Here is a 55,863-nt window from a genome sequence, read left to right as displayed (position 1 = left end):
AGCGGGATGGCCCACGGCGTGGAGGTGTCATTGGGGAAGGTCATCGAAATGTCCGAGGGGGCGGCCTTGGTGCCGTCGGTGGCCAGCAGCAGCGACCAGTCGCCGTCGGCCGGCGGAGTCCACGAGTAGTCCAGCTCGCCGTTGGCGTTCTCGGTGGAGACCCAGAGGTCCGAACCGGCGGGCGACGGCGCGGTGGCCTCGCCGTCGGCGTGCTCGACGGTCAGGGACTTGCGGTCCTCGGAGAGCCCGGAAATGGTGTTGTGGGCCGTCTTGCCCACCCAGGCGTTGACGTCGTCGGGGCGGCCGGAGGCCAGCAGGAAGTTGCCTTCACCCTTGACGTGGATCTTGACCGTGCCGCCGTGCAGGGTGCGCAGCTTCTGGTCGACCACCGTCAGCGGCGCGGCGGTGCCGTTGGCCGGGACGCTGGCCGTCACCGTCGCCGGCGGAGCCCAGATTGTCTTCTGCCCGATCCCCGCCAGCAGTGTCAGGAGGCCGAGCAGCACAAGTGCAACTGCAGTCTTGAAACGCAAAATATTACCTATCATCAGCGGACACGTAGTTTTAAGAGTAACCGTTTTGTTACCTCCGAGTCAGATCGGGCGGCTTGTCAAGCCCCTTTTCCGAACCGTCCCGGCCCGTCGATCCGCCCGGTAGCAAGGCTGCTGATAGTGTTTGCGGTGATCGTCACACCGGCCCCGCAGCCGCGGAATTCCGGGGAAAATTGAGAGAAAAAGGCTTGCAGCGCAGTGACTGACCCCACGGATTCGTCCCCCTCAGGACAGGCAGCTCCCCCGGAATCCGTCGCGCGGCCTGCCCAGGCTCCGGCCGGGTTCCTGGCCGCGATGGCCCGCCGCCTGCGGCAGCCCCTGCCGGGCGCCCAGCCCCGGCTGCGCTTCGAGATGCCTCCGGAGCACCTGGACGACGCCGACGCCGATCTTGAGGACACCGAGGAGACCCGCTTCGGCCGTCCCGGGCCGCGGATTTCCGCGCAGCATCCGCTCTACGTCGGGTTCATGGGGACCGTGGGCGTCGGTGTGGCCTTGCTGGTCTACTGGATCGGCTCCAACATCACCCAACTGCTGCTCTGGATCCTGACCGCGCTCTTCATCGCTCTCGGGCTCGATCCCGTGGTGCGCTGGCTGGAGAAGCGCAAGGTGCCCCGGCCGGCCGGCATCCTGGTCTCGGTGGCCGTCCTGGCCCTTGCCGTCGCCGGGTTCTTCGCCACCCTGATCCCGACCATCGTGGCCCAGGTGACCCAGATCGTCCAGGAGGCCCCCAAGTGGATCCAGGACTTCATCGACTCGGACTTCTTCCGCAGCCTGGACAGCCAGTTCGGCGTCCGGGACCGGATCACGCAGGAGCTCGAGAAGTTCGTCAACAACCCGGACGCGATGGGCGGCATCTTCGGCGGCGTGGTGGGCGTCGGCTCCACCATCGCCAACGGCCTCTTCGGCGCCCTGATCGTCCTGGTGCTGAGCCTGTACTTCCTCTCCGCGATGCCCTCGATGAAGCTGTGGGGCTACCGCCTGGCTCCGCGCTCCCGCCGGCCGCGCGTGGAGGCCCTGTCCGAGGAGATCACCGGCTCGGTCGGCAACTACGTCATCGGCCAAGTCTGCGTGGCACTGCTCAACGCGCTCTTCGCCTTCATCGTGATGACCATCGTGGGCGTGCCGTTCGCGGTGCTGCTCGCCTTCGTCGTGGCGCTGCTAGCCTTCATTCCCCTGGTCGGCGGCATGATCGCCGGCATCCTGGTCACCCTGATCGCTCTGACCGCCGGCTGGCAGACCGCCGTCGTCTTCGCGATCTGCTACTTCGCCTACCTGCAGTTCGAGGCCTACTTCGTCTCGCCGCGCATCATGCAGAAGGCCGTGGCGGTGCCCGGCGCGGTGGCGGTCATCTCGGTGATCGCCGGCGGCAGCCTGCTGGGTGTGCTCGGCGCGCTGATCGCGATCCCGACGGCCGCGGCCATCATGCTCCTGGTCAAGGAAATCTTCATCGTCCGCCAGGACAAGCACTAAACCCCGGCAAGCACTAACCCCGGCAGGCGCTCACCGCTCAGGCGTGCGCCGTGGCCACCGGGCCGTCCCACTCCTCGGGGAGCGGCTGAGCCGTCCCCGGCAGGACCTCGGCGACGATCTCGTTCAGCACCCGTCCGGCGTACTTCTCCCCCACCCAGAGGTGCTTGGCGCCGTCGACGCCGACGACGTCGGCCTGGGGCACCAGGGCGAAGCGTTCGGCCGCGGCGGCAGGCTGCAGGTAGTCGTCGTGTTCGGGGACCAAGACCTTGAGCGGCTTGCCCGCGGCAGCCCATTCCTTGAGGTGCACGTCCGTGGCGCGGTGCAGCGGGGGCGAGAGCAGGATGGCGCCCTCGATCTCTCCGGCTACGGGATCCACCGCGCCGTACATGAGCGCCAGCTCGGTGCCAAAGGACCAGCCCACCAGCCAGCGGTTCGGCAGGCCACGGTCCACCGCGAACCGCACCGCTGCCTCGACGTCCATCCGTTCGCCGATGCCCTCCTCGAAGCTGCCGCCGCTGGTTCCCCGGGGCGAGGACGTGCCTCGGGTGTTGAAGCGCAGCACGGCGACGCCGGCCAGGGCCGGCAGCCGGTAGGAGGCCTTGCGGTAGACGTGCGAATCCATAAAGCCGCCGTGCGTGGGCAGCGGATGCAAAGTGATCAGGGTGGCCCGGACCTCGCCGGACTCCGGCAGCGCGAGTTCGCCCACCAGCAGGTGGCCGTCCGCGGTGCGCAGCTCGATGTTCTCCCGCCGTGCCGGCAGCACCGTGGCGGCCCGGATGGGGGTCGGGGCGGCGGGCTGGGTGAAGTCGTACGAGGCCGGGTCGAAAGTCATGCCCTCCAGCTTAGCGAAGCTGCGGGCGGCACCCGCGGGAGCAGTGAGCGCCTAGCGGTACCGGTACGTGCGCGAGGTCCAGCAGTTGGTGTGCCAGTGGCGCCGTTCGGCCAGCCCGGCGGCGGCACCGAAGAGATGGTCCTCGGACCAGACCACCAGGTGCGCGGTTCCGGGCGGGACGGCATGCAGACATCCAGGGCAGACATAGGTCTTGCCGGCGCGGCTGGCCGAGATGGACCGGACCATCCATTCACCGTCCGGGGCGCTTTCCCGGCGGGCAATCCCGGTCCGGGCGCGTTCCAGGTCCAGCTCGGGCACCGGCCCGCCGTGCTTGCCGGGCTGCCGGGCGCCCCCGTTGCCCGGGGCGGGGCGGCGGGGGCGGTTGGAACGGGGCATGGTCCCATTCTGCCCCAGCGGGTCCCCTGACGGTGTCCACGCCGCGGCGCCTCCCCGCTGCCGGTAGTGTTGACCGGGTGCGTTTAGTGATAGCCCGTTGCTCCGTTGATTATGTCGGCCGGCTCAAGGCCCACCTCCCCCTCGCCACCCGCCTGCTGGTGGTCAAGGCGGACGGCTCCGTGCTGGTCCATTCCGACGGCGGTTCCTACAAGCCGCTGAACTGGATGAGCCCGCCCGCCCGGCTCCGGGTGTCCACCCCGGACGAGGTCGACGTCGAGGTCGGCGTGATCGAGCAGTGGACCGTGCAGTCCACCAAGACCGACGACCGGCTGATCATCAACATCCACGAACAGCTCCATGACACCTCGCACGACCTTGGCCAGGACCCTGGACTGATCAAGGACGGCGTGGAGGCGGACCTGCAGCGCCTGCTGGCTGACCAGATCGAGACCCTGGGCGAGGGATTTTCGCTGATCCGCCGCGAGTACTTCACCGCGATCGGGCCGGTGGACATCCTGGCCCGCGACGCGAACGGCGGCACCGTCGCCATCGAGTTGAAGCGCCGGGGCGACATCGACGGCGTCGAACAGCTGACCCGCTACCTCGAACTGCTCAACCGCGACCCGCTCCTGGCTCCCGTTCGCGGTATCTTTGCCGCCCAGCAGATCAAGCCGCAGGCAAGGGTCCTCGCCACCGACCGCGGCATTGATTGCGTAACGCTGGACTATGACGCGATGCGCGGTGTGGACGACAGCGAATCCCGCCTCTTCTAAGCGCGGCAATTGCACCCCAATCACGCGCCAATTGGTTCACCAGCTTGTTACATAAAATTTGTGGATTTATCAGCCGCGCCCGTTGACCTGACTGTGGGGGCATGAAATTCTTAGAACAGTCTTTGTGTAGGTGTTTTTCATGCTCGCAAGACATGTTGCGAGCGTGAAGCTCCTGACGCCGAAACCCGGAGTCCCGGGCGGATGCCAAGGTTCTTCCCGCGGAGTGACTAAGCCCGGCGTAAGGTGCGCCGGACTTTCTCAAGTTCGACAATGAGGAGAATTAAATGGCTCAGGGAACCGTCAAGTGGTTTAACGCTGAAAAGGGCTTCGGCTTCATTACCCCGGATGACTCCGACGGCGACGTCTTCGTCCACTACTCCGAAATCCAGACCGGCGGGTTCAAGACCCTCGATGAGAACCAGCGCGTTCAGTTCGAAATCGGCCAGGGCGCCAAGGGCCCGCAGGCCACCGGCGTCACGGTCGTCTAATGAGGTCTTCAGGAATGCGCTAGAAGCATTCCCGGCTAAAGAAAATGATCCCCGGCTTTTGCCGGGGATCATTTTTTTGCGTTCCGCCGTCCCCGCTAGCGCACGAGCGTCCGCAGCAGCCGGGCGCTCTGGCGCACGGACAGGTCGGGCAGGTAGGCCCGGCTGAGCGCCCGGCCTATGGCCGGAAGCTGCAGCGGGTCCTGGTAGTACAGGTAGAGCGTGCGGTACTCCGGCTTGAAGCGGGACTTGAACGTCGCCAGCGAGCGGAAGCCGTAGACCGGTTCAAGCGCCCGGCCCACCACGTCCAGGATCCCGGCCAGGCCCTCGCCGCCGGCACCGTCGGAGTCGTCGTCGCGGGCCTCGTCGCGGGATTCGTCGCGCGCCAGCGGCGATCCGGAGAGGGAAATGACGTCCACCGAGTCGCGCAGTTCCGTCACCGCCGAGGCGATCAGGAACTCCATCACCCCCGGGAAGGCGTCGCCGCGGCGCCGCATGAAGTCCAGGGTCCAGCTGACCAGCGCACCGCCGTCGTACACGGGGAGCCAGCTGGTGACGCCCTGCACCCGGCCCTCGGCGTCCACGGCCAGGCAGCACAGCACCTCGTCGTCCATCAGCTCGTCCAGGCCGCCCAGGGTGAAGCCCATCTCGGGAACGGACTTCCGGGCCGCCCATTCCTCCGAGACCTCGCTGAGCTGCGCGCGCAGCGCCGGCGAGAAGTCGCGGTAACGGCCCCAGACGGCGTGCACTCCGGTCTTGGCCGCGCGGTTCATCGCCGTGCGGACGTTCTGCCACTCCTTGCCCTTGAAGGTCAGCTCCTGCAGGCCCAGGCGCGTCTCCTGGGCAACGGCCAGCCTCCGGAAGCCGCGGGCCTGCAGCAGCGGCCAGATTTCATCCGTGCAGGAGTAGAAGCACGGAATCAGGGCATTGTCCGCGCAGAAGTCCAGGAACCCTTCGGCGGTATCCAGCCGGTTCGCCGCGGGTCCAAGCGGTCCGCCGAGGGTCAGCGCCACGTTGTTGTGCTGCTGATACGCCACCGCACCGCGGGCGGCCTGGTTGAACCAGAACTTGTTCGGCTCCCAGAGCGCCATCCAGGAGAGCGAGTCGCCGCCCTGGTGCACCAGCCGGCGTGCCACCTCCCGGTCGCCGTGGCCGGCGTCGGTGCCGTGCGCCCGGCGCAGCAGCACCAGCCAAACCCCGGCCAGCGCCACCACCCAGAAGGCGATGCCGGAGTAGGCGAAGAGGAAGGCCTCCACGGGATTCCGGTCCTGGAAGACCCGGTTGTAGGTCCCCGGGATGGGCAACGGCAGGTACTGCCGCGCCAGCTCGGCCGCCAGGCCCAGCCAACCGCCGTCGCGCTCCAGTCCCCCGGCGGCGAACCAGGCGCCGGTGTACGCGCCGGCCAGGACCAGGAAGGTCCCGCCCACGGTCAGGGCCAGGGTCCGCCGGGCCCGCCGGGTGGTCTCGACCCGGAAGAGCCGGCGGTTGGCGAACAGCAGCAGCACCAGCGCCAGGGGCACCGCCGCGAGCGGCAGGATGTGCACGAAGCCCGAGCCCATGATGGCAGTGTGTGGCCGGTTGGGGTAATGCGGGATGCGGGCGAACAGGGCCAGGTAGACCGCGGCCAGCGCCGTCACGCCCAGCTGGACCAGGATGGCGATCCGCAGCGCCAGCTGCCGTCCGTGCCGCATGCCATCGGCGCAGATCAGCAGGAGGACCACCGGCACCACGGCCAGGGCCAGGCCCAGTGGCCCGGCGAAGCCCAGCCGGCCCGCCTCCAGGCACGAGGCATCCACGGCGCCGCCGCAGTTCTGCTCCAGCTGGTTCAGCGTGGGCAGCGGGTTGAGCACGACGTCGCGCAGCAAGGCCAGCGGACCGTTCGCGGTCCGCACCACCGCGGTGAGGATGGGCCCGACGGCGAAGATCGCCACGGTGAGCGAGAGCAGGTTCCGGGTCTCGCGCCCGGTGGATCGGTGCCGCTGCAGGGTGCCCTTGTCCCCCTGCAGCCACCACCCGGCCAGCAAGCCGACCACGGCACCGGAGAGGCCCACCACCGTCTCGGGGTGGCCCACGTAGAGCACCAGCAGCAGGGCCACCGAGAGCACCGCGGTCCGCAGCCGGCGCTGCCACAGGGTGGGCAGCAGCCCGCAGGCGGCCAGGGCCACGGCGAGGATTGCCGCGTAGGGTCCTATCAGCGGGGCATCGACCATCAGGCCCAGCCAGCCATCCCCGGCGTAGCGCGCCAGCTGGGTGACCAGCAGGAACAGGGACACCGCGGCGAACTGGCCGGCGAGGAAGAACGCGACCGTGCGGAGCGAGCCCACCCGCCGCTCGGCCACGCCCATCAGGCCAAGGATCATCAGCGACGCCGCGAGGTACGCCAGCGGGTTGGTGGCGAAGAACAGCGAGGTGAACATCGTCCACCAGTGCCCGGCCTGCAGCCCCTGGACGCTGACGGACGCGAAGTCCAGCAGCGCTTCCGGCGGGCCGGCGAGGAAGCTGCCGGTGGCCGCTCCGGCAAAGAGGAAGAGCGCCAGGACCGACAGGGTGACGGGGAGCTGACGGGCCTGCCGGAGGATGCCGCGCAGCCCGCTCATTGCTTGATCCCCCACCGCTGCGCGAGGAAGTCCAGGCCGCCGGGCATGCCGCGCGACGCCGCTTCCCAGGAGTGCCCGGCGTTGGCGATCCGGTGGTCCTCCACGGTGAAGCCGGCCTTCCGTGCGGCCCCGGCGAGCAGGGCCATGTACTCGATGAACTCGGGGTCGCGTTCGCCGGCGCCGAAATACACGGCGTTGCCCTCGTACCGGCGTTCCTGCATCAGGCGCAGCGGGGTCTGTGCCTCGAAGGCCGCGGTGTCGCCGCCGAAGGAGGCGTCGATGGTCTTGCGGCGCTCCTTGGCCAGGGACGGCTCCTTTTCGCTGGAGAACGCCAGGGCGGCGCTGTACACCTCGGGGTGGCGGGTCACCATCTCCATGGCACAGGTGGCGCCGAAGGAGAATCCGCCGGCGGCCCACTGGTGCGGGTCGGCGTCGACGTCGAGGGTGGCCCGGATCCAGTCAGGCACGTCGCGGGAGAGGAAGGTGTCGGCCTTGGCGATGCGGCTGTCCATGCAGAGCGTGTTGCCGGAGGCGGACCCATTGGGGTCCACCACCACCGCGATCGGGGCCACCCCGCCGTGGTCCGCGGCGAAGCGGTCCATGCGGCTGCGCAGGGCGCCGCCGGTCAGCCAGTCGGCCGGGGCCCCGGGCTGGCCGGAGAAGAGGACCAGGACGGGTAGCGCGGGCCGGGGTGTGGCACTGTACGCCGGCGGGAAGTAGATGTAGGCGTCGCGGCTCTGGAAGCCGGACGCCGTGCCGGGAATGGTGGCCTTGCGGACCGTGCCGTCCGGCGGCAGGCCGTTCGGGGCCGTCCACTCGGCCAACGGAACCGCGGCGGCTCCCCCGGGCTGCCTGCGCAACGCGTCCTCCAGCACCGGAATGCGCGCGACGGCGGTGCCGGTCAGGTCGCTCACGGTGTGGTTGAGGCCGAAGTAGGAGTTGATCTGGACGGCGGAGAGCAGCAGCACGCCCAGCAGGGCGGCCGTGGCCACCGCGGTGGCGCGGATCCGGTGCACCACCGGCAGGACGGGTCCGGGGATGGCCGCCAGGAACGGCCGGCGGCCCCAGATGCCGTGCAGCCGGAGCAGCCAGAACAGCAGGGCCGCGACGCCGGGAACACTCCAGGCGAGTGTCTCCCAGGGCAGTTCCTCGGGGAAGACGGACAGGACGTAGATCAGGAGGAGATGGACTCCGGCGACCAGCCCGGCGCCCAGCAGCAGGGCGGAGCCGACGACCACCGCCGTCGCTCCCGGGGTATGCCGGCGGCCGCTCTTCCACAGCAGGTAGGCGGCACCGGCGGCCGCGGCAGCCCAGGCAACCCAGAGCACCGGCCCGTCCACCAGCCGGATGTCTTCGACGAAGTCCAAGGCGGTTAGCGCCAGGTGCCGACGCCGATGACGGGGCCGGCCTCAAGCCAGGAAGAGAGCCCCGTGTACGCGTCGAAGCGCATGGCCAGCAGGACGTCCCGGCCCTCGTAGCGCAGTTCAACGATGACGGACTCCGGCTGCACCTTCACCAGTTCGGTTTCGGTGGGCGGACGCCGGCCGATCAGCTCCAGCGAGCTGCGGCGGAAGGTGTATTTCGGACGGACGCTCAGGGAGGCAAGACGGAACCACTCGAGGTCGTTGTCCTGATAACGACAAACCCCCATCTGCCAGCTGTTTCCAGCTACGCAAATGGAGGCGTCCACCGTGCCCAGGGCGCGCCGCAGATTAATGCGGCGCACCCCGGAGAGGCACAGTGCAAAGACCAGCAACGCAAACGCCGTTGCCAGGATGATGAACGGAAGACCAGTATCGTCCATCAAGGTAGGGCTAGCGGATCCCCGCAGTAGCCGAATCACCCATCTGGGCGTTGTCGGCCACGATCACCACGCGGTTGTTGTCGACGGAGAAGAATCCGCCGTCAACGTCCACTGCGATGCGGTCACCGGAAACAGGCTCGATGGCCAGTTCACCTTCGGCCAGAATCGCCAGCAGGGGCGAGTGGCCGGGCAGGATTCCGATTTCACCATCGCTGGTGCGGGCCTTGACCATCTTGGCCGCTCCGGACCACACGAAGTGGTCCGCTGCGACAATCTCAACCTCAAGCTCAGCCATATTACTTGGTCTGTTCCTGGATCTTGGCCCACTGGCGCTCGACGTCATCCAGGCCGCCGACGTTGAAGAACGCCTGCTCTGCGATGTGGTCCAGCTCGCCGTCGCAAATCGCCGCGAAGCCTTCCACGGTGTCCTTGATGGACACGGTGGAGCCCTCGACGCCGGTGAACTGCTTGGCGGTGTAGGTGTTCTGCGAGAGGAACTGCTGGATACGGCGTGCACGCGACACGACGATCTTGTCCTCTTCGGAGAGTTCATCGACACCGAGGATGGCGATGATGTCCTGGAGTTCCTTGTTCTTCTGCAGGATCTGCTTCACGCGGACGGCCGTGTTGTAGTGGTCGTTGCCGATGTACTGCGGATCCAGGATGCGCGAGGTCGACGTCAGCGGGTCAACGGCCGGGTACAGACCACGGGAAGCGATTTCACGGGAGAGTTCCGTGGTCGCGTCGAGGTGTGCGAAGGTCGTTGCCGGAGCCGGGTCGGTGTAGTCATCCGCGGGAACGTAGATGGCCTGCATCGAGGTGATGGAGTGGCCCTTGGTCGAGGTGATGCGCTCCTGCAGGAGACCCATCTCATCGGCCAGGTTGGGCTGGTAGCCCACGGCGGACGGCATGCGGCCGAGAAGGGTGGAAACCTCGGAGCCTGCCTGGGTGAAGCGGAAGATGTTGTCGATGAAGAGCAGCACGTCCTGGTTCTGCACATCGCGGAAGTACTCCGCCATGGTCAGGGCGGAAAGGGCCACGCGCAGACGCGTTCCCGGCGGCTCATCCATCTGGCCGAACACAAGGGCGGTGTCCTTGAGGACGCCTGCCTCTTCCATTTCGACCCAGAGGTCGTTGCCTTCACGGGTGCGCTCACCCACACCGGCGAACACCGAGGTACCGCCGAAGTTGCGGGCAACACGGGTGATCATTTCCTGGATCAGCACGGTCTTGCCGACGCCGGCGCCGCCGAACAGGCCGATCTTGCCACCCTTGATGTACGGGGTGAGGAGGTCGATAACCTTGATGCCGGTCTCGAGCATCTCGGTGGAGCCCTCAAGGGTCGCGAAGGCGGGGGCCTTGCGGTGGATCGGCCAGCGCTCGGAGACCTGCAGTTCGGACTCCGCGACGTCCAGGGGCTGGCCCAGGACGTTGAAGATGTGGCCCTTGACGCCGTCGCCGACGGGCACGGAGATCGGGGCACCGGTGTCGACCACGGTGGTGCCGCGGACCAGGCCGTCGGTCGCCTGCAGCGAGATGGCGCGGATGAGGTTGTCGCCGAGGTGCAGCGCAACTTCGAAGGTGATGGTCTTGGTCTCACCGTTGAGAGAAATCTCGGTGGTGAGAGCGTTGTAAATCGAGGGGATTGCGTCAGCCGGGAATTCGACGTCGACAACCGGGCCAATAACACGTGCAATACGGCCGGTGGCACCGGACGTCGCGGCTACGTGTTCGGTAGCAGTGGCAGTCATCTCTCTCACTTCACTCAGTAGATGGCGTGGGCGGTTAAGTTCGTTCTGTGGTGCAGGTACAGCTGGGCCCGTGACGGGCAGGCTAGGACGCGTTCAGTGCGTCGGCGCCTGCCACGATCTCGGAAAGCTCCTGCGTAATTTCAGCCTGGCGGGCAGTGTTGCGCAGACGCGTGTACTTCTTGATGAGTTCCGTGGCGTTGTCGCCGGCGGACTTCATCGCGCGCTGGCGGGCTGCGAGCTCGGAAGCTGCGGCCTGCAACATGGCGGCGAAGATGCGTGACTCGATGTAGCGCGGCAGCAGGGCATCGAGGACCTGCTCCGTCTCCGGTTCGAATTCGTAGAGCGGCAGCAGCTCCGACTCGGAGGCAGCCTGTTCCTCGACGACCTCCAGCGGGAGCAGACGGATAACCGTCGGTTCCTGCGTCACCATGGACTTGAACCGCGTGTAGACGACGTGGATCTCGTCCACACCGCCCTCTTCGTAGACCTCGGCGAAGTCGGCCAGGAGGGCCTCGCCCACCTCGCGTGCGGTCTCGAACTGCGGAGCGTCCGTGTTGCCGGTCCAGACCCGCTCGTACGGACGGTTCCGGAAGTCGAAGTACGCCTGGGCCTTGCGGCCCATCAGGTACATCTTGACTTCCTTGCCCTCCTCGTGGAGCAGCTCGACGAGGCCTTCGGCCTGCTTGAGCACGGTCGCGGAGTAGGACCCGGCGAGGCCGCGGTCGGAGGTGACGACCAGCACGGCGGCACGGCGGATCTGCTCCGGCTCGGTCACCAGCGGGTGGTCGATTTCGCTCTGGCTTGCGACAGCAGAAACGGCACGCGTAATCGCGTTTGCGTAAGGCAGTGAAGCCGCTACGCGTGCGCGGGCCTTGCCGATGCGCGAGGTAGCGATCAGTTCCATCGCCTTGAAGATCTTGCGCATCGACGTCGTCGAGCTGATCTTCTGGCGGTAGACCCGAATCTGGGCTCCCATACTTATCCTTTCCTAAGCTTCCGTTGGGCCGGGACTGCCGGACCCTCGAGGGATCCGGCAGTCCCGGCCTACGGAACTAGCGCTTCTGCTTGACGATTTTTTCCTGGTCGACCTGGTCTTCATCGATCGGGGCGTACTCCTCGTGCCCCGCACCGACCAGCAGGCTGTCGCCCTCGCCGAAGAAGCCCTTCTTGAAGTCCACGATCGCGGTCTTCAGTGCTTCTGCGGTGTCGTCGCTCATCACGTTGGTCTGCGCCAGCGTGGTCAGGATGGAGGACTTGTGCTTGAGGTGCTCCAGGAACTCGGTCTCGAAGCGGTTGATGTCCTCAACCGGAACGTCGTCGAGGTAGCCGTTGGTGCCGGCCCAGATGGAAACGACCTGGTCCTCAACCGGGAACGGCGAGTACTGGCCCTGCTTCAGCAGTTCCATCAGGCGTGCGCCACGGGTCAGCTGCTGGCGCGAAGCCGCATCCAGGTCCGAGGCGAACATGGCGAAGGCCTGCATGTCGCGGTACTGGGCCAGTTCCAGCTTCAAGGTACCGGAGACCTTCTTCATGGACTTGACCTGGGCGGCGCCACCGACGCGGGACACGGAGACACCGACGTCGACGGCGGGACGCTGGTTGGCGTTGAAGAGGTCCGACTGCAGGAAGATCTGGCCGTCGGTGATCGAGATGACGTTGGTCGGGATGTAGGCGGACACGTCGTTCGCCTTGGTCTCGATCAGCGGCAGACCGGTCATGGAACCTGCACCGAGCTCGTCGGAGAGCTTTGCACAACGCTCCAGCAGACGGGAGTGCAAGTAGAAGACGTCGCCCGGGTAGGCTTCGCGTCCCGGCGGGCGGCGCAGCAGCAGCGACACGGCGCGGTAGGCTTCGGCCTGCTTGGACAGGTCATCGAACACGATGAGGACGTGCTTGCCGCCGTACATCCAGTGCTGGCCGATGGCCGAACCGGCGTACGGTGCCAGGTACTTGAAGCCGGCCGGGTCGGATGCCGGGGACGCCACGATGGTGGTGTACTCCAGCGCGCCGTTATCCTCAAGGGTCTGGCGGACCGCCGCGATGGTGGATGCCTTCTGGCCGATGGCGACGTAGATGCAGCGGACCTGCTTGTTCACATCGCCGGAAGCCCAGTTGGCCTTCTGGTTGATGATGGTGTCGATCGCGATGGCGGACTTGCCGGTCTGGCGGTCACCAATGATCAGCTGACGCTGGCCGCGGCCGATCGGGATCATCGCGTCGATGGCCTTCAGGCCGGTCTGCATCGGCTCGTGGACCGACTTGCGCTGGGTCACGCCCGGGGCCTGGAGTTCCAGGGCACGGGTGGTCTCGGCCTTGATCTCGCCGAGGTCGTCAATCGGCTGGCCCAGCGGGTCAACCACGCGGCCGAGGAAGGCGTCGCCCACGGGTACGGACAGAACCTGTCCGGTGCGGTGCACTTCCTGGCCTTCTTCGATGCCCTTGAAGTCACCGAGGACGATGACGCCGATCTCGCGGACGTCGAGGTTCTGGGCGAGGCCCAGCGTGCCGTCTTCGAAGCGAAGCAGCTCGTTCGCCATGACCGAGGGGAGGCCCTCAACACGGGCGATGCCGTCACCTGCGGTCGTTACACGGCCAACCTCTACGCGCTCTGCGTTACCGGGTTCGTAGGACGCCGCGAACTCGTTCAACGCATTACGGACGTCGTCGGCGTTGATGGTCAAATCGGCCATCTGCAGTCCCTGCTCTCCTGTTTTCGTGATCATCGTTGCTCACGATGACCGGGGTTTCTTGTCGGTAAGTTGTGCTTGTCCGGCTGACTAGGCAAGCTGTCGCTGGAGCTGGCCCAGGCGGGCGAGGACCGAAGCGTCAACCACTTCGTCGCCTACCTGGATCCGGATTCCACCGATCAGTGCCGGGTCAATGTTCATGTTGAGCTTCAGCTCGCGGCCGTAGAGGGCGTTGAGCGCCGTCTGCAGCCGGCCGGTCTGGGCCTCCGTCAGCGGACGGGTGACGCTGACCGTGGCAATCCAGCGCTGCTGGCGCTTGGCTGCAAGCTCCGCAAAACGGCTGACGAGCCGGGTGACCTTGAGTCCTCGGGGCTGCGCGACGGCCTGGCCGATGAGGACCTTGGCCTCCTCGCTGGCACCGGGGACGAGCTTGGCGGCAAGGGCAGCCTTGGCTGCCTGGCTCGCCTGCGGCTCGGACAAGGCACGCTGAACCTCGTGGCTGGCGTCGACGGCCTGGTTGAAGCTGAAGAGGTCGTTCTCCAGCTCCTCCAGTCCGCTGAGGCCCGAGGCAGAGACTGCCGACTTGTTTTCAGCAACGGCAATGACCACCGTGGCGGCCAGGGTCTCGAGTGCATCGCCGATGTCGCGGGCCGATGCCCAGCGTGAGCCGGCCAGTCCGCTCGCGATCTGCACGGCGTCAGCGGAGACTTTTCCGCTGAACAGCTGCGTGACCAGCGCCGACTTCTCGCTGCCGGTGCGGGACGGGTCGGTCAGGGCGCGGCGCAGGCCAGCGGAGCTGTCCACCGTTCCCAGGATTCCGAAGAGTTCCTTAGCCAACTGCAGCGACGCGTTGGGAAGCGTGGGCTCCAACGCGGCGAGTGCCGCGGTCAGCGATTCGCTCGATACACCTGCCATTACTTAGCTGCACCTGCGCTCTGGTTCTCCAGATCTGCCAGGAAACGATCGACCACGCGGGCCGAACGTGCATCGTCGGTGAGGGCCTCGCCGACGATCCGGCTTGCCAGCGTGGTGGCCAGCGTGCCGACCTCCGCGCGCAGCGACACAACGGCCGCCTGGCGCTCGGATTCGATCTGGGCGTGTGCCTGGGCGGTGATGCGGGCAGACTCGGCAGCTGCCTTCTCCTTCAGATCCGCCAGGATCTGGGCGCCTTCGGCACGGGCTTCCTCGCGGATGCGGTTGGCCTCGGTGCGGGCATCCGTCAGCTGCTGCTTGTACTCTTCGAGTGCCGCAGTGGCCTCAGCCTGGGCCTTTTCGGCCTTGGCAATGCCGCCCTCAATCGCCTCGGCACGCTCTGCGAAGTTCTTCTCGAACATCGGGACAACGTACTTCGTCACGATGTAAAGGAGGACAGCAAAGCCTACGAGGACGACAAACATTTCCCAGATGTTGGGAACGAGGGGGTTTGACCCGGCCTCGCTGGCGGCTGAGATGATCAGCTGCTTCATATTTCACCCGTCCTTATCTACTCGGTTCTGGATGTTCGCTGGTGTTCTGAAGGTTTACTTGAGAACGAATGCGAAGACCAGGCCGAGGATGGCGAGGGCTTCAGTCAGCGCGAGGCCGAGGAATGCGATCGGCTGCAGGACGCGCTGGGCTTCCGGCTGACGTGCAACGCCGTTGATGTAAGCAGCGAACACGAGACCCACACCGATACCACCGCCAATGGCGGAGAGGCCGTAGCCGATGAGGTTGAGGGAGCCGTTGATGGAGCCTTCCATTTTTCTTCCTTTCAAGATGCCACCCGTGTGGCAGGTTGTTTGGGTTGCTTCATCCCCCGGAGGGGAAGTCTTTTGGAGCCTTAGTGGCTGTCGGCGTGCAGTGCGCCTTCGATGTAGATCGCGGTCAGCAGCGTGAAGACGTACGCCTGCAGCGCCATGATCAGCGCCTCCAGCATGTACATCGCCAGCGAGCCGGCGAGGACCAGAACCGAGGCGCCCTTGAGCAGGACGTTCTCCTGCATGACCAGGAACTCGATGCCGGAACCGGCGATCATCACGATCAGGTGGCCGGCCAGCATGGTGGCGAACAGACGGAGGCTGTGCGTCACCGGGCGGACCAGGAAGTTGGAGATGATCTCGATCGGGATAACGATCGGAAGAATGTAGACCGGCACGCCGCTGGGGACCGTGGCCAGCTTGAAGTACTTCAGGCCGTTCTTCTTGATGCCGATGGCAATCCAGGTCACGTAGACGATGGCTGCCAGCACGTAGGCGCCGCCGACGTGGGAGAAGCTCGGGAGCTGGATCACCGGGATGGCGCCGTAGATGTTGTTCACCAGGATGAAGAAGAACAGGCTGAACAGCAGCGGGACGTACTTGATGAAGTCCTTGCCGCCGATGATGTCCTTGGCGATGCCGTTCCGGACGAAACCGTAGGCGGCCTCGCCGGCGAACTGCAGCTTGCCCGGAACGAGCTGCTGCTTCCGCGCGGCCAGCACGAAGAAGGTGGCGATAATGACGACCGAGAGGATCACCAGCAGCATCTGCTTGGAGAATCCTTCGGCAGCACCCCAGGGCAGGATTGCCGGCAGGTGCATTTGTTCAATTCCGGGAGGAGTAAACTCTCCTGAATCTTGGGCCGGGAGCGCAAGCGCGATCAACGCGTTTCCTCTCTGCAGTGTCCATCATTGGGCGTTGGGCGGGGAGCGACGGCATTGCTGCCAACCAGTCCCCCTCTGAAATTTTTTGGCATTACTGTTCCGCGTCCTTGGACGGGCCACCTGCAGCGCCGTCTTCGCCAGCCGTAGACCGGTGGCTGGTGAGGCCGTGCATATGAGAAAGATAGAACCCTCCCGCAGCTCCAAGCAGGGCGCCTGCGAGCACAATCCAGCGGGTTCCCCACAGATTATCCAGACCCCACCCTATCAAACTCCAGACGATGATTCCGCCAACAATGTAGCTGAACACTGCGATCCCGGCGTTGTATCCGCCGTCGTCGCCGTCCTTTGATACGCCGGGGGCACCGGTGGTACCGCGCGGCTTCCGGGGGGTGTTCTCGTCTCGCTCTTTACGGTCCGGCATGGGGTCCGCCTTCCGTGGAGTCGGGGTCGTTGTAGATCTGCAGCCGGGCCTTGCTGAAGCCGATGATCTCGGCGGCCTGCCAGGCAACGACGGTGACGACGGCGCCGATCAGGAACCAGCGGGCGTGCAGCCAATCCGGGGCACCCAAGACAAACAGGACGACGGCGAAGCCAACGACCTTGATGAAGTAAGTGGCGACGAACATGCCGATCGCCCCGGAGGGATTGTTCCGGCCGACGAAGTGTCCGACCAGCAGGCTGATGGCGAAGAACGCCATCACCAGGACACCGCCGAAGGCGCTGGAGAGGGCACCGAAGCCGCCGTTGAAGATCCAGGCCGGAACGGCCGTCACCGCCAGTGCCGCGGCGGCGGTCACCGAACTGAGCGCCAGCAGGCGCAGCCAGAGTGACGTGGTGGGTCCAGAAACGCCGACGCGTCCGCGGCCGGGCGTGCGTCCGGGCTCGGCGTTGGAGGTCATGGGATCCCAATCGTCGCTGGCGGTAAGGGCGGGGGCGCGGAGAAGTCCGCCCCTGAATTCTACACGAGATAGAACATGGCTAGGCCACGGGGAGGCGGGTGACCTTGGATTTGCGGCGGTAGCGGCGGATGAGGTCCGGGCTGGCGACGTACAGCACCAGCACCGCCACGCTGGCCGCGACGCAGAGCGCGACGACGGGCAGCGGCGCCGTCGCGGCGGTGAAGCCTAGGACGATCACGGCAGCGGTGCAGACGGTGACAGCGGCGGAGGACTGCAGGTGCGAGAAGCCGACGTCGGTCAGGCGCTGGTAGACGTGCTCGCGGTGCGAGGCGTACCAGCGCTCCCCCGCCTTGATCCGGCGCAGCAGCGTGTAGCCGGTATCCGCGACGTAGACCAGGATCGGCGAGAGCACGTACTCGACGTACACCCCGGTGAAGAAGCCTGCGATGGCGAGGGCGGCGACGGAGGCGCCGAGGAGGTAGCTTCCGACGTCGCCGAGGAACACAGTGCCCCGGCCCAGGTTCCAGGGCAGGAAGCCGAGGAAGGCCATGGCCAGGATGGCGCCGCCGGCGGTGAGCCAGGGCTGGTCCGAGAGGGATCCAGCGGCCGCGTAGGCGGCGCCCACGGTGACGCCGTGCAACCCGGAGATGCCGTTGATGCCGTCCATGAAGTTGGCGATGTTGACGTAGGCGGCGACCGCGACGGCGGCGAGCGGCAGCCACCAGAAGGACTGGCCCGTCATGACGATCAGCACCGCCGAGCCCGCGGCCCCGATGCCCAGCTGGGCTGCGGCGCGGCCGCGGATGGAGAGCCCGCGCAGGTCTTCGGTCCAGCCGACGGCGGCACACGCGCCGATGATCAGCAGCACGACGGCGAATACCGCACGGTTGACGGTGACGGCGCCGGTAAGGACGGCCACCCCGTAGCCGGCCGCGGTGGCCAGCGCCGCGGCCAGGCCCATCCCGCGGATGGTGGTCTTCACGTGCGAGGACCGCGCGGACGGCACGTCCACCACGCCGAGCCGGATCAGCCAGGGCTTCACCGCATAGGGCAGCAGCAGGCTGGCCAGGAGCGTGACGGCGGCGGTGACCAGCAGGGCGGTCACGAGGCGACCCGGACGATTCTGATCGGTCCCGTCTCGTCCGACTCGTCGTCGGGGATCTCCGCGATGCTGGCGCCCTGTTCGGCCTCGCAGCGTTCCAGCCAGACTCCGAGGTCCAGCGTGGCCGGGTCCTGTTCGGTGGCGCGGGTGTGCGAGATCTTCGGGTGCAGCGGCCGCTGGTCCAGCTCGCCGGTGCCCACGAGCTCCTCGTGCAGCTTCTCCCCCGGCCGCAGCCCGGTGTAGATGATCTCCACCTTCTTGCCGGACATCGCGATCATGCGTTGTGCCACGTCAAGGATCTTGACCGGTTCGCCCATGTCCAGGATCAGCACGTCGCCGCCGGCGCCGATGGCTCCGGCCTGGATGACCAGCTGGCAGGCCTCGGGGATGGTCATGAAGAAGCGGGTGACCTCGGGATCGGTCACGGTCACGGGACCGCCGACGCGGATCTGCTCGGTGAAGAGCGGAAGCATGGATCCGCGGCTGCCCATGACGTTGCCGAAGCGGACGGAGACGAACCTGCCGCCGGTCTGGCCCGCCATCCAGGCGGTCAGCTTCTCCGCGACGCGCTTGGAGTGGCCCAGGGCGGTGGTGGGGTTCGCGGCCTTGTCCGTGGAGATGTTCACGAAGTGGGAGACCCCGGCACTCCGGGCGGCTTGCAGGACGTTCAGCGTGCCGCAGACGTTGGTCTTCCAGGCCTCGACCGGATACTGCTGCAGCAGCGGCGCGTGCTTCAGTGCGGCCGCGTGGAAGACCACCTCCGGACGGCGGTCGGTGAAGATCTCCTTCAGGGCTTCACCGTCGCGGATGTTCGCCAGCACGGTGTCCCGGCCGGCCAGCAGGCCGCGGCCGGTGATGGAGATCTGGGTCTGCTGGAGTCCGGTCTCGTCGTGGTCGAGCATGATCAGCTCGGCGGGGCCGAACGGCATGATCTGTCGGCACAGCTCGGAGCCGATCGAACCGCCGGCGCCGGTGACCAGCACACGCTTGCCCTTGATGTACCCGGCGATCTCGTCGACCTTGATGTCCACCGGGCGGCGGCCGATGAGGTCCTCCACCGCGACGTCGCGGAAGTCGGAGAACCCGGCAGGGGCGGAGCCGCCGAGCATGTCCCGCAGCGGCGGCAGCACCAGCACCCGGATGTTCAGGCCGGCGACGGCGTCGGAAATGCGCCGCACCACGGACGCCTCGACGTTGGCGAAGGCCAGCACCAGGACCGTGGCGCGGGTGCGCCGGATGATGGCGGGAAGGTCTTCGCCGCGGCCCTGGACCTGGACGCCGGAGAGCCGGAGGTGCTTCTTGGCAGGATCGTCATCGATCAGGCCCACCGGGAAGTACGGGGACTCCGGATCTTGGATCATCCGGGTGAGGAGGGAGTTGCCGAGGAAGCCGGCGCCGTAGATGAGGGTGTTCTGCGCGCCGTCGCCGGGCCGGGTGCGGCTCTCGACGTACAGCCGCTTGGCGTAGCGGGCGGCACCCATGAAGAGGCAGGCGAACGGGAACGCGATCAGGCCGACGCTGCGGCCAATGTTGATGGCTTCGTAGAGCACCAGCAGGCTGGCGGTGATGGAGGCGGCGACGATCACGGTGACGAAGACCAGGGCCCGCGCCTCCTGGAAGCTTCCGAACGGGTAGCGGCCGCGGTAGAGGGCCAGCGCGTAGCCGGTCAGCACCTGGACGACGACGGCGATCGCCGCGATCACGGCGGCACCGGCGAACTGCTCGACGCGGATCCCCATCTCGTAGCGCAGCAGCAGGGCCAGGATCACGGCCACCACCCAGGACATGGAGTCCAGGATGAGCTGGATCCAGATCCAGAGGGCCGGCTTTTCGTCCCGGATCTGCTCGGATTCTCGAGGTTCAGATTTCGTAGTCAACAGAGTGTGCAACCGACTTCCAGTACTGCGGCGGCAAGGCGCCTGGGTCAAAAAAGTACCCGCGCGGGACTGTCGGACAGCGCGGAACCTAGAACGATACTAAGCCGTTTCGTTCCCGCGGCCCGCATCTGCGGGCAGCGGCGGCATGGGTTTCCAGGCCCGGTCGCGAAGGATTTCGCGCGATTCGCGCCATCCCTGCCAGAGCGCAGCGACCCCCTTGAGGGTGCGTTCGACAAGGACCAGGCGGGCGATTTCCTTGCCGAAGGTCAGCGCCGTTCCGGCCGCGAATCCTGCACGGTTGTACCGGCCGTGGGCCCGGAGGTACTGGGCGACGTGGCCGCGGTTGCGCATCACGTAGCGCCGGCTCAGGTCGGAGGAATCGTTGAGGTGGCGCAGGCCGAGGTCCACCTGGCGCTGCGCCCGCACCTTCCGGATCACGAACGCATTGACGTACACCACCGGCGTGCGCTGCGCGGCGAGCCAGCCGTAGACGGCGTCGTCCCAGGTGATGAAGAAGCGCGGATCGGGAAGGCCGATCTCGCGCGCCACGGACGCCCTGATCAGCATGCCCTCGAAGTTGCCCACGTTGGTGCGGAAGACGTCGGAGTGCTTGAACACGTCGCGGGATACCGGGAGGAAGACGCCGAGGGCGTCGACGAAGTGGTGCTGCCAGAAAAAGGGTTGGCCGTTGGCGTCGTAGCGGCGTCCCACGATGCATGAGTAGTCCGGCGTGAACCTCGCCAGCGCGTCGACAGCCCCGGGGAGGACCTCGACGTCGTCGTCCATCAGCCAGAGCCATTCGGCGCCGGCCGCCAGCGCGAGTTCGACGCCACGGGAGAAACCGCCGGCTCCCCCGGCGTTGGTCTCCAGCCGCTCGTACTGCAGGGGAAGGTCGCCCGCGGTCCTGGCCCGGTCGACCACCGCGGCGGTGCCGTCCGTGCTGGCGTTGTCGACGACGATGATTCCCTCGGGTTTCGTGTCGAGCCTGGCGAAGGAGTCCAGCAGGTTCGCCAGGAACTCCGCCCGGTTGTAGGTGACGACGACGGCGTAGAGCTTCTCCACGCCGCCTAGCCGTTCCTGGCCATCAGGTCCGCGGGTGCGCCGAAGCCCTTGCCCAGGAACCCTGTGGAGTATGCGCGGAACCAGTGTGCCAGCCCCTTCAGGTCGCCGGCCTTCAGGAAGTAGTACGGGAAGCCGACCACGTCCGCGCCGAACCAGCGCAGGTTGCGGTATTTCCGGGTCAGGTAGCCACGGTTGCGGAAGTAGCAGTACCGCTTGAAGTTGCCTTCCGGAATGACCGGGGTGATGAAGCCGCCGAAGACCGGCTTCATCTCGGTCCAGGTGGCGGGGTGCTGGACGGCTACGGTGGCCAGGGTGCCGTACTTGAGGCCTGCCTTCTTGACGCGGGACAGGAAGTCGACCTCGTCGCCGCGGATGAAGAACTTCACGTCCGGAATGCCGATCGTGTAGAAGACCTCGGTGCGGATCAGGGCGCCGTTGAAGAAGTGGACCATGTCCGGCAGGTAGCCCATCGGGGCCAGTCGGGACCGGTCGTTGGTGAGCAGGCCGTTGATCCGGAAGTTGAAGGAGAGCCGGTTGGGATCGGCCGTGGCCGCGACCAGGGGGCTGATGATGTCCAGCCCGTGTTCGTCGGCGGCCTTGAGGAGCTCCTCGAGGCAGCTGGCGTCTTCCGGGTGCCCGTCGTCGTCCATCATCCAGATCCACTCCGCGCCGGAGGCCATGGCGGCCAGGATCGCGTAGGCGAAGCCGCCGGCTCCGCCGAGGTTCGCCTCGGAGCGCAGGTAGTTGATGTTATCCATGCCCTGCTCGGCCACCAGCCGGTCGGCGGGGTCAGTGCCGGAGTCCACCAGGGCGATCGAGTGAATCGGGGCCGTCTGTGCGGCGAGGCCCTTGAGCAGCAGGGCGAGTTCCTCGTGGCGGTTGAAGGTGACGGCCGCGACGGCGACTTTGGGCTGCACTCTAGGCCTCCGGGGTTTCGGCTGCGGGCTTCGCTTCGGCCGGTTCTTCTGCGGCGGATCCGGCTGCTGTCTCCGCGGCCGGTTCTTCTGCGGGCGACTCGGCGGCCGGCTTGGCGGCTTCATCGGCGGTTGCCGGTTCCTCGCCGGCCCCGAGCACGCCGGGCACCACCTCGCGGATCCGTTCCAGGCTGATGGCACCCTGCCGGACCACGCGCAGCGGCAGCGACGTCGCGTCGATGATGGTCGACGGCGCGGACTCGGCCTCGCCGTCGACGGGACGGCGGCCGCCCTCGAGGTAGACCTCCACGGACTCGGCGAGCATCGTCTCGGCCTCGGCGGCGGTCTGCGCGGCGGGCAGGCCGGTGCGGTTGGCGGAGGAGACGGCCAGTGGCCCGGTCAGCGTGAGCAGGTCCTGGGCGACGTCGTCGGCCGGCAGGCGCAGCGCGACCGTGCCCTTGGTCTCGCCAAGATCCCAGTCAAGGGAGGGCTGGGCGTGCAGGATGAGAGTCAGTCCGCCGGGCCAGAAGGCCTCGGCAAGCTGGCGGGCCTCTGCGGGAACCTCGGTGGCCAGCCCGTCCAGGGCATTGAGCCGCGGAATCAGGACCGGCGGCGGCATCTGCCGGCTGCGGCCCTTGGCGGCCAGCAGCAGGGTCACGGCCATCGGTGAGAAGGCGTCCGCGCCGATGCCGTACACCGTGTCGGTGGGCAGGACGACGCATTTGTTCTCGCGGATCGCCTTCTGGGCGTGTTCCAGTCCGGCCGCGCGCTGGGCCGCATCGTTGCAATCGTAGCTAGTGGTCACTGGCCTATCCTTTCATTCCGGGCTGGGCTTCGCGGTCCGCGCCGCCGGTGGGGCTTGCCAGGCGCCGGGCGCTGGTGGCCCGCTCCCGGCCGTTGAGGTCCTGATGGGTGGTGATGCCGGTCCAGTGGCCGGTGGTCTCCATCATCCTGGCGATCCAGGCGGCCTGCACCTCGGCGTGCTCCATCACGAAGTAACCGCCGGGCCCCAGCAGCCGCGCGGCTGTAGCCGCGGCCGCCGTCGGAAGTTCCATGCCGTCCGCTCCCCCGCCGTAGAGCGCCTCGGGCGGATCGTGCAGGGCCACCTCGGGTTCGTTGGGCACCGCTTCGGCCGGGATGTACGGCGGGTTGGACACGACGACGTCGAAGGTTCCGTCGTGCTCCGGCAGGGCGTCGCGCAGGTCGCCGCGGACCAGCCGGACCCCCAGCGGCAGCAGGTTTTTCGCCGCCCAGGCGTGCGCGAACTCGCTGAATTCGACGGCGTGAACCTCCGCGCCGGGGACCTCGTGCGCAATCGACCCTGCGATCGCCCCCGAGCCGGTGCCGAGATCCACCACCTTGGGCCGGGCGGGCCGTCCGGGGGCCGCCAGCCAGTCGATGACCAGCTGGACCACGGACTCGGTCTCCGGGCGCGGGATGAAGACTCCGGGGCCGACGGCGAGTTCGAGGTAGCGGAAGTGCGCCACCCCGGTGATGTGCTGCAGCGGGATCCGGCGGGCGCGTTCGGCCACAAGATCCGCGTACCCCTCCGGGGCCGGGGTGTCGCCGAGCAGGAGGGCACGGAGCCGCCCCGGCCCGACGCCCAGGAGGTGGCCCGCGAGGAGCTCCGCGTCGACCTTGGGGCTCGGCACGCCCGCGGCGGCCAGCACCGCCGTCGCCCCGCGGACGGCGTCGGCGAGGCTCTGTGCGGGATCAGGCGTCATCGTGGTCGGTCATCAGTGTCGTCGGATGGTCGCGCCGGGGCGCTAGTCCCCGATGGCGTCGAGGCGGGACTGTTCGTCCATCTCGATGGCGGACTGGATCACCGGTTCCAGGTCGCCGTTCATCACCTGGTCGAGGTTGTACGCCTTGTAGCCGGTGCGGTGATCCGCGATCCGGTTCTCCGGGTAGTTGTAGGTGCGGATGCGCTCCGAGCGGTCCATGGTGCGGATCTGCGACTTGCGCTGCGCCGAGTTCTCGGCGTCGATCTGCTCCTGCTGGTGGGCCAGGATGCGGGCGCGGAGCACGCGCATGCCGGCCTCGCGGTTCTGCAGCTGGGACTTCTCGTTCTGCATCGCGACGACGATGCCGGTGGGAAGGTGCGTGATGCGGACCGCGGAGTCGGTGGTGTTCACGGACTGGCCGCCCGGGCCGGAGGAGCGGTAGACGTCGATCTTGAGGTCGTTCTGGTTGATTTCCAGTTCCTCGGGCTCGTCCACCTCGGGCAGCACCAGCACGCCGGCGGCGGAGGTGTGGATCCGGCCCTGGGATTCGGTGACGGGCACACGCTGGACGCGGTGGACGCCGCCTTCGAACTTGAGCCGGGCGAAGACGCCTTCGGCGGGGTCGTTGGAGTTGCCCTTGACGGCCATCTGGACGTCCTTGTAGCCGCCCAGGTCCGATTCGGTGGCGGAGATGATCTCGGTCTTCCAGCCGCGGGATTCCGCGTAGCGGCTGTACATCCGCAGCAGGTCGGCGGCGAACAGGGCGGCCTCGTCGCCGCCTTCGCCGCCCTTGACCTCGAGGATCACGTTGCGGGCGTCGTCCGGGTCGCGCGGGATCAGCAGGCGGCGCAGCTTGGCGGCGGCCGTCTCGAGCGACTCCTCCAGCTCGGGCACCTCGGCCGCGAACTCGGGATCCTCGGCAGCCATCTCCTTCGCCGCGGCCAGGTCATCGTTGAGTGCCTCCCAGCGGTGGTAGGCCTCCACGATGCCGTTTAGCTGCGCGGACCGCCGCCCCAGCTTCCGGGCCAGCTTCTGGTCGGCATACACAGCAGGATCCCCGAGCTGCGCCTGGATGGCAGCATGCTCATCCAACAGCCCCTGTACGGACTCAAACATTTCAAAACCTCTTTCGACTTGGAACCAAGTCTAGTTATGCGGGCGGTTCCTCTTAAACCAACAGCCGCTCAAAATATGCCGGCCAGGGAGTGGCTTCGGGCCTGCCGGAGCCGGGTGGCTGACGATCGCAGATCGTAAGCCACCCGGCGTAGGGGCGGGGCCGGCATATTTTGAGCGGCTAAAGCCAGCTACTTGTCGTTATCGGACTTCGCACCAAGCGTCGTCTTCTGCACCTGCATAAGGAACTCGACGTTGCTCTGGGTCTCCCGGATCTTGTTGGTCAGCAGCTCAAGGCTCTGCTGCGTTTCGAGACCGGAGAGGACGCGGCGCAGCTTCCACATGATCTTGACTTCCTCGGGCGAGAGGAGGTTCTCCTCACGACGGGTGCCGGAGGCGTTGACGTCCACGGCCGGGAAGATGCGCTTGTCCGCCAGCTGGCGGGACAGGCGGAGCTCCATGTTGCCGGTGCCCTTGAACTCTTCGAAGATGACCTCGTCCATCTTGGAGCCGGTCTCGACGAGAGCGGTGGCCAGGATGGTGAGCGAGCCGCCGTTTTCGATGTTGCGGGCGGCACCGAAGAAGCGCTTCGGCGGGTAGAGCGCCGCCGAGTCCACGCCACCGGAGAGGATGCGGCCGGAGGCCGGCGCGGCCAGGTTGTAGGCACGGCCCAGGCGGGTCATGGAGTCCAGCAGGACCACCACGTCCATGCCCATCTCGACGAGGCGCTTGGCGCGTTCGATGGAGAGTTCGGCCACGGTGGTGTGGTCGTCGGCCGGACGGTCGAAGGTGGAGGCGATGACCTCGCCCTTGACGGTGCGCTGCATGTCCGTGACTTCTTCGGGACGTTCGTCGACCAGAACCATCATGAGGTGGACCTCAGGGTTGTTCGTGGTGATGGCGTTCGCGATGGACTGCAGGATCAGGGTCTTGCCGGCCTTCGGCGGGGAGACGATCAGGCCGCGCTGGCCCTTGCCGATCGGGGCCACCAGGTCGATAACGCGGGGGCCGATCTTCTTGGGGTCGGTTTCGAGGCGCAGCCGCTCGGACGGGTAGAGAGGCACCAGCTTGGCGAACTCAACACGGTCCTTGAGTTCCTCGGCGGTCTTGCCGTTCACCGAGGTGACGCGGACCAGCGCGTTGAACTTCTGGCGGGCGGACTGCTGGTTGCTGCGGTCTTCGCCTTCGCGCGGGGCGCGGATGGCGCCGACGACGGCGTCGCCCTTGCGCAGGTTGTACTTCTTGACCTGGGCGAGGGAGACGTAGACGTCGTTCGGGCCCGGCAGGTAGCCGGAGGTGCGGATGAAGGCGTAGTTCTCCAGCACGTCCAGGATGCCGGCGACCGGCAGCAGGACGTCGTCCTCGGTGACCTCGACGTCGTCGACGTCGGGACCCTGGTTGCGGCCGCGGCGGCGTTCGTTGCGGTCGCGGAAGCGGTCGTTACGGTTGTTGTCCTGGCGGTCGTTACGGTCGTTGCGATCGTTACGGTCCCGGCGGTTGCGGCGGTTCCGACGGCTGCCGCCGTCGTTGTCGTCGTTGTTGTTGTCGCGGTTGTCCCGGTTATTGTCGCGGGCGTTCTCGCGTCCGGCGTTCTCGTCACGGTTGCCGCGGCCACGGGTGTTCTCGCGGCGCTGGGCATCGTCGTTGCCCTGCTCGGCCTGACGCTGCTCGGCGGCGGGCTGCTCGGCCGGAGCCTCCGTGGCCTCCGCCTGGCCTGCAGTCTGGCCGGCGGCTTCGCCGCGGCGGCGGTTTCGGGTCCGCGGCTGGCGTGCGCGGTCGTTGGTCTCGGCCGGCTGTTCGGCCGGGGCGGACTCAACGGCCGGCTGGGCTTCCACGGCGGAGGGAGCCTCGGTGGCGGTGCTGATGATGCCGTCGCTGCCGGCGCGGCGGCTGCGGCCGCGGCGGGCACGCGGGTTTTCCTGCGCCGGAGCCTCGGCGGCGGCGTTCGAAGAAGCAGCGCCGTTGGAAGAAGCGCCGTTCGACGCAACTGAGCCGTTGGAGATGATTCCGTTGTCGCTGGCCTTCTCGGCAGCGGCGGGGGCCTTGCTCACCGGGGTGCCGGCGCGGTGGGCGGAGATGGCGGTCACCAGATCGCCCTTACGCATCCGGGAACCCCCGGAGATTCCCAGCTGGCTGGCCAGGGCCTGCAGCTGGGCGAGCTTCAGGCCGGCGAGGCCGCTGCTCTTGGCGGGTGCTGCCGTGGCAGCAGAAGATGATGAGTCCACAGCTGGAGACAGCTCGGTGGTTTCGGTCACGAAGGATCCTTCCCCCTCGACGGCGCCCAGGCTAGGAGCTGGACGCGGTGATTGATCTGGGCTGCAGTTCAGATCTGCAGCCGGGATTTGCGGCCTTGCCGGACTCAAACCGGCCGGCAGGGCCGGATACTGCTACACCAGGACACGTTCCGAAATGGAGGAACGGCCGGCTGACTTTTCAGGGGTACAGAGTGCTTCTGTAGCGTCCTGCGCCAGACGGAAGCAGGTGGCACCGGAAAATATTGCGCAGTGAAAGATGAGAGTGGGCAACGTGGCCGACATCGCGGTCTTTTGAAAAAGCTAGCGTGATTACCGCCGGTGCACTTCCACTTTAGCACCTTCACTGTCCACGGCCAGCGTCATCACGCGCCAGGACACGTCCGGCGTGTTGGCCGCGGTGTACTCGGCGATGAAGGCCTGCGCCCCGGCCGCGCGTTCCGCACCGTCGGCGAGCACCAGGACCGTGGGTCCGGCGCCGGAGACGACGGCGGCGTGACCGGAGCGGCGCAGGGCGGCGATCAGGTCCGCGCTGGGGCGCATGGCCTGGGCGCGGTAGCTCTGGTGCAGGTAGTCCTCGGTGCCGGGCAGCAGGAAGGCGGGGCTCTGGGTCAGGGCGTGGATCAGGAGCGCGGCGCGGCCGGAGTTCATGGCCGCGGCATGGTGGCCCACGGACGCCGGCAGCAGCGCCCGGGCCGCCTCGGTGGACAGTTCGTAGTCAGGAACGGCCACCACGGGAACGATGTCCGCGTGCACGGCGGCGCAGGTGCTGCTGTACTGGTCACTGTCCTGCCATGACAGCGCCAGTCCGCCGAAAATCGCGGGTGCGACGTTGTCCGGGTGCCCCTCCAGGGTGGAGGTGAACTGCAGGACCCAGCCCTTGCCGCGGCGGTCCGCGGCCGGGACCAGGGCGTTGGCCGCCGATGCGGCCGCCACCACCGCGGCGGCCGAGGACCCGAGTCCCCGCCCGTGAGGATTGACGTTGTCGGCGGTGATCCGGAGGCCGGCGTGCCGGTATCCGAGCCGGTGCAGTGCCTCAGTCAGCGCCCGGGCCACCAGGTGGCTGGCGTCGCGTGGCAGCGTGTCCGCCCCCTCGCCGCTGAGGTCGAATTCGAGTTCCCCGCTGTCGAGCGTCTCCACCGTCAGGGTGTCGTGGAGCGACAGGGCCAGTCCCAGGCTGTCGTAGCCGGGGCCCAGGTTGGCACTGGTGGCCGGGACCCGGACGGTGACGGACTGTCCGGCCGCCACCGTGGGCGTGTCGGCGGCGGACTCCGCCGGGACGGTGAGGGTGGTCTCCACTGCTAGTGCTCTTCCAGTCCCAGTTCCGCGGCGACGGTGACGACGTCGTTGGCGACCTTCACCGGCTGGACGTCGCTGCCATCCTCGGTGCGGAGTGCCCACTGCGGGTCTTTCAGGCCGTGGCCGGTGACGGTGATGACGATCGTCTTGCCGGCCGGGACCTCGCCTGCCTCGTGCTTCTTGATCAGGCCCGCGACGCCGGCCGCGGAGCCGGGCTCGACGAAGACGCCCTCGCGGGCGGACAGCCAGCGGTGCGCGGCGAGGATTTCGTCGTCGGTCACGGCCTCGATCACGCCGCCGGATTCGTCCCGGGCGGCGACGGCAGTCTCCCAGGAGGCGGGGTTGCCGATCCGGATTGCCGTGGCGATGGTGTCCGGTTCGGTGATCGGGTGGCCGGCGACGAACGGCGCGGCACCCGCGGCTTGGAAGCCCCACATCACCGGGGTGCGGGTGGCGACGGCGGGCAGCGACCCGGCGGTGGCGGACTCGTAGGGCGCCGCGTATTCCTTGTAGCCCTTCCAGTACGCACTGATGTTGCCGGCGTTGCCGACCGGGAGGATGTGGATGTCCGGGGCGTCGCCGAGGGAGTCGACCACCTCGAACGCACCGGTCTTCTGGCCCTCGATCCGGGCCGGGTTGACCGAATTCACCAGGAACACCGGGTAGGACTCCCCCAGCTTCCGGGCGATCTCGAGGCAGTCGTCGAAGTTGCCGTCCACCTGCAGCAGGGTGGCGCCGTGGGCGATCGCCTGGCTGAGCTTGCCCATGGAGATCTTGCCCTCGGGCACCAGCACGGCGCAGCGCAGGCCGGCGGAGGTGGCGTAGGCCGCCGCGGAGGCGGAGGTGTTGCCGGTGGAGGCGCACACCACGGCCTTGGCGCCGGCGGCGACGGCGGCCGTCATGGCCATGGTCATGCCGCGGTCCTTGAAGGAACCGGTGGGGTTCATGCCCTCGACCTTGAGGTAGACGGTGCAGCCGGTGAGCGCGGAGAGCTTCTGCGCGTGGACCAGCGGGGTGCCGCCCTCACCCAGGGTGATGACCTTCGTGGCCTCGGTGACCGGCAGGCGTTCGGCGTATTCGCGGATGACTCCGCGCCATTGGTGAGCCACTTAGACCCCTTCTACCCGCAGTACGGATGTGACTGAATTGATGACGTCCAGGCCCTTGACGGCCTGGACGGTGGCCGCGAGGGCGGCCTCGCTGGCGCGGTGCGTGACGATCCGCAGCTCCGCCGAGGTGGCCGGAGAGGACGGTTCGCGGTGCACTGTCTGCCGCATGGTTTCGATCGAGACGCCGTGTTCTGCGAACAGCTGCGCGATCCGCGCAAGCACGCCGGGCTGGTCCGCCACGTCCAGGCCGATGTAGTAGCTGGTGACGGCGGCGTCGATGGGCAGCGCGGGCACGTGTCCGGTGGTGGTCTCGGTGCGGCCGGGGCCGCCCAGGACGATCCGCCGGGCCGCGGACACCAGGTCACCCAGCACGGCGGACGCCGTGGGGGTGCCGCCGGCGCCCTGGCCGTAGAACATCAGCTCGCCGGCGTTCTCGGCCTCGATGAAGACCGCGTTGAAGGCGCCGCGGACGGCGGCCAGCGGGTGTTCGCGGGGCAGCAGGGTGGGGTGCACGCGCACCGAGACTCCCTCGTTGCCTTCCGAATCACCGAGTTTTTCGGCGATGGCGAGGAGCTTGATGACGAACCCGGCGTCCTTGGCCGCGGCGATGTCGGCCGCGGTGACGCCGCTGATGCCCTCGCAGTACACGTCTTCCAGGGCGAAGCGGGTGTGGAAGGACAGGGAGGCCAGGATGGCGGCCTTCGCCGCGGCGTCGAGGCCCCCGACGTCGGCCGTGGGATCCGCCTCCGCGTAGCCGAGCCGCTGGGCCTCGGCGAGGGCATCGGCGAACTGCGCGCCGGTGCTGTCCATCTGGTCGAGGATGAAGTTGGTGGTGCCGTTGACGATTCCCAGGACGCGGGTGATCCGGTCGCCGGAGAGGCTGTCCCGGATGGGGCGCAGGATGGGGATTGCACCGGCGACGGCGGCCTCGTAGGAGAGCTGCACGCCGGCCTTGTCCGCCTCCTCGTAGAGGGTAGGGCCGTCCTGGGCCAGCAGGGCCTTGTTTCCGGTGACCACGGAGGCGCCGTGCCGGATGGCGGTGAGGATCAGGCTTCGCGCCGGCTCGATGCCGCCCATCAGTTCGATCACCAGGTCCGCATCCTTGACCAAGGACTCGGCGTCGGTGGTGAACAGGTCCGCCGGCAGTTCGACGTCGCGGCGGGCGCCCGGGGTGCGCACGGCGATGCCGCTGAGCTCCAGGCGAGCACCGGTGCGGGAGGCGAGGGCGTCGGCGTCGTCAATGAGAATCCGCGCTACCTGGGCCCCGACGTTGCCACAGCCCAGCAGGGCCACTTTCAAGGTACGCATTTGCGTCATTCAGACTCCCATGTCGCGGTTCAACAGATCGGCTTCGGTCTCCCCGCGGACAATCAGCCGGGCTGCTCCGTCGCGCAGGGCAACAACGCCCGGACGGGCCAGATAGTTGTAATTGCTTGAGAGGACCCAGCAGTAGGCGCCGGTCCCCGGTACAGCGAGCAGATCACCGGCTGCCACGTCCTCGGGCAGGTATACATCTCTAACAACTATGTCGCCGCTCTCGCAATGTTTGCCCACCACGCGGGACAGCTGCGGGGCCGCGGTGGAGCTGCGGGAGGCCAGGACCGCCGAATAATCCGCGTCGTACAGCACCGGGCGGGCGTTATCGCTCATGCCGCCGTCCACCGACACATAGCGGCGGGGGTACGTAACGTTATCCGGGCCTTCGGCGCCGCCGGCGGGCACCGCCACGTCCACCCGCACGGTTTTCAGGGTACCGACCTCGTAGAGCGTGAAGGTGCTGGTGCCCACGATCGCGCGGCCGGGCTCAATCGAGATCCGCGGCGCGGTGATCCCCAGCTCGGCGACCTTGGCGCGGACGACGGCGGCCATCGCCCGGGCAATCTCCGCGGGCGGGCGCGGGGTGTCCACCGGGGTGTAGGCGATGCCGTAGCCGCCGCCGAGGTCCAGCTCGGGCAGTTCCACGGAGTACTTCGAGCGCATCGCGGCGAGGAAGTCCAGAAGCTTCTCCGCGGCCACGGCGAAGCCGTCGGGTTCGAAGATCTGCGAGCCGATGTGGCAGTGCAGGCCCAGCAGCTCGATGCTGGCGTGGCCGGCGGCGGCGGCCACGGCCTCCTCCGCGGCGGAGAGCCCGGCCTGCTCGGTGGAGTCGCCAGCCATGGAGAGGCCGAACTTCTGGTCCTCGTGGGCGGTGGCAATGAATTCGTGCGTGTGGGCGTGGACGCCCGGGGTCAGCCGGAGCATGACCTTGGCGGTCTCGCCCCGGTTGGCGGCAATCGCCGCGACGCGCTCGAGCTCGGGGAGGCTGTCCACCACGATCCGGCCCAAGCCCATGTCCAAGGCGCGGTGGATCTCGGCGTTGGACTTGTTGTTGCCGTGCAGCGCGACGGCCGCCCCGGGGATGCCGGCGCGGGCCGCGACGGCCAGCTCGCCGCCGGAGGCCGTGTCCAGCCGGAGGCCTTCCTCTTCGACCCAGCGGACGACGGCGGTGCAGAGGAAGGACTTACCGGCGTAGTAGACGTCCACTCCCCCGCAGATGTCGGCGAAGGCCTCGTTGAAGGCGTCCTGGAAGGCGCGCGCCCGGGCCCGGAAGTCGGTCTCGCTCATGACGAAGAGCGGGGTGCCGAACTGCCGCTGCAGCTCGCTGACCGGAACCCCGTCGATGGCGAGCTCGCCGCCGTCGGTGCGGGCGACGCCGGCGGCCCACATCGGCGCGTGCAGGGCATTCGGGTCGGCAGGGACGTCCAGCCAGTCCGGGGCGAGCGGGGACGCGGCGTTGTTAGCGGGGATTGCGGTCATGATGGTCACATCCGTTCCGGCGCCGAGACGCCCAGCAGGTCAAGTCCGTTGGCGAGCACCTGGCTGGTGGCGTCGTTGAGCCACAGACGGGTGCGGTTGAGGTCGGTGACAGCTTCCTCGCCGAGCGGAGCCACCCGGCAGGCGTCGTACCAGCGGTGGTAGGCGCCGGCGATGACCTCGAGGTGGCGGGCCACGCGGTGCGGTTCGCGCAGCTCGGCGGCCTTGGCCACGATCGAGGGGTAGCTGCCCAGGTGCGAGAGCAGTTCGTTCTCCGTGGCGTGGTCCAGCAGGGCCGCGTCGAAGGCCTCCCGGCCGTCCACGGTGCGCTCGACGCCGGCGGCGGCTGCGTTGCGGGAGGCACCGCGGGAGCGGGCGTGGGCGTACTGGACGTAGAAGACGGGGTTCTCGTTGCTGTGCTTCTTCAGCAGTTCCGGGTCCAGGGTGAGCGGCGAATCGGCGGGGAACCGGGCCAGGGAGTAGCGCACGGCGTCCTTGCCCAGCCAGGAGATCAGGTCCTTGAGCTCGATGATGTTGCCGGCCCGCTTGGACAGCTTGGCACCGTTGACGGACACGAGCTGGCCGATCAGGACCTCGATGTTGACCTCGGGGTCGTCGCCCGCGGCGGCCGCGATGGCCTTAAGCCGGTTGATGTAGCCGTGGTGGTCGGCGCCGAGGAGGTAGATCTTTTCGGTGAAGCCGCGGTCCTTCTTGGACAGGTAATAGGCGGCGTCGGCGGCGAAGTAGGTCGGCTCGCCGTTCGCGCGGATCATCACGCGGTCCTTGTCGTCGCCGAAGTCCGTGGTCCGCAGCCAGACGGCGCCGCCGTCGTCGTAGACGTGGCCCTGCTCGCGCAACCGGGCCACGGCACTGGCGATCGCCCCGGCGTCGTGCAGTTCCTGCTCGGAGAAGTAGACGTCGAAGGCGACGCCGAAGTCTGCGAGGGTCTGCTGGATGTCCTTCAGCTGCGCCTGGTAGGCGGAGGCCCGGATGACCGGCAGCGCGGCCACATCCGTCAGCTCCCGGATGGCCGGGTGCTCGGCGAGGACCTCGTGGCCCAGGTCGGCAATGTATTCGCCCGGGTAGCCGCCCTCGGGGACGTCGCGGCCGTGCAGGCGGGACAGCACGGAGTTGGCGAAGACGTCCATCTGCGAACCGGCGTCGTTGATGTAGTACTCCGCCGTGACGTCCGCGCCGGAGGCCCGGAGCACGCGCGCGATCGAATCGCCCAGGGCGGCCCAGCGGGTGTGGCCGATGTGCAGCGGCCCGGTGGGGTTGGCGGAGACGAACTCCATGTTCACGGTGCGGCCCGCGAGCGCGGTGTTGGTGCCGTAGCCGGCCCCCGCCTGGACGATGGCCTTAGCCAGCGCGCCCGCGGCGGCGGCGTCGACGGTGATGTTCAGGAACCCGGGCCCGGCGATGTCCACGGCCGCCACCCCGGCGATCCCGGCCAGACGCTCGCTCAGGAGCCCGGCCAGCTGGCGGGGGTTGGTCCCGGCCGGCTTTGCCAGCTGCAGGGCGATGTTGGTGGCCCAGTCCCCGTGGTCCCTGTTCTTCGGCCGCTCCACGCGGACAGCCTCCGGAATATCGGTGGCGGCGAGGGCGATCTCACCGGCGGCGACGGCGTCCTGGAGGCAGGCGGATATGGCAAGGGAAAGTTCTTCTGGGGTCACGGTTCAAGCCTACCGGGGGCCCGCATCTGCGCGGAATTCCGGCACCCGCTGCGTCGTTTTCGTTTGCGGCCCACCTTCCTGCTAAGCTCTAGGACGTCCCGCCGGTGACGGCAGGAATCCCTGATTGCCCTCGTAGCTCAGGGGATAGAGCGTCTGCCTCCGGAGCAGAAGGCCGTAGGTTCGAATCCTACCGAGGGCACAGTGAGAACCCCTCCGCTTCAGCTGAAGCGGAGGGGTTCTCTGCGTTGCGCCCGGGTTCGCCGGCTAGGGGGTCGCGCCTTCCTTGTCCGCGCTGATGTGCAGTGGCTGTTCATCCGGCGTCGCCAGGGTCAGCACCGCCTCCTCGACCGTCTCGTGGTCCTCGAGCTCGCGTTCGATCCGGCGCAGCGCCACGGCCACCTCGTGCTCGGGGTGGTCACCCTCCAGGTCCACGGCCGCGACCAGATAGAGCTTCCGCGGGCCGACAAATTCGAGGTGCAGGTAGGTGAGTCGGGCGATATCCCGGTGCTCCAGCACGCGGCGGGCCATGGACTGTTCGATGTCGCTGGTGACGCCCTGGCCCACCAGGAAGCGGCGGTTCCGGTCGATCAGCACGACGGCGACGACGGCCAGCAGGACGCCCACGATGATCGAGCCGATCGCATCGGGCAACGGGGAACCGGTGACCTGGTGCAGGAAGACACCGACGAAGGCGACCACCAGGCCGATCAGCGCCGCGGCGTCCTCGGCGAAGACGGCCCGCAGCGTCGGATCGGAACTGATCAGCACCTGCTCCAGGGTGTGGCGGTCCAGTTCGTGCGCTGCCTTACGGGTCTGCCGGAACGCCTGGACGAAGGAAATCCCCTCGAAGACAAATGCCGCTGCCAGGACGATGTAGGCCACCATGAAGTCCGCCGCGGGCTCCGGCGCGATGATCTCCTGGATGCCGTGCATGATCGAGACCACGGCGCCGGCGGTGAAGAGTCCGAACGCCGCGAACATGGACCAGACGTAGGCCTCCCGGCCGTAGCCCATGGGATGGCTCTTGTCCCGCGGCCGGGCCGAACGCCGCTCCGCAAAGAAGAGGAAGACCTGGTTGCCCGTGTCCGCCCACGAGTGCGCGGCCTCCGCGGTCATCGACGCCGAACCGGAGAGGACCGCCGCGACCGACTTGGCGGCCGCCACCAGCACATTCATCGCGAACGCGATGATCACGGTCAGCAGCGTGGAGCCGGACTTCTTCTTCTCTTTACCGGAGTGTGCCATGGGCTTACCGTACCCGCCGGGACGGCCGCCCGGCGGATCCGGCGGCACCCCTGCCAAATGTCGCACCCCGCTCGTAGGCTGGTCGCATCGGCTAGAGCAAAGGGGTCTCACATGTACTGCTCCATCATCCCGCCCTACCTGTTGCGCCGGCTGGCGGCACAGACGTCGGAACCCCGGCTGGAAGCGGCCGCGCGCGCCGCCCGGGAGGCGTTGCTGCACGTCAAGAGCTTCCAGGCCGCACGGGCCGCGGCCGCTCCGACGGCCCCGCCGGGAATTCGCCAGGTGGCGCCCGGTCCGCCGCAGCGCACCATCTATGACGCGAAGGGCTCGGAGAACCTGCCCGGCGCCCTGGTCCGCAAGGAGGGTGAGCCGGCCACCTCGGATCCGGCCGCCGATGAGGCGTATGACGGGCTCGGCCACACGCACCGGCTCTACGCGGACGCTTTCGGGCGCAACTCGGTGGACGGCAACGGCCTGCCCCTGGACGCCACGGTGCACTACGGGCAGCGCTACGACAACGCGTTCTGGGACGGCCACCAGATGGTCTTCGGCGACGGCGACGGCCAGGTGTTCAACCGGTTCACGGTGGCGCTCAGCGTGATCGGCCACGAGCTCACCCACGGCGTGACCCAGTTCTCGGCGGGGCTGACCTACCGGAACCAGCCCGGTGCGCTGAACGAGTCCGTCTCGGACGTCTTCGGTGCGTTGGTGGAACAGTTCGTCCGGCAGCAGGACGCGGCGCAGGCCAGCTGGCTGATCGGCGAGGGCCTCTTCACCGACCAGGTCCAGGGCGTGGCGCTGCGCTCGATGAAGGCGCCGGGCACGGCGTACGACGACGACGTCCTGGGCAAGGACCCGCAGCCCGACTCGATGGATGGCTACGTTCACACCAGCTCGGACAACGGCGGGGTGCACTTGAACTCCGGCATTCCCAACCGGGCGTTCTACCTCACGGCCACCACCCTCGGCGGGAACGCATGGGAGGCCCCGGGACGGATCTGGTACGAGACCCTGACCGGAGGATCGCTGAAGCCGGCGTCGACGTTCAGCGCCTTCGCCAAGGCCACGGCGGCCTCCGCCCAGGAGCTGTTCGGAGCGGATTCACCGGAGCATGACGCGGTGCGCTCGGCGTGGGAAACTGTCAAAGTCAGGCTGTAAGGCGGCAGCCGGCCGTAATCCTGGTGGCTGGAGACGAACCCATGAAGATCACCGTGCAGCGCAGCGGCGGCGTCGCGGGATTCCAGCGCGTCTGGAGTACCGAACCCGCGACGCCGGACGCCGTGGACCGCTGGCAGGGCCTGATCGAGGCCTGCCCATGGGATGACCTCCCCGGGGACGCGGACGAGGCCCCGCAGCCGGACCGGTTCGTCTACAACATCCGCGCCGGCCGGCGCCGCGCGACCCTGCCCGAACGGCACATCACAGGCCCGTGGCGCGAGCTGGTCGAGTGCGTGCGCGCCGACGCCGGGGACGCGCCCCGGGAGTAGCCCTCCCTAAACCGCAGCGAGGTGGCCGCGGAAGGCCCTCCGGTATGACTGCGGGCTGGTGTCGAGCACCTTGGCGAAGTGGTGGCGGAGCAGGACGGGGTGGCCGAACCCGGACTCCCGTGCAACCTCATCAATGGTCAGGTCCGTCGTCTCCAGCAACTCCTGGGCGCGGAGCACGCGCTGGGAGTTCAGCCACGCCGCCGGCGTCGCCCCGGTTTCGGCCCGGAAGCGCCGGGCAAAGGTCCGCGGCGACATGTGAACCCGCCGCGCCAGCTCGTTGACCGGGTGCTCCTCCCCCAGGTTGCCGACCATCCAGCGCAGCAGCTCCTCCATCGGCTGGGACCCGCACCGGGGAACCGGCCGGTCGATGAACTGGGCCTGTCCGCCGTCGCGGTGCGGCGGCACCACCATGTCGCGGGCAATGCTGGCGGCAACCGCCGCGCCGAATTCCAGCCGCACCAGGTGCAGGCTCGCGTCGATCCCCGCGGCGGTCCCGGCGCTGGTGATGATCCGGCCGTCCTGGACGTAAAGCACGTTCTCGTCCACCACCGCCTCGGGGTACCGCTCGGCCAGTTCGCGGGAGTAGTGCCAGTGGGTAGTGCAGCGCCGGCCGTCCAGCAGCCCGGCCCGGGCCAGGGCGAAAGCCCCCGAGCAGATGGACATCACCCACGCGCCGCGCTCGTGGGCGGCGCGCAGGGCCTCGATCACGGCGTCGGGAACATCAGAGTCCTTGCCGAACGGGGTCATGATCACCAGGTCCGCGTCCGCCGCCGCGTCCAGCCCGAGTCCCACGTGCAGGGTGGGGCCGGACTGCATCGGGACGTCCCCGGGGATGGGGGTGACGATCCGGAAATCAAAGGCCGGCAGGCCCGCGCCGCGGCCGGAACGGTCGACGCCGAACACCTCGAAGGCGGTGCCGAATTCGAAGATGGAAAAGTTGGGAACCACGATCATTGCCACCGAACGGATCATGGTTCAAGTGTGGCAGAAATTTTAGCTTTTTGGGCTTTTCTGCCACTTATTTTTGACCCGTCACCGGCGAACCATAGAGCTATGGAAATCCTCGGAATCGCCGTCATCATCCTGGTTATTGCCGTCGCCGCGGCCACCCTCCGCGCCCTCCGCAAGGATGGACTGGGCCACAACCCGCCCGTCCGCTCGGAGGACTACTGGATGGCCCACGACCTGCCAAGCACCGGCTACACGCTGCGGAATTTCTAACCGCGGCCGCCGGCTTCACACAGCGGCGGGCCGGCCGGGCAGTGCGCCCGGCCGGCCCCCCGCTTTCCCCTGCAGGACTCAGCCGCCGTGAGCGGCCACGGAGAGCGGCTGCCACTCATTCCAGGTGGCCAGCCGGGACTCGTAGTCGGCGGTGACGATGCCCAGGGGCGCCTCGCCGAAGAAGACCCGCAGCGGGGGTTCGTCCGCGTCCACCAGGGTCAGAATCGGCTCCCGGGTTGCCGTCGGATCGCCCGGGGTGCCGCGCCGGCTGGGCCGGTTGGCCGCCCGCTCGCGGACGCCGTCGTACTCCGGCATCTGTTCGGCGTGACGGGCGGAACTGCCGCCCCAGTCGGTGGCGAAGCCGCCCGGCTCCACCAGGGTCACCTTGATGCCGAACTCCGCGACCTCCTGGGCCAGGGACTGGCTCAGGCCCTCGAGCGCCCACTTGGACGCGTGGTAGATGCCCACGGTGGGGAAGGCCGAGACGCCGCCCACGGACGAGACCTGAATGATGTGCCCGCTCCCCTGCTCCCGCAGGAAGGGCAGCGCGGCCTGGGTGACCCACAGCGCACCAAAGAGGTTCGTCTCGATCTGGTCGCGGGCGTCGGCCTCGCTCAGCTCCTCCACCGTGCCGAACTGGCCGTAGCCGGCGTTGTTGACCACCACGTCCAGCCGGCCGAAATGCCCGTGCGCCCGGGCCACGGCGGCGAAGGCGGCTTCGCGGTCCGTGACATCGAGTTCGATGGGAAGGATCCTGTCGCCGAACTCCTCAACCAACGCGTCGAGACTCTTCGCGTCACGCGCCGTGGCGGCGACGTTGTCTCCGCGGCCCAGCGCCGCGAGGGCCCATTCCCGGCCGAAACCACGCGAGGTTCCGGTGATAAACCATGTCTTCCCAGCCATACTCTTACTCCTGTCCAGTGTCGGTGAACTGTCGATGATGTTTCGGGGATGCTTAGTCGGAGCTGATCTGCAGCCGGAACCGGTCGCGCTTGGCGTGCAGGTCCCAGAGGTGTCCGGCGAGGACGGCCGGATCCTTCTCCGGGTCGCCGTCGATGATGCGGCCGCCGATGATCAGCTGGGACACCTGGATGCCCTCCTCGCCGAGCACCTCGTTCAACAGCCGGGCGTAGGCGGCCTGACCGGCGAACGCCACCGAGGTGCCGGTGACATTCCGTCCGGGCTTGACCGCCGAGCCGCCGTTGACGAAGAGGATGGTGCCCTTGTCCTTGCCCAGGAACCGCATGCCGGGAAGGACCTGGTGGACCGCCGCCACCGGGCCATAGATGGAGAACTCCACGGGTCCCACGAGGTCGGTTGGGGTGGTCTCAAGGACCGGGCGCATGAAGTCCTTCTGCGGAAGCGGGCTGTACTGCAGTACCTCGATGGGGCCGAGGGTTTCGGTGGCGGCCTCCAGCGCCCGGGTGATGGAGGCGGGGTCACGGACATCGGCCGCGAAACCCCTGGCTTCGATCCCCTCGGCCGAGAGGGTCTCCGCCAGGGCATCAACGCGGCCCTGATTCCGGGAAAGGAGGGCGACGGAGAAGCCTTCCGCGCCGAAACGACGGGCGACGGCGGCGCCGAGCCCCGATCCTGCTCCAATGATTGCGATAGTAGTCATGACGGGTCCAAGTCCGCGGCCCGGCCAAATATTCCTCAGTAGGCTTAGCTTTTTGAGCCCTTGCCGCGGAAACCGGCCAGTAGACTGGAGCCAGCCATGACACTCCATATCTCCTACCCCGCCGAGCTGCCGGTTTCCGAGCGCCGCGAGGACCTGATGGCCGCGATCGCCGCCAACCAGGTGACGATCATCGCCGGCGAGACCGGTTCCGGTAAGACCACCCAGATTCCGAAGATGTGCCTGGAGCTGGGCCTGGCCGAGAAGGGCCTGATCGGGCACACCCAGCCGCGGCGCCTCGCCGCGCGGACGGTGGCCGAACGCATCGCCGAGGAGCTCGGCGTCGAGATCGGCCAGGAGGTGGGCTTCCAGGTCCGCTTCACCGGCGAGGTCAGCCGGTCCACGAAAATCAAGCTGATGACCGACGGCATCCTGCTGGCGGAAATCCAGCGCGACAAGCTGCTGCGCAAGTACAGCGTGATCATTATCGACGAGGCGCACGAGCGGAGCCTCAATATCGACTTCATTCTCGGCTACCTGAAGCGCATCCTGCCGCAGCGGCCGGACCTGAAGGTCATCATCACCTCGGCCACCATCGACCCTGAGCGCTTCGCCAAGCACTTCGGCAGCGAGGAGGAGCCCGCCCCGATCGTCGAGGTCTCGGGCCGCACCTTCCCGGTGGAGATCCGCTACCGTCCGCTGTCCGCCCCCGCCGGCGGTCCCGGCGCGGATGACGGAGACGGCGAGGGCACCGCCTCCGACGACGAGCTGGAGGAGGACCGGGATCCGCTGGACGCCGTCTGCGACGCCGTCGACGAACTGGCCCTCGAGGCGCCCGGGGACATCCTGATCTTCTTCTCCGGCGAGCGCGAGATCCGCGACGCCGCCGAGGCACTCAACGCCAGGATCCAGGCGAACCGGCGCCTGGCCGGCACCGAGGTGCTCCCCCTCTTCGCGCGGTTGAGCCTGCAGGAACAGCACAAGGTTTTCCACCCGGGCAGCAAGCGCCGGATCGTCCTGGCCACCAACGTCGCCGAAACCTCGCTGACGGTGCCCGGCATCAAGTACGTCATCGACACCGGCACGGCCCGCATCTCGCGCTACTCGCACCGCACGAAGGTCCAGCGCCTGCCGATCGAGCGGGTCTCCCAGGCCTCGGCGAACCAGCGTTCGGGACGTTGCGGGCGTGTCTCCGACGGCATCGCCATCAGGCTGTACTCGGAGGAGGACTTCGAGTCCCGCCCGCAGTTCACCGACCCGGAGATCCTGCGCACCAACCTTGCCGCCGTCATCCTGCAGATGACCGCCATGGGCGTCGCACGCGGGCCCAAGGACGTGGAGAACTTCCCGTTCGTCGAACCGCCGGAATCCCGCGCAATCAACGACGGCGTCACGCTCCTGCGTGAGCTTGGCGCGTTGAGCGCCGCCCGGCAGCCGGAGGCGCCGGACGAGACCGGGGGCCGTCCCGGCCGACGGACCGCCGGTGGCCGCGGCAGCGGCCTCACCGCCGTCGGCCAGCAACTCGCCCAGCTCCCGGTGGACCCGCGGCTGGGACGGATAATCGTTGAATCCGGCAAGCGCGGCTGCGTCCGTGAGGTGATGATCCTCGCCGCGGCGCTGACCATTCAGGACCCACGCGAGCGCCCGACGGACAAGCAGCAGCTGGCCGCGGAGAAGCACGCGCGGTTCCGGGATGAGAACTCGGACTTCACCGGCTACCTCAACCTCTGGAACTACCTGCAGGAGAAGCAGCAGGAGCTCTCCTCCACCGCGTTCCGCCGGCTGTGCCGCGCCGAGTTCATCAACTACCTGCGGGTGCGCGAATGGCAGGACCTGTTCGCGCAGCTGCGGCAAATGGCCCGGCCGCTCGGGATCAGCCTGGACAACAAGCGCCTGACCGACCCGGTCGGCAACCACGAGGGCATCCACATCAGCCTGCTCTCGGGCCTGCTGAGCCACATCGGCATCCTGGACGAACGCAAGCGCGAATATGCAGGCGCCCGCGGTACCCGCTTCGCGATCTTCCCCGGCTCCGCGCTGTTCAAAAAGTCGCCCACCTTCGTGATGGCCGCCGAGCTGGTGGAGACCAGCCGGCTCTGGGCACGGGTGGCCGCCAAATTCGATCCGCTCTGGGCCGAGCAGGTGGCCCCGGACCTGGTCAAGCGCAGCTACAGCGAGCCGCACTGGTCCAAGAAGATGGGCTCGGTGATGGCCCATGAGAAGGTCACCCTGTACGGCGTGCCCATCATCCCCAACCGGCGGGTCAACTACGGCCGCGTGGACCCGGAGCTGTCCCGCGAGCTCTTCATCCGGCACGCACTGGTGGAGGGCGACTGGCAGACCCACCACAAATTCTTCCACCGCAACCGGGCCCTCCTGCAGGAGATCGAGGAACTGGAGGCCCGGATGCGCCGCCGGGACATCCTGGTGGACGACCAGACCCTGTTCGAGTTCTATGACGCCCGGGTGGGCAAGGACGTGGTCTCCGAGCGCCACTTCGACAAGTGGTGGAAAGAGGCCCGGCAGCAGGACCCGGCACTGCTGGACTTCGAGAAGTCACTGCTGATCAGCGAGGACGCGGACGAGCTCGACGATTCGGCGTACCCGAAGACCTGGCTGCACAAGGGCTTTGAACTGCCGCTGAGCTACGAGTTCAGCCCCGTGGCCCCGGGGGCGGCGCCGAACCCCTCCGACGGCGTCACCGCCGAGGTCCCCGTGCTGTTCCTGAACCAGCTCGACGACGCCGCGTTCCGCTGGCTGATCCCGGGCCAGCGGGTGGAACTGGTCACCGCCCTGATTAAGTCCCTGCCCAAGCAGGTGCGCAAGAACTTCGTCCCGGCGCCCGACGTCGCCCGCCAGGCGGTGGCCGCGTTGGAGGCTGACTTCGACCCCGCCACGGACGACCTCGAGCCGTCCCTGGAACTCGTGCTGCGCAGGCTCCGCGGCCAGGTCATCCCGCCGGGATCCTGGAACTGGGACGCCGTGCCGCCGCACCTGCGCGTCAGCTTCCGCGTGGTGGACGCCCGCGGCAAGCTCCTCGACGAGGGTAAGGACCTCGCCGCGCTTCAGGAGAAACTGGCGCCGGCCACCCGACGCGCCATCGCAGAGTCCCTGGGCGCAACTCCTTCGACAACGGCTCCGAAGAAGGGCACCGCCCCGGCCGCCGCGGAGAACGGCCCTGCCGGCAAAGGCAGAGCCGGCAGTGCACAGCAGGCCGGCTCCCCCGCGGGCTTCACCGAGCTGACCGGCCTCAAGGACTGGACCTTCGGCAGTGTGCAGCGCCAGGTCCAGGGTATGGTCAAGGGCCACACCGTCACCGGCTACCCGGCCCTGGTGGACGAGGGCACCTCCGTGGCGTTGCGGCTCTTCCAGACCGCGGGCGAACAGGAACAGGCGATGCGCGGGGGCGTGATCCGCCTGCTGGCCCTCAAGGTCCCGCCGCCGGACCGCTACGTCCTGGAGCACCTGAACAACACGGAGAAGCTGACCTTCAGCCAGAACCCGCACGGGTCGGTCTCTGCCCTGATCGCGGACTGCGCCCTGGCCGCGATCGACAAGCTCACCCCGGCCGCCTTCCCGTGGGACGAGCCGTCCTTCAAGGCACTGTACGAGCAGGTCCGCGCCGAGCTTATCGACACGGTCTTCACCGTCACCGCCGTCGTCGAACGCATCCTGGCCAGTACCCGGCGGATCGAGAAACAGCTTCGCGGCACCACCAGCCTGGCACTGATCAGCGCCCTGAACGACGTCAAGGCCCAGCTGGAGCAGCTGGTCTTCCCCGGCTTCGTGGCACGCACGGGCTACGCCCAGTTGAGCCAGCTGCCGCGCTACCTCGCGGCGATCGAGAAGCGGCTGGAGAAGCTGCCCACCACCGTCCAGCGCGACGCCCAGCACATGGCCGTCATCCAGGGGCTCGAGGACGACTACGACGACGCCGTCTCGGCGCTACTCCCGGGCAGGCGGATCGGGCCGGAGTTAACCCAGGTCCGCTGGATGATCGAGGAGTTGCGGGTGAGCCTGTTCGCCGTCGAACTCGGGACGGCCTATTCGGTCTCCGAGAAGCGGATCCGGACGGTGCTTAACAAGGCGCTGGCCCCGGCGTAACGCCGGGGCCAGCGGGTGTATGTCGCGGGGGCGTTATGCGTCCGGGACGAACTCCCCGTAGCCCGCCGCGCGCAGCCCTTCCCGCAGCTTCTTGGCGTTAGCATCGAGGCGCTCCGGATCCGGGTTCTGGTCCACGGCGCCGAAGTCGTAGTCGGCCATGGAGTTGGACGGCCAGACGTGGACGTGCAGGTGGTTGATTTCGTACCCGGCGATGGTCAGGCCGGCGCGGGCGGACCCGAAGACGTCCACCTGGGCGGCGCCGATTTTCCGCGCCACCTCCATGACGCGGGCCAGCGTCTCGGGCGACGCGTCGGTCCAGCGGTCCACCTCCTCGACCGGCACCACCAGCGTGTGCCCGTCGGCGAGCGGGCCCACGGTCAGGAAGGCGACGACGTCGTCCTCGCGCCAGACGAAGCGGCCGGGAATCTCGCCGTTGATGATCTTGGTGAACAGGGTGCTCATGCGTCCGCCTTCTCTGCCGGGGTTCCGAGGGTGGAAGCGTCCAGGACGAAGCGGTACTTCACGTCGCCGGCCACCATCCGGTCATAGGCCTCATTGAGCTGGTCCGCGCCGACGAGTTCGATGTCGGAGACCACACCGTGCTCGGCGCAGAAGCCCAGCATTTCCTGGGTCTCCTCGATCCCGCCGATCAGCGATCCGGCGTAGGCGATCCGGCGGCGGATCAGCGAACCGGGGTTGACCGGCGGCATGGCCTCGGACGGCAGGCCCAGCTGGAAGAGGGCACCGTCGACGCGCAGCGTGCGGAAGTACGGGTTGAGGTCGTGCGGGGCGGCGACGGTGTCGATGATGACGTCGAGGCTGCGGTCGGCGGCTTCCATTGCGGCCGGGTCGGTGGAGAGGACCACGTGGTCGGCGCCGAGTTCACGCGCGGCGGCGAACTTCCGCTCCGACGTCGTGAAGACGGTCACCTCGGCGCCCATCGCCTTGGCGATCTTGACGGCCATGTGGCCGAGGCCGCCGAGGCCCACGACGCCGACGGCGTCGCCCTCCTCGACCTCGAAGTGGTTCAGCGGGGAGAACGTGGTGATGCCGGCGCACAGCAGGGGCGCGGCGGCGGCCGGGTCGAGGCCCTCGGGGATGCGCAGCACGTAGTTGCGGTCCACCACGATCGAGGTGGAGTAGCCGCCCTGGGTGACGGCGCCGTCATTGCGGGCATCCTTGGCGCCATAGGTGCCGGTCATACCCTTTTCGCAGTACTGCTCGAGGCCGTCGAGGCAGCTCTCGCATTCGCGGCAGGAGTCGACCATGCACCCCACGCCCACGCGCTCACCGACGGTGAAGTCGTCGACGGCGGAGCCCACGCGGGTGACCCGGCCGACGATCTCGTGGCCCGGAATCAGCGGGTACGTGTTTCCGCCCCATTCGCCGCGGCTGGCGTGGACGTCGGAGTGGCAGAGGCCGCAGAACTCGACGGCGATCTCGACGTCGTCAGCCTTGGGGGCGCGGCGGGCGACGGTCAGCGGCACCAGGCCGCTGTCCGGGGCGGTGGCACCGTAGGCAGCGGCGAGGGTGGGGCCGGCGGCGTCGGTGAGGTCGGGAAGGGGCTTGGCGAGGGGCGGCGGTACGGGGCGTCCTGGAGTCATGGTTCGACGCTACCCCCGGGGTTGGTTTCCGTGCCACTTGGGGGCCTTGCTGGGGTGGCGTCCATTCGTAGTGACCTTTCAGTCCGTGAAGCCGACCGGCTTTCCGGCTGCACGGGCGTAGGCGATTTCGCCGGCCGTGGATTCGCCCACGTAGCCGCCGGGGTTGACCACCAGGATGCGGTCGGCGAGGTCGATCTTGCGGCGGTGGATGGTGCCGAGCGTTGATTTCTGTTCATTGGTGAGCTCTTCCCGTGCCTCGGCCGGCGCGAGGACAATGGCACCCGCGAGGGTTAACTTGAGGTTGGCCGCGCGCATCTCCGCCACGAAGCGGGCCGAGCCGCAGAGGCAGACGATCTCCGGCTGATCTGGCACGGCCGTGTCCCTTCGCGTGGGTGACTGTCGCTTCATGCGACGGCGTCCGCTGACGAGACTACGTCACAGGCGTGCCGCTTGAGGTCAGGCTCTGCCGGCGGACACTCGGGGTGTGCACGGGCCGGTCGGGTGGGCGTCAGCTGATATTTCTTGGCTTCCACACCCCGGAGACGCGCCCCGTTCCCGGGCCGCCATCCCTTCCAACCTTTAATGTCAGACCCTCGCGGTTGAATGGGGTCATGGAAGGCAGTCGGAAGCTTTTCGAGGATTCAGTCGCAGCGGCGATCCCGGTGGGAGACGCGGCGGCGATCGTTGATGAGCTCCGTGCGCTGGAGGACCGGAAGTCGGCGATCGCGGCTCGTCAGGCCAGGTTGGCCGTGGCGCTGGACCTGGTCCGGCGGCGCGAACAAGCCGCCCTGGGCTTGCCCGCTGACCAGCTCGGCGCCGGAGTGGGGGCGGAGATCGCGCTGGCGCGGCGGGAATCCCCGGCCAAAGGCTCACGGTTACTGGGCCTGGCCCGGGCGCTGGTGACCGAGATGCCGCACACCCTCGCCGCCCTCGACACCGGGCGCCTGAACGAATGGCGTGCCACACTTCTGGTCCGCGAGACCGCCTGCCTGGACGCCGCCGACCGGGCCGCGGTGGATGAGGAACTCGCCGCCGACATCGGGACTTTCGACGGCGCCGGAGACCGGGCCATCATCTCCGCCGCCAAGGCCGCCGCCTACCGGCACGACCCGAGATCCGTCACCCAACGCGCAGCCCACGCCGAAACCGAACGCACCGTTAGTCTCCGCCCGGCGCCCGACACCATGTGCTACCTGACCGCACTGCTTCCCGTCGCCGTCGGAGTCGCCGCCTACGCGGCCCTGACCCGGCACGCCGACACCGCCCGCGCCACCGGAGACCCCAGGTCCAGAGGCCAGCTAACGGCGGATGCTTTGGTCGAACGGGTCACCGGGACCTCTGGCGGGATCACCGGCATCGAAGTCCAACTCGTTATGACCGACCGGACCCTCCTGGCCGGGGACAACGAACCGGCCCGGCTCGCCGGCTACGGGATCGTCCCGGCCGGGTGGGCCAGGAAACTCGTGGCCGGCCAAGGCGACAATCCAGAATTCACAACCTGGCTCCGGAGGCTCTACACCGCGCCCGGCACCGGCGAGCTCGTCGGTATGGACTCCCGGGCCCGGCTCTTCCCCACGGGCCTGCGCCGGTTCATCGAAATCCGCGACAACACCTGCCGCACCCCCTATTGCGACGCACCCATCCGGCACCTGGACCACATCGTTCCCTGGCACCGCGGCGGAGAAACAACCGCAGCCAACGGCGCCGGACTTTGCGAAGCCTGCAACCACACCAAAGAAACCCCCGGCTGGACCGCCCGACCAGTCGACAGCCCACCCTCGGCCGTCTGCCACACCCTCGAACTCAGCACACCCACCGGCCATACCTACACCTCCACAGCGCCACCGCTTCCCGGATACGGTCCGGGGAGGTACGTGTCCAAGCCCGAAGAGGCAGAATCGAGGAGGATCACCAGGAAGCTCAGGCACCGGCAGCGACTGCGCCACCGGCGGGGAGTCGCCACAAGAAGTCAACAGGAGGAGCAGCTCGTCGCCTGAGGTTGGGGCGTCGGCCGGGCGCCTCTTGTGGCCGTCGGCCCCTGCGCCGCGATGGCCGCCCGGATTGCCAGTGGCCGCCCGGCCAGTCAGTGCTGTCTGTTCAGCCCGGTCAGTCCTTCGCGCCCGTGGACATGCCGTCCGGCTCGGCGCCAGTGACCACCAGGTTTCCGGGGTTGTTGGACCATTCGGAGAACGACCCCGGATACAGCGCCGCCCGGTAACCTGCGATCTCCAGTGCCGCGACCTCGTGGGCGGCTGTCACACCGGAGCCGCAATACACGGCGGTTTGAATCCCGTCGTTGACGCCGAGCTCCGAGAACCGCCGGCGCAGGGCATCCGCCGGGAGGAACCGACCGTCGGGGCCCAGGTTGTCCGAGGTCGGAGCGCTGACGGCTCCCGGGATGTGTCCGGCCCGCGGATCCACCGGCTCGATTTCGCCCCGGTACCGCTCGCCGGCCCGCGCATCCAGCAACAGCCCCGAGCCGGACCAGGCGCCGGCACCGGAGGCATCGACGACTGGCATTCCCCCCTCGGTCAGCACGACGTCGCCCGGTTCCGCGGTCGCCTCGCCGCCCTCAACGTCGAACCCCGCCTCCAGCCAGGCGGCCAAGCCGCCGTCGAGCAGTCGGACCGAGGAAACGCCCGCATTGCGCAACATCCACCAGACCCGGGCGGCGGCCATGTTACCGCTGTTGTCGTACGCGACTACGGTGTCACCCTCGCGGATTCCCCACGCGCGGGCGGAGGCCTGGAACTGCTCCAACGGGGGCAGCGGGTGCCTTCCCCGGGTGGGGTCCTCGTGGGGGGCCGCCAGCTCGGTAGCGAGGTCCACGAAGACGGCGCCGGGCAGGTGCGATTCCAGGTAATGATCCCGTCCATCAGGGTCCCCCAGGGCCCAGCGCACGTCCAGCAGCACCGTCCGCGTGCCCGCATCCAACCGGTCCTTGAGTTCGGCAACAGTCATCAGAGTCTCCATCCCGCCACCCTATCCGGCACACGACCCCGGGTAGGCTGTAGCGGTGATCACCGCGCGCCATCAAGACCGGGACTGGGCCGACGAGGCCATCCGCCGAATCAACGCGGAAAACAACCGGTCCGCCGACACCCACCTCTACTCGGTGCCCCTGCCCGAGCACTGGGGCGTCAAATTGTATTTGAAGGACGAATCCACGCACCGCACCGGCAGCCTCAAGCACCGGCTGGCGCGGTCCCTGTTCCTCTTCGGCCTGGTCAACGGCTGGATCCGGGAGGGCACCACCATCGTCGAGGCTTCCAGCGGCAGCACCGCCGTCTCCGAGGCCTACTTCGCGCAACTGCTGGGCCTGCCCTTCATCGCGGTCATGACCCGGACCACCAGCCGGGAAAAGATCGCCCTGATCGAACAGTTCGGCGGCACCTGCCACCTCGTGGACCACGCGTCGGAGGTCTACGCCGCGGCCGAGGAACTGGCGGCCAGCACCGGCGGCCACTACATGGACCAGTTCACCTACGCGGAGCGGGCCACCGACTGGCGCGGCAACAACAACATCGCCGAATCGATCTTCGGCCAACTGGCCCTCGAGGAGCACCCGGTCCCCCGCTGGATCGTCGTGGGCGCCGGCACGGGTGGCACCAGCGCCACGATCGGCCGTTACCTGCGCTACCAGCGGCACGCGACCCGGCTCGCCGTCGTCGATCCGGAGAACTCCGCCTTCTTCACGGGCTGGCAGGAACACCGCGACGGCGGCAACTGCGCGGACGTCACCGGCCTGCCCTCCCGGATCGAAGGCATCGGCCGGCCGCGGCTGGAACCCAGCTTCGTCCCCGCCGTCATCGACCACATGATCACAGTCCCGGACGCCGCCTCGGTGGCCGCCATGCGCCACCTCCGCGACGTCGCCGGGCTGCACGCCGGCCCGTCCACCGGCACCAACCTCTGGGGCGTGTGGCAGCTGGTGGCGCAGATGATCGCCGACGGCGAGACGGGCAGCATCGTGTCCCTCATGTGCGACGGCGGCGACCGCTACTCCGGCAACTACTACGACGACGGATGGCTCCAGGCGCAGGGCCTGGACCCCGCGCCACACGAGGCCACGCTCCGGTCCTTCTTCGAGACCGGGACCTGGCCCGCCTAAACCTCCACGGAATCGCCGCTGGACAGGTGCCGGTACTCGGTGCCGTAGCGGGCGCCGATCCGGCTCACATGCGCCTCGACCAGCCCCACGCCCAACTCGTTGAGCAGCCCGTCGTGGACCGGGAAGGCCCGGGGCGCCCGGACACTGATCACGAAGTCCACCACCTCGCCGATCTTGTTCCACGGCGCGTGGATCGGCACCAGCAGCGTGCCGACCTCAATCCCGTCCGGGACGGCGAAGGAATCCCCCGGGTGGTACACGTTCGCGTCAATGAGGTAGCCGATGTTGGCCACCACCGGAATCTGGGGATGAATCAGGGCGTGCTGGCCGCCGAAGCAGCGCACCGCGAAGCCCGCCACCTCCAGCTCATCACCCTCGGCGGCGGTGTGGATCCGGCCGGAGGCCGCCGGTGCCTTGCCCCGCAGCGTGGCGGCCACCCCCTCCGGCGCGTAGAGCTGTCGCTCATCGTCGGCCAGCAGCGCCGCGGTGACGGCGTCGACGTCGATGTGGTCGCCGTGCTCATGGGTGATCAGCACCGCGTCGGCGCCGGCGAGCGCGACGTCGGTCTCGGAAAAGGTGCCGGGGTCCAGCACCAGGACCTTGCCGTCCTTCTCGAGCCGGACACAGGCGTGCGTGAATTTTGTCAGCTTCATCCGGCCAGCCTAGGACCCCCGTCGGAGCGGTGTCCACGGCCCGGCTGGTAATCTGGAACCCCTCTCATCCGGCAGCACCCCCGAGCAGCGAAGCGAGTTCCCATGTCCCACGGCGCCACCACCGACGGCCGGGCGGCCGCCGCGCCGACCGGCGGCAAGGACCAGCCCGCGGGCCGGGAGCAGCGGGTGACCAAGCAGCGGCTCGCGGTCAGCGCCGCGCTCGATGAACTCGCGGACTTCGTCAGCACCCAGGAACTGCACCGCATCCTGCAGGAACGCGGCACCTCCGTCTCCCTCGCCACCTCCTACCGGATCCTGCAGTCGCTCGCCGACGAGGGCCTGGTGGACGTGCTCCGGAACGCCGACGGCGAGGTGGTGTACCGCCGCTGCGCCGTCACCGGACACCACCACCACCTGCTCTGCCGGAACTGCGGCAAAGCCGTGGAGGTCGAGGCGCCCGCCGTCGAGGCGTGGGCCGCCCGGATCGCCGCCGAGCACGGCTTCACGGCCGTCGAGCACACGGTCGAGATCTTCGGCCTCTGCCCGGAGTGCACGGCCCTGCAGGCCAACAGCTAGCCCGTTACCGCACCCACGGCGAACCGGATCTGGCCGCGCGGGTTGGTGATCACCAGCTCCGCCGAATCCAGCTGGTAGACCGACGGCTCACCGAAGAAGTCCCTTAGCCAGGCGCGCTTGTCCGCATCCAGGCAGTCCCCCACACCATCGGTCGTTCCCACCCCATCCGGGGCCATGCCGAACCCGTCCACCGCCATCGGAACGGTCAGGTCCCCGCACGCGGTGCCGAGCACGGCCGTCGTCCCTGCCCGCCGGTCGAAGCGCAGGTGCACGGGTGTGGCGGTGAGCCAATACAGATTCCGGCCGCGGGCCTGGGCCCACGACGAGCTGAACGTCCGGCAGCTCAGGTCGTCAGCACCGTAGGGAGCGCCGGGCGCGGTCCCGCGGCCGGTGGTTGCGGTGGGACAGCTCGACGGCGCGGCCGACGCCCCGGGCTGCGGGGCAGGCGGGGTGGACCGGGTCCGGGTGGCGGGATCGATGATCTTCGCTCCCCCGGTCCGTGGATTCCTGGGCTCCCCGATCGCGAGGGACCAGCGGTCCCCGGCCCAGGAGATGGCGAACCGGACGGCGGCCTGCCGGCCCTCACGCCAGGCGGTGACGTTGGCAACCGAGGGGAAGTCGCTCCGTACGCCCAGGTGCCAGGTGCCCGGACCCCAGCCGCGGGCGGCGTTCACGAGTTGCTGCGCCTCCGGGCCGGCGTTGGTCATGGCGGGTCCGACGAGGGCGGCGACGTCGTCGGGGTTGCCGCCGATGGCCGCCGCCATCACGCTGCGTGCGAAGGGTTCGCGGCCGGCGGGATCCGGCGGGTGCGTCGTGGCGCCGAGGCCGCAGGATGTCACCGCCAATACCAGCGCGGTGACAACCGCCGCCACAGCTACGCGAAAAACGCCGCGCACCCCACACTGATCCCCCATGCGAGCACCCTACGGCACGGATGCCCGGAAAACGCCGATTCCGCCTACGCGGCCACGGGACTGGTTCGGCCGTTGAGGCCGCGCCGGGTGCGGACGCCGCCGATGACGCGGCAGACCACGTAGATCAGGAAGGACAGCGTGGTCACGTACGGGCTGATGGGAAGCCGGCCGCCCAGTGCGAGCAGGATCCCGCCGACCGTGGCGGACACGGCGAAGAGCACGCTCAGCAGCACCACCAGGCGAGGCGAGGATGTGACCCGCAAGGCCGCGGCCGCCGGCGTGATCAGCAGTGCCAGCACCAGCAGCGCCCCCACGATCTGGATGGACAGGGCCACGCTGACGCCCAGGAGCACCATGAACCCCAGGGCCAGCCCGCGCACCGGGACACCGCGGGCGGCTGCCACCTTGGGATCGACGCTGGCGAAGGTGAGCGGCCGCCAGATGGCGATGAGCGCCAGCATCACCACGACGGCGGCACCGGCGAGGACCTGCAGCTGGACCGTTCCCACCGAAACGATCTGCCCGGTGAGGAGGCCGAACTTGTTCGCGGCGCGGCCCTCGTACAGGGAGAGGAACAGGATGCCCAGGCCCAGGCCGAAGGGCATGAGCACGCCGATGGTCGAGTTCTTGTCGCGCGCCCGGACCCCCATCACGCCGAGGATCAGGGCCGCCACCACGGACCCGGCGAGCGAGCCGGCCACCACATCCGCGCCAATCAGCAGCGCGAAGGCGGCGCCGGCGAAGGAGAGTTCGGAGATTCCGTGCACGGCGAAGGCGAGGTCGCGCTTCATCACGAACGTTCCCACCAGGCCGCCCAGCAGGCCGAGGACCGCCCCGGCCCAGAGCGAGTTCTGCACCAGGGCCAGCAGCTCGCCGTAGTTCTCGAAGTTGAAGATGGCGTGCAGTACGGCGTCGAAGTCCACTTAACCCACCTCTCCGGCTACGGCGTGCGCGTCCTCGTGGTGGTGGGTGGTGGCGTCCGGCAGGCCCACCACAATCAGCCGGCCGTTGGCGCGGATCACCTCGACGTGGCTGCCGTAGAGGTCGGAGAGCACCTCGGTGGTCATCACTTCCTCGGGCGTTCCCACCCGGAAGCGGCCGCCGGCCAGGTAGAGCACCCGGTCCACGTAGTCCATGATCGGGTTGATTTCGTGGGTCACGAACACCACGGCGCTGTTCTGCTCGTGGCATTGCCGGTTGATCAGGGAGCTGACCGCCTGCTGGTGGTTCAGGTCCAGGGAGAGCAGCGGCTCGTCGCACAGCAGCACGCCCGGATCCGTGGCGAGGGCCTGGGCCACCCGCAGCCGCTGCTGCTCGCCGCCGGAAAGCTGGCCGACGGGCACCTTGGCATAGTCCTGCGCGCCCACCTCGGCCAGCAGGTCATCGATCCGACGGTTGACCTTTCCGCCGCCGACGCGGATGCCCCAGCGGTGGCCGTCAACGCCGAGGCCCACCAGGTCGCGGGCCCGCAGCGGGGTGTCCGGGTCGAAGGATTCCTGCTGCGGGACGTAGCCGATCCGCCGGTTCCCCCGCGCGATCGGCTGCCCGTCGAGGGTACCGGTACCGGCGCTCAGTTCCTGCAGGCCCAGCAGCACCTTGAGGAAACTCGTCTTGCCGCTGCCGTTGGGCCCCAGGACGGCGAAGAACTCCCCCGGCATGATGTCCAGGTCCAGGTTCTCCCAGAGGACGCGGTTCCCGAACCGCAGGGAGGCGCTACGCAGGCTTACGACGGGTGTCAACTCGGGGATCCTCAATTTCTGTCGGGCCGAACGGCCGCGTCTGATGGGATGATTCTAGGTCCGCTAGCCCCGGCCGAGGGCCTTGGCAAGCGCGTCGATGTTGCCGGACATCCACTGGAGGTACGTTTTGCCCTCGGGCAGCGTCTCGCCGAAGTCCACCACCGGCACACCGGCCGCGGTGGCGGCCTCCTTGAGCGCGATGGTTTGCGGCCCCTCGGTTTGCGGGTTGTACGCCAGCAGGCGGATGGAACCCGATTTCACGAGGTCAACGGCGGAGCGCAGCACGGCCGGGGGCACGTCGGCGCCGTCCTCGATCGCCGCGGTGTACTCCTCCGGCGTCCGGTTCTGCAGGCCGGCGGCCTCAAGCAGGTAGAGCGGCACAGGCTCGGTGACGGCGACGCCGGCGTTCCCGTCGGTGGCCTTGAGCGCGGCCAGCCGCGTGTCCAGGCCGGCGAGGTCCTTCTTCAGGGCCGCCGCGTTGGCCTTGAAGGCATCCGCGGAGGAGGGTTCCAGGGCCGCCAGCTTGTCGGCAAGGGCGTCGGCGAAGGTGCTCATGCCTGACATGCTGTACCAGACGTGCTCGTTGAAGGACGAGGCATCCCCGGTCTTGAGGCCCGAGGCGTCGGAGGCGTTCAGCAGGTTCTTCTCCCCCAGGCCGGCGTCCCCGGCCAGCTTGTGCAGGAAGTCGTCGTAGCCGCCGCCGTTTTCGACCACCAGCTCGGCCTTCGAGACGGTCAGCTTGTCCTGGGTCGTCGCCTCATAGGAGTGCGGGTCCTGGCTGGTCCGGTTGATGATCGAGGTGACGCGGACCTTGTCTCCGCCCACAGACTTGACCACATCCCCGTACACGCTGGTGGAGGCGACGACCTCGACCACGCCGTCGCCGGCACCCGAACGGTCTGCACCGGAACCGGTGCCGCAGGCGGTCAGCAGCAGGCTGCTGATGCCTGCGAGGAGAAGGACGGTGGCGGAACGGCGCACGGGAAGCCTCGAATCGTTTATTGAGAAGCGTTAGCAATAAAACGAGTCTAACCCTAAATAGGAATCATTCCTATTTAGGGTCAGACCCGCCGCGCCGCTACTCCTGCCCGAGCCTCCGGTAGCCGGTGGCCTGGGTGGCGTCCCGGATCTCGCCGACCAGCAGTTCGATGACGTCCTCGAGGAACAGCACACCTTGGGTGTGGCCGTCCGCGCCGATGACGCGGGCCAGGTGCGAGCCCGTGCGCTGCATGACGGACATGGCCTTCTCGATCTCGTCCCCCACGGCCAGGTTCGCGAGGGACCGGATCCGGCTCTCGGCGATCGGGTGGTGGTAGCGGGACTCCGGGATGGAAAGCACGTCCTTGATGTGCAGGTAGCCGGAGAGCATCCCCTCGTCATCCAGCATCGGGAAGCGGGAGAACCCGGTCCGGCTTACGGCCTTCTCGAACTCCTCCGGGGTGGTGGCGTCCTTGAGCATCACCAGCCGCTCCAGCGGCACCATCACCTCGGCCGCGGTGTGCTCAGAGAACTCCAGCGCACCGGTGATCAGCCCGGCGTCGTCCACCACCAGCCCGTGCCGGGTGGATTCCTGGACGATCGACTGGACCTCCTCCAGGGTGAAGGATGAGCTCACCTCATCCTTCGGCTCAATCCGCATGAGCTTCAGGATGTGGTTGGCGGACCAGTTCAACGCCACGATCGCCGGCTTCACGCCGCGGGCGATCAGCATCAGCGGCGGAGCCAGCAGCAGGGCAGCCTTGTCCGCCACGGAGACGGAGATGTTCTTGGGAACCATCTCGCCGAAGGTCACGTGCAGGAACGTCACCGCCAGCAGTGCGATCGCGAACGCGACGACGTCGGCCATCTCCACCGGGATACCCACGCCCTCCAGCGGAACCGCCAGGAGGTGGTGGATGGCCGGCTCGGCCACCTGCAGGATCAGCAGGGAGCAGACGGTGATGCCGAGTTGCGCGCAGGCCAGCATGAGGGAGACGTTCTCCATGGCCCGCAGCGTGGTCTGGGCCCGCTTGGACCCGGCCTCGGCGAGCGGTTCGATCTGGCTGCGCCGGGCCGACATGATGGCGAATTCCGCCGCGACGAAGAAGGCGTTGCCGAGCAGCAGCACGGCCAGCCACAGGATTCCTACCCAGTCGCTCATGCCGCACCTGCCTTCCCGGCATCGATGCGCCCGTTGTCCGGGCCGCCGCCGTGATCAGGCGGTGCAGGCTTGAAGCAGATCCGGTCGATCCGGCGTCCGTCCATGCGCGTGACGCTGAGGGTGCCGCCGACGACGTCGACCGTGTCACCCACCGCCGCGATCCGGCCCAGCTGGCTCATGACGTAGCCGCCCACGGTCTCGTACGTTGACTCGTCCGGGACGGTGAGTCCGGGAATCTGTTCGGAGAGTTCGTCCGGGCGCAGGAGCCCGGGGAAATACCAGTCACCCGAGGCGCTTTGCAGCAGGCCGGGGCGGACCTTGTCGTGCTCGTCCGCCACCTCGCCCACGATTTCCTCCACGAGGTCCTCGAGGGTGGCGATGCCGGCGGTTCCGCCGTATTCGTCCAGCACGACGGCCAGTTGGAGGTTGCCCTCGCGCAGTTCGGCCAGCAGCCCGTCCAGGTGGATGGTCTCCGGCACCCGGAGGACCTCGGTCATGATGGCTCCGGCCTCGATGTTGGCGCGGCGGTCCGCAGGGACGGCGATTGCCTTCTTGATGTGCACCACGCCGCGGATGTCGTCGGAGGATTCACCGATCACCGGGAACCGGGAGTAACCGGTTCGCTTGGCGGCCTCGACAATGTCGGAGACCGGCTGGTGGCTGTCGATGGT

The 55,863-nt window shown here is 68.3% G+C and carries 54 protein-coding genes and 1 tRNA gene (2 of these 55 running past the window's edge); 11 read left to right on the top strand and 44 right to left on the bottom strand.

The window, feature by feature from the left end; translation table 11 throughout:
- On the bottom strand, positions 1-545 hold the 5' portion of the coding sequence (locus ACFUCU_RS00515; RefSeq protein ID WP_377969987.1) for a hypothetical protein. 1,309 nt of this gene lie to the left of the window's left edge; the window shows 545 of its 1,854 coding nt (coding positions 1-545); its start codon is at positions 543-545; its stop codon lies off the left edge, out of view.
- A 297-nt stretch (positions 546-842) separates the two neighbouring features.
- Between ACFUCU_RS00515 and ACFUCU_RS00510 the strand changes: the two genes are divergently transcribed.
- Positions 843-2,018 carry an AI-2E family transporter gene (locus ACFUCU_RS00510; protein ID WP_377970774.1) on the top strand — a complete coding sequence of 392 codons (1,176 nt, stop codon included), beginning with the start codon at positions 843-845 and terminating at the stop codon, positions 2,016-2,018.
- A gap of 37 nt (positions 2,019-2,055) precedes the next feature.
- Here ACFUCU_RS00510 and ACFUCU_RS00505 read toward each other — a convergent pair whose 3' ends face one another.
- Entirely contained in the window at positions 2,056-2,850 is a 795-nt protein-coding gene (locus ACFUCU_RS00505) for an alpha/beta hydrolase (protein ID WP_377969985.1), read from the bottom strand.
- Positions 2,851-2,901: 51 nt separating this feature from the next.
- The gene (locus ACFUCU_RS00500; RefSeq protein WP_290257415.1) at positions 2,902-3,246 is read right to left on the bottom strand and encodes an ATP/GTP-binding protein; all 345 of its coding nucleotides are present in this window, start codon (positions 3,244-3,246) and stop codon (positions 2,902-2,904) included.
- 77 nt (positions 3,247-3,323) lie between these two features.
- On the opposite strand from ACFUCU_RS00500, the gene nucS reads away from it, so the two are divergent.
- Together nucS and ACFUCU_RS00490 are read left to right on the top strand one after the other, a co-directional pair.
- A complete protein-coding gene (gene nucS, locus ACFUCU_RS00495; RefSeq protein ID WP_290257414.1) occupies positions 3,324-4,019 on the top strand; it encodes an endonuclease NucS in 696 nt (231 codons plus the stop codon).
- Positions 4,020-4,303: 284 nt separating this feature from the next.
- Entirely contained in the window at positions 4,304-4,507 is a 204-nt protein-coding gene (locus tag ACFUCU_RS00490) for a cold-shock protein (protein WP_003804766.1), read from the top strand.
- 95 nt (positions 4,508-4,602) lie between these two features.
- On the opposite strand, the gene ACFUCU_RS00485 is transcribed toward ACFUCU_RS00490, so the two are convergent.
- The 26 genes from ACFUCU_RS00485 to argS all read right to left on the bottom strand — a co-directional run bounded on the left by ACFUCU_RS00485 (position 4,603) and on the right by argS (position 33,780).
- Positions 4,603-7,101: a rhomboid family intramembrane serine protease gene (locus ACFUCU_RS00485; RefSeq protein WP_377969983.1), complete on the bottom strand. Its 2,499-nt coding sequence runs from the start codon at positions 7,099-7,101 to the stop codon at positions 4,603-4,605.
- Positions 7,098-8,468, bottom strand: coding sequence for an alpha/beta hydrolase (locus tag ACFUCU_RS00480; protein WP_377969981.1), 1,371 nt, complete (start codon positions 8,466-8,468; stop codon positions 7,098-7,100). The genes ACFUCU_RS00485 and ACFUCU_RS00480 overlap by 4 nt, the downstream gene beginning before the upstream one ends.
- A gap of 5 nt (positions 8,469-8,473) precedes the next feature.
- Positions 8,474-8,905 carry a DUF2550 domain-containing protein gene (locus tag ACFUCU_RS00475; RefSeq protein ID WP_290257409.1) on the bottom strand — a complete coding sequence of 144 codons (432 nt, stop codon included), beginning with the start codon at positions 8,903-8,905 and terminating at the stop codon, positions 8,474-8,476.
- A 10-nt stretch (positions 8,906-8,915) separates the two neighbouring features.
- The gene (locus tag ACFUCU_RS00470) at positions 8,916-9,200 is read right to left on the bottom strand and encodes a F0F1 ATP synthase subunit epsilon (RefSeq protein ID WP_290257408.1); all 285 of its coding nucleotides are present in this window, start codon (positions 9,198-9,200) and stop codon (positions 8,916-8,918) included.
- A 1-nt stretch (position 9,201) separates the two neighbouring features.
- A complete protein-coding gene (gene atpD / locus ACFUCU_RS00465) occupies positions 9,202-10,656 on the bottom strand; it encodes a F0F1 ATP synthase subunit beta (protein ID WP_290257407.1) in 1,455 nt (484 codons plus the stop codon).
- 82 nt (positions 10,657-10,738) lie between these two features.
- On the bottom strand, positions 10,739-11,632 hold the full coding sequence (locus ACFUCU_RS00460; RefSeq protein WP_364134744.1) for a F0F1 ATP synthase subunit gamma: 894 nt from the start codon (positions 11,630-11,632) through the stop codon (positions 10,739-10,741).
- A 76-nt stretch (positions 11,633-11,708) separates the two neighbouring features.
- A complete protein-coding gene (atpA, locus tag ACFUCU_RS00455; RefSeq protein ID WP_290257405.1) occupies positions 11,709-13,346 on the bottom strand; it encodes a F0F1 ATP synthase subunit alpha in 1,638 nt (545 codons plus the stop codon).
- An 87-nt stretch (positions 13,347-13,433) separates the two neighbouring features.
- Positions 13,434-14,258, bottom strand: a complete 825-nt coding sequence (locus ACFUCU_RS00450; RefSeq protein WP_364134742.1) for a F0F1 ATP synthase subunit delta — start codon at positions 14,256-14,258, stop codon at positions 13,434-13,436.
- A complete protein-coding gene (locus ACFUCU_RS00445) occupies positions 14,258-14,809 on the bottom strand; it encodes a F0F1 ATP synthase subunit B (RefSeq protein ID WP_364134739.1) in 552 nt (183 codons plus the stop codon). Before ACFUCU_RS00445 ends, ACFUCU_RS00450 begins: the two co-directional genes overlap by 1 nt.
- A 54-nt stretch (positions 14,810-14,863) precedes the next feature.
- On the bottom strand, positions 14,864-15,082 hold the full coding sequence (gene atpE / locus ACFUCU_RS00440; RefSeq protein WP_003804776.1) for an ATP synthase F0 subunit C: 219 nt from the start codon (positions 15,080-15,082) through the stop codon (positions 14,864-14,866).
- Between the two features lie 80 nt (positions 15,083-15,162).
- Entirely contained in the window at positions 15,163-15,963 is an 801-nt protein-coding gene (gene atpB, locus ACFUCU_RS00435) for a F0F1 ATP synthase subunit A (protein ID WP_146337178.1), read from the bottom strand.
- A gap of 91 nt (positions 15,964-16,054) precedes the next feature.
- Positions 16,055-16,384 (bottom strand): hypothetical protein, encoded by a 330-nt coding sequence (locus tag ACFUCU_RS00430; RefSeq protein WP_290257398.1) that lies wholly within the window; start codon positions 16,382-16,384, stop codon positions 16,055-16,057.
- A complete protein-coding gene (locus ACFUCU_RS00425) occupies positions 16,371-16,862 on the bottom strand; it encodes a hypothetical protein (protein WP_377969976.1) in 492 nt (163 codons plus the stop codon). The genes ACFUCU_RS00430 and ACFUCU_RS00425 overlap by 14 nt, the downstream gene beginning before the upstream one ends.
- Before the next feature lie 79 nt (positions 16,863-16,941).
- The gene (locus ACFUCU_RS00420; RefSeq protein WP_377969975.1) at positions 16,942-17,967 is read right to left on the bottom strand and encodes a glycosyltransferase family 4 protein; all 1,026 of its coding nucleotides are present in this window, start codon (positions 17,965-17,967) and stop codon (positions 16,942-16,944) included.
- The gene (locus ACFUCU_RS00415; RefSeq protein ID WP_290257395.1) at positions 17,964-19,841 is read right to left on the bottom strand and encodes a nucleoside-diphosphate sugar epimerase/dehydratase; all 1,878 of its coding nucleotides are present in this window, start codon (positions 19,839-19,841) and stop codon (positions 17,964-17,966) included. The genes ACFUCU_RS00420 and ACFUCU_RS00415 overlap by 4 nt, the downstream gene beginning before the upstream one ends.
- 99 nt (positions 19,842-19,940) lie before the next feature.
- The gene (locus ACFUCU_RS00410) at positions 19,941-20,903 is read right to left on the bottom strand and encodes a glycosyltransferase (RefSeq protein ID WP_377969973.1); all 963 of its coding nucleotides are present in this window, start codon (positions 20,901-20,903) and stop codon (positions 19,941-19,943) included.
- A gap of 5 nt (positions 20,904-20,908) precedes the next feature.
- Complete coding sequence (locus ACFUCU_RS00405; protein WP_377969972.1) at positions 20,909-21,820, bottom strand: glycosyltransferase; 912 nt, start codon at positions 21,818-21,820, stop codon at positions 20,909-20,911.
- A 1-nt stretch (position 21,821) separates the two neighbouring features.
- Positions 21,822-22,622, bottom strand: coding sequence for an L-threonylcarbamoyladenylate synthase (locus ACFUCU_RS00400; RefSeq protein ID WP_377969970.1), 801 nt, complete (start codon positions 22,620-22,622; stop codon positions 21,822-21,824).
- A 4-nt stretch (positions 22,623-22,626) separates the two neighbouring features.
- Entirely contained in the window at positions 22,627-23,541 is a 915-nt protein-coding gene (gene prmC, locus ACFUCU_RS00395; RefSeq protein WP_377969969.1) for a peptide chain release factor N(5)-glutamine methyltransferase, read from the bottom strand.
- Positions 23,542-23,583: 42 nt separating this feature from the next.
- Complete coding sequence (gene prfA / locus ACFUCU_RS00390; RefSeq protein ID WP_290257390.1) at positions 23,584-24,657, bottom strand: peptide chain release factor 1; 1,074 nt, start codon at positions 24,655-24,657, stop codon at positions 23,584-23,586.
- Positions 24,658-24,845: 188 nt separating this feature from the next.
- The gene (gene rho, locus ACFUCU_RS00385; RefSeq protein ID WP_377969966.1) at positions 24,846-26,909 is read right to left on the bottom strand and encodes a transcription termination factor Rho; all 2,064 of its coding nucleotides are present in this window, start codon (positions 26,907-26,909) and stop codon (positions 24,846-24,848) included.
- Positions 26,910-27,218: 309 nt separating this feature from the next.
- Entirely contained in the window at positions 27,219-28,205 is a 987-nt protein-coding gene (thrB, locus tag ACFUCU_RS00380; RefSeq protein ID WP_377969965.1) for a homoserine kinase, read from the bottom strand.
- Between the two features lie 2 nt (positions 28,206-28,207).
- On the bottom strand, positions 28,208-29,314 hold the full coding sequence (gene thrC, locus ACFUCU_RS00375) for a threonine synthase (RefSeq protein WP_377969963.1): 1,107 nt from the start codon (positions 29,312-29,314) through the stop codon (positions 28,208-28,210).
- Positions 29,315-30,631, bottom strand: coding sequence for a homoserine dehydrogenase (locus tag ACFUCU_RS00370; protein ID WP_377969961.1), 1,317 nt, complete (start codon positions 30,629-30,631; stop codon positions 29,315-29,317). It lies immediately after the preceding gene.
- Positions 30,632-32,110, bottom strand: coding sequence for a diaminopimelate decarboxylase (gene lysA / locus ACFUCU_RS00365; RefSeq protein ID WP_377969959.1), 1,479 nt, complete (start codon positions 32,108-32,110; stop codon positions 30,632-30,634).
- Between the two features lie 5 nt (positions 32,111-32,115).
- The gene (gene argS, locus ACFUCU_RS00360; RefSeq protein WP_364139009.1) at positions 32,116-33,780 is read right to left on the bottom strand and encodes an arginine--tRNA ligase; all 1,665 of its coding nucleotides are present in this window, start codon (positions 33,778-33,780) and stop codon (positions 32,116-32,118) included.
- A gap of 126 nt (positions 33,781-33,906) precedes the next feature.
- Here argS and ACFUCU_RS00355 point away from each other — a divergent pair.
- Positions 33,907-33,979 (top strand) — tRNA-Arg (locus tag ACFUCU_RS00355).
- A gap of 65 nt (positions 33,980-34,044) precedes the next feature.
- Here ACFUCU_RS00355 and ACFUCU_RS00350 read toward each other — a convergent pair.
- Positions 34,045-35,025: a cation transporter gene (locus tag ACFUCU_RS00350; RefSeq protein WP_364139011.1), complete on the bottom strand. Its 981-nt coding sequence runs from the start codon at positions 35,023-35,025 to the stop codon at positions 34,045-34,047.
- Positions 35,026-35,136: 111 nt separating this feature from the next.
- Between ACFUCU_RS00350 and ACFUCU_RS00345 the strand changes: the two genes are divergently transcribed.
- A complete protein-coding gene (locus tag ACFUCU_RS00345; RefSeq protein WP_364139012.1) occupies positions 35,137-36,183 on the top strand; it encodes a M4 family metallopeptidase in 1,047 nt (348 codons plus the stop codon).
- Positions 36,184-36,224: 41 nt separating this feature from the next.
- Positions 36,225-36,512, top strand: a complete 288-nt coding sequence (locus ACFUCU_RS00340) for a protealysin inhibitor emfourin (RefSeq protein WP_364139013.1) — start codon at positions 36,225-36,227, stop codon at positions 36,510-36,512.
- Between the two features lie 6 nt (positions 36,513-36,518).
- Here ACFUCU_RS00340 and ACFUCU_RS00335 read toward each other — a convergent pair whose 3' ends face one another.
- Entirely contained in the window at positions 36,519-37,484 is a 966-nt protein-coding gene (locus tag ACFUCU_RS00335) for a GlxA family transcriptional regulator (RefSeq protein WP_290257378.1), read from the bottom strand.
- Positions 37,485-37,565: 81 nt separating this feature from the next.
- Between ACFUCU_RS00335 and ACFUCU_RS00330 the strand changes: the two genes are divergently transcribed.
- Positions 37,566-37,733, top strand: a complete 168-nt coding sequence (locus tag ACFUCU_RS00330) for a hypothetical protein (protein WP_290257377.1) — start codon at positions 37,566-37,568, stop codon at positions 37,731-37,733.
- A 78-nt stretch (positions 37,734-37,811) separates the two neighbouring features.
- On the opposite strand, the gene ACFUCU_RS00325 is transcribed toward ACFUCU_RS00330, so the two are convergent.
- Both ACFUCU_RS00325 and ACFUCU_RS00320 read right to left on the bottom strand, forming a co-directional pair.
- On the bottom strand, positions 37,812-38,636 hold the full coding sequence (locus ACFUCU_RS00325) for an SDR family oxidoreductase (protein WP_377969957.1): 825 nt from the start codon (positions 38,634-38,636) through the stop codon (positions 37,812-37,814).
- A 52-nt stretch (positions 38,637-38,688) separates the two neighbouring features.
- Entirely contained in the window at positions 38,689-39,354 is a 666-nt protein-coding gene (locus tag ACFUCU_RS00320) for an SDR family NAD(P)-dependent oxidoreductase (protein WP_377969955.1), read from the bottom strand.
- A gap of 96 nt (positions 39,355-39,450) precedes the next feature.
- Between ACFUCU_RS00320 and hrpA the strand changes: the two genes are divergently transcribed.
- Complete coding sequence (gene hrpA / locus ACFUCU_RS00315) at positions 39,451-43,455, top strand: ATP-dependent RNA helicase HrpA (protein ID WP_377969953.1); 4,005 nt, start codon at positions 39,451-39,453, stop codon at positions 43,453-43,455.
- A gap of 33 nt (positions 43,456-43,488) precedes the next feature.
- Here hrpA and ACFUCU_RS00310 read toward each other — a convergent pair whose 3' ends face one another.
- From ACFUCU_RS00310 to ACFUCU_RS00300, 3 genes are all read right to left on the bottom strand, one after another.
- Positions 43,489-43,917, bottom strand: a complete 429-nt coding sequence (locus ACFUCU_RS00310) for an HIT family protein (RefSeq protein WP_377969952.1) — start codon at positions 43,915-43,917, stop codon at positions 43,489-43,491.
- Positions 43,914-45,059, bottom strand: coding sequence for an NAD(P)-dependent alcohol dehydrogenase (locus tag ACFUCU_RS00305; protein ID WP_377969951.1), 1,146 nt, complete (start codon positions 45,057-45,059; stop codon positions 43,914-43,916). Before ACFUCU_RS00305 ends, ACFUCU_RS00310 begins: the two co-directional genes overlap by 4 nt.
- Positions 45,060-45,137: 78 nt before the next feature.
- Complete coding sequence (locus ACFUCU_RS00300) at positions 45,138-45,431, bottom strand: hypothetical protein (protein ID WP_377969950.1); 294 nt, start codon at positions 45,429-45,431, stop codon at positions 45,138-45,140.
- 239 nt (positions 45,432-45,670) lie between these two features.
- Between ACFUCU_RS00300 and ACFUCU_RS00295 the strand changes: the two genes are divergently transcribed.
- Positions 45,671-47,056, top strand: coding sequence for an HNH endonuclease (locus ACFUCU_RS00295; RefSeq protein WP_377969949.1), 1,386 nt, complete (start codon positions 45,671-45,673; stop codon positions 47,054-47,056).
- A 109-nt stretch (positions 47,057-47,165) separates the two neighbouring features.
- Here ACFUCU_RS00295 and ACFUCU_RS00290 read toward each other — a convergent pair whose 3' ends face one another.
- Positions 47,166-48,032 carry a sulfurtransferase gene (locus tag ACFUCU_RS00290; protein WP_377969947.1) on the bottom strand — a complete coding sequence of 289 codons (867 nt, stop codon included), beginning with the start codon at positions 48,030-48,032 and terminating at the stop codon, positions 47,166-47,168.
- A 43-nt stretch (positions 48,033-48,075) separates the two neighbouring features.
- Between ACFUCU_RS00290 and ACFUCU_RS00285 the strand changes: the two genes are divergently transcribed.
- Positions 48,076-49,170 carry a PLP-dependent cysteine synthase family protein gene (locus ACFUCU_RS00285; protein WP_377969945.1) on the top strand — a complete coding sequence of 365 codons (1,095 nt, stop codon included), beginning with the start codon at positions 48,076-48,078 and terminating at the stop codon, positions 49,168-49,170.
- Here the strand turns inward: ACFUCU_RS00285 and ACFUCU_RS00280 are convergent.
- Entirely contained in the window at positions 49,167-49,823 is a 657-nt protein-coding gene (locus ACFUCU_RS00280; RefSeq protein ID WP_377969944.1) for an MBL fold metallo-hydrolase, read from the bottom strand. The two genes, ACFUCU_RS00285 and ACFUCU_RS00280, sit on opposite strands and share 4 nt — an antisense overlap.
- 102 nt (positions 49,824-49,925) lie before the next feature.
- Between ACFUCU_RS00280 and ACFUCU_RS00275 the strand changes: the two genes are divergently transcribed.
- Positions 49,926-50,399 carry a Fur family transcriptional regulator gene (locus ACFUCU_RS00275; RefSeq protein ID WP_377969942.1) on the top strand — a complete coding sequence of 158 codons (474 nt, stop codon included), beginning with the start codon at positions 49,926-49,928 and terminating at the stop codon, positions 50,397-50,399.
- Here the strand turns inward: ACFUCU_RS00275 and ACFUCU_RS00270 are convergent.
- The 6 genes from ACFUCU_RS00270 to ACFUCU_RS00245 form a co-directional block, all read right to left on the bottom strand.
- The gene (locus ACFUCU_RS00270; RefSeq protein ID WP_377969941.1) at positions 50,396-51,313 is read right to left on the bottom strand and encodes a hypothetical protein; all 918 of its coding nucleotides are present in this window, start codon (positions 51,311-51,313) and stop codon (positions 50,396-50,398) included. The genes ACFUCU_RS00275 and ACFUCU_RS00270 overlap by 4 nt on opposite strands.
- 44 nt (positions 51,314-51,357) lie before the next feature.
- Positions 51,358-52,236: a metal ABC transporter permease gene (locus ACFUCU_RS00265; protein ID WP_377969939.1), complete on the bottom strand. Its 879-nt coding sequence runs from the start codon at positions 52,234-52,236 to the stop codon at positions 51,358-51,360.
- A complete protein-coding gene (locus tag ACFUCU_RS00260; protein ID WP_377969938.1) occupies positions 52,237-53,052 on the bottom strand; it encodes a metal ABC transporter ATP-binding protein in 816 nt (271 codons plus the stop codon).
- A 63-nt stretch (positions 53,053-53,115) separates the two neighbouring features.
- Entirely contained in the window at positions 53,116-54,033 is a 918-nt protein-coding gene (locus ACFUCU_RS00255; RefSeq protein ID WP_377969937.1) for a metal ABC transporter solute-binding protein, Zn/Mn family, read from the bottom strand.
- A 97-nt stretch (positions 54,034-54,130) separates the two neighbouring features.
- On the bottom strand, positions 54,131-55,192 hold the full coding sequence (locus ACFUCU_RS00250; RefSeq protein ID WP_364139036.1) for a hemolysin family protein: 1,062 nt from the start codon (positions 55,190-55,192) through the stop codon (positions 54,131-54,133).
- A protein-coding gene (locus ACFUCU_RS00245) for a hemolysin family protein (RefSeq protein WP_377969935.1) crosses the window boundary here: on the bottom strand, positions 55,189-55,863 show its final stretch. The gene runs 681 nt beyond the window's last position; 675 of the gene's 1,356 nt are visible here — the last part of the coding sequence; its start codon lies off the right edge, out of view; its stop codon occupies positions 55,189-55,191. Before ACFUCU_RS00245 ends, ACFUCU_RS00250 begins: the two co-directional genes overlap by 4 nt.

It is taken from the genome of Arthrobacter sp. NPDC057259, from assembly GCF_042668995.1.
Taxonomy (GTDB): Bacteria; Actinomycetota; Actinomycetes; order Actinomycetales; family Micrococcaceae; genus Arthrobacter.
This window is presented reverse-complemented; position numbering and strand designations above follow the sequence as displayed.

What these genes read in the sequence shown, in the direction of transcription:
- ACFUCU_RS00510 (WP_377970774.1), top strand. Translation starts at nt 843, where the DNA reads ATGGCCCGCCGCCTGCGGCAGCCCCTGCCGGGCGCCCAGCCCCGGCTG.
- ACFUCU_RS00505 (WP_377969985.1), bottom strand. Translation starts at nt 2,850, where the DNA reads ATGACTTTCGACCCGGCCTCGTACGACTTCACCCAGCCCGCCGCCCCG.
- ACFUCU_RS00500 (WP_290257415.1), bottom strand. Translation starts at nt 3,246, where the DNA reads ATGCCCCGTTCCAACCGCCCCCGCCGCCCCGCCCCGGGCAACGGGGGC.
- ACFUCU_RS00490 (WP_003804766.1), top strand. Translation starts at nt 4,304, where the DNA reads ATGGCTCAGGGAACCGTCAAGTGGTTTAACGCTGAAAAGGGCTTCGGC.
- ACFUCU_RS00485 (WP_377969983.1), bottom strand. Translation starts at nt 7,101, where the DNA reads ATGAGCGGGCTGCGCGGCATCCTCCGGCAGGCCCGTCAGCTCCCCGTC.
- ACFUCU_RS00475 (WP_290257409.1), bottom strand. Translation starts at nt 8,905, where the DNA reads ATGGACGATACTGGTCTTCCGTTCATCATCCTGGCAACGGCGTTTGCG.
- ACFUCU_RS00470 (WP_290257408.1), bottom strand. Translation starts at nt 9,200, where the DNA reads ATGGCTGAGCTTGAGGTTGAGATTGTCGCAGCGGACCACTTCGTGTGG.
- atpD (WP_290257407.1), bottom strand. Translation starts at nt 10,656, where the DNA reads ATGACTGCCACTGCTACCGAACACGTAGCCGCGACGTCCGGTGCCACC.
- ACFUCU_RS00460 (WP_364134744.1), bottom strand. Translation starts at nt 11,632, where the DNA reads ATGGGAGCCCAGATTCGGGTCTACCGCCAGAAGATCAGCTCGACGACG.
- atpA (WP_290257405.1), bottom strand. Translation starts at nt 13,346, where the DNA reads ATGGCCGATTTGACCATCAACGCCGACGACGTCCGTAATGCGTTGAAC.
- ACFUCU_RS00450 (WP_364134742.1), bottom strand. Translation starts at nt 14,258, where the DNA reads ATGGCAGGTGTATCGAGCGAATCGCTGACCGCGGCACTCGCCGCGTTG.
- ACFUCU_RS00445 (WP_364134739.1), bottom strand. Translation starts at nt 14,809, where the DNA reads ATGAAGCAGCTGATCATCTCAGCCGCCAGCGAGGCCGGGTCAAACCCC.
- atpE (WP_003804776.1), bottom strand. Translation starts at nt 15,082, where the DNA reads ATGGAAGGCTCCATCAACGGCTCCCTCAACCTCATCGGCTACGGCCTC.
- ACFUCU_RS00430 (WP_290257398.1), bottom strand. Translation starts at nt 16,384, where the DNA reads ATGCCGGACCGTAAAGAGCGAGACGAGAACACCCCCCGGAAGCCGCGC.
- ACFUCU_RS00425 (WP_377969976.1), bottom strand. Translation starts at nt 16,862, where the DNA reads ATGACCTCCAACGCCGAGCCCGGACGCACGCCCGGCCGCGGACGCGTC.
- prmC (WP_377969969.1), bottom strand. Translation starts at nt 23,541, where the DNA reads ATGACGCCTGATCCCGCACAGAGCCTCGCCGACGCCGTCCGCGGGGCG.
- prfA (WP_290257390.1), bottom strand. Translation starts at nt 24,657, where the DNA reads ATGTTTGAGTCCGTACAGGGGCTGTTGGATGAGCATGCTGCCATCCAG.
- ACFUCU_RS00370 (WP_377969961.1), bottom strand. Translation starts at nt 30,631, where the DNA reads ATGACGCAAATGCGTACCTTGAAAGTGGCCCTGCTGGGCTGTGGCAAC.
- lysA (WP_377969959.1), bottom strand. Translation starts at nt 32,110, where the DNA reads ATGACCGCAATCCCCGCTAACAACGCCGCGTCCCCGCTCGCCCCGGAC.
- ACFUCU_RS00350 (WP_364139011.1), bottom strand. Translation starts at nt 35,025, where the DNA reads ATGGCACACTCCGGTAAAGAGAAGAAGAAGTCCGGCTCCACGCTGCTG.
- ACFUCU_RS00345 (WP_364139012.1), top strand. Translation starts at nt 35,137, where the DNA reads ATGTACTGCTCCATCATCCCGCCCTACCTGTTGCGCCGGCTGGCGGCA.
- ACFUCU_RS00340 (WP_364139013.1), top strand. Translation starts at nt 36,225, where the DNA reads ATGAAGATCACCGTGCAGCGCAGCGGCGGCGTCGCGGGATTCCAGCGC.
- ACFUCU_RS00335 (WP_290257378.1), bottom strand. Translation starts at nt 37,484, where the DNA reads ATGATCCGTTCGGTGGCAATGATCGTGGTTCCCAACTTTTCCATCTTC.
- ACFUCU_RS00330 (WP_290257377.1), top strand. Translation starts at nt 37,566, where the DNA reads ATGGAAATCCTCGGAATCGCCGTCATCATCCTGGTTATTGCCGTCGCC.
- ACFUCU_RS00325 (WP_377969957.1), bottom strand. Translation starts at nt 38,636, where the DNA reads ATGGCTGGGAAGACATGGTTTATCACCGGAACCTCGCGTGGTTTCGGC.
- ACFUCU_RS00320 (WP_377969955.1), bottom strand. Translation starts at nt 39,354, where the DNA reads ATGACTACTATCGCAATCATTGGAGCAGGATCGGGGCTCGGCGCCGCC.
- hrpA (WP_377969953.1), top strand. Translation starts at nt 39,451, where the DNA reads ATGACACTCCATATCTCCTACCCCGCCGAGCTGCCGGTTTCCGAGCGC.
- ACFUCU_RS00310 (WP_377969952.1), bottom strand. Translation starts at nt 43,917, where the DNA reads ATGAGCACCCTGTTCACCAAGATCATCAACGGCGAGATTCCCGGCCGC.
- ACFUCU_RS00305 (WP_377969951.1), bottom strand. Translation starts at nt 45,059, where the DNA reads ATGACTCCAGGACGCCCCGTACCGCCGCCCCTCGCCAAGCCCCTTCCC.
- ACFUCU_RS00295 (WP_377969949.1), top strand. Translation starts at nt 45,671, where the DNA reads ATGGAAGGCAGTCGGAAGCTTTTCGAGGATTCAGTCGCAGCGGCGATC.
- ACFUCU_RS00290 (WP_377969947.1), bottom strand. Translation starts at nt 48,032, where the DNA reads ATGGAGACTCTGATGACTGTTGCCGAACTCAAGGACCGGTTGGATGCG.
- ACFUCU_RS00280 (WP_377969944.1), bottom strand. Translation starts at nt 49,823, where the DNA reads ATGAAGCTGACAAAATTCACGCACGCCTGTGTCCGGCTCGAGAAGGAC.
- ACFUCU_RS00275 (WP_377969942.1), top strand. Translation starts at nt 49,926, where the DNA reads ATGTCCCACGGCGCCACCACCGACGGCCGGGCGGCCGCCGCGCCGACC.
- ACFUCU_RS00270 (WP_377969941.1), bottom strand. Translation starts at nt 51,313, where the DNA reads ATGGGGGATCAGTGTGGGGTGCGCGGCGTTTTTCGCGTAGCTGTGGCG.
- ACFUCU_RS00250 (WP_364139036.1), bottom strand. Translation starts at nt 55,192, where the DNA reads ATGAGCGACTGGGTAGGAATCCTGTGGCTGGCCGTGCTGCTGCTCGGC.